This window comes from Pontibacillus salicampi (genome assembly GCF_042434395.1).
Lineage (GTDB): Bacteria > Bacillota > Bacilli > Bacillales > BH030062 > Pontibacillus > Pontibacillus salicampi.
In genome coordinates this window covers 1-57,671 of sequence record NZ_JBHLTP010000023.1, presented here as the reverse complement: position 1 = coordinate 57,671, position 57,671 = coordinate 1, and the positions used below count along the sequence as shown (strand labels likewise).

Here is a 57,671-nt window from a genome sequence, read left to right as displayed (position 1 = left end):
GGAGCCAGGGTTGCTGTGCTTGCTCGAAATCAGGAGAAAATCGATCAGGTTGTCACCAAAGTTCGCGAAGAAGGCGGTGAGGCATTTGGTTATTGTGTGGATGTCCTTAATAAGGATGAGTTGTTAAGAGCACGTGAGCATATTACCGCAACATTAGGTCCTTGTACTGTACTTCTCAATGGAGCAGGTGGCAACCATCCGAATGCAACAACCGGTATGGAGTTTTATCGTCAGAATGGGCCTTTGGATGAGCATAGCTTTTTCCATCTCGATCCTTCGGCTATTTCCGGCCTCTTTGACCTGAATTACTTGGGGACGGTACTTCCTACTCAAGTGTTTGCGGAAGACATGGCAGCAGCTGGTGCAGGGACTATTATAAATGTATCGTCGATGAATGCTTATCGTCCACTCACGAAAATTCCTGCCTATAGCGGTGCGAAAGCTGCTATTTCTAATTTAACGCAATGGCTCGCTGTTTATTTTTCTAAAGTAGGAGTACGGGTTAATGCGATTGCACCTGGGTTCTTTTTGACCAAGCAAAATGAGGAGCTACTAATTCAGGAAGATGGGACATTTACCGAAAGGGCAGAGAAAATCCTTTCACAAACTCCTGTTGAGCGGTTTGGCGAGCCTGATGAGCTGATTGGCACATTGCTCTGGCTTGTAGATCAGAAGGCATCCGGCTTTGTCAACGGAGTGGTTATTCCAATCGACGGCGGGTTTTCCGCTTATTCTGGTGTATAATATGCAATTCTTGATGGAAAATGCTTTATCTTGGTGGATATTATGAAGGGATTGGATGCTGATGGACCTATTTCCTTTTCGAATATTCCTTTTTTTTCCAGTTGCTAAGCTCGTTAATGGTGTAAATAAGAAGAAAAGCAAGAACTGTTAAGAAGGGGACAAGAAATGTAACTTCTGCTGGCGGATTATCTGGTATGATGATGTAAATTATCGAAATAATCAAAAAAGGAAGGAGGGCACATCATTATGGAGGATTACCGTGTTTGTTTCGATACCAATCAGAAGCTAGCAGCGAATAAATTTAAAATGGGCTATCAGCTGGAAACAAATAAACATAATTGGACATTGCACTCCCATAAAGGGTATGAAATTTATTTCTTTTATGAAGGCAAGGCTAATTATTTAATCGAGAATAAGGTGTATCAGATTCAACCTGGAGACATGCTCCTCTTGAACGGTGAGACTATTCACGGGGTAAATCCTGAAAAAGGCGTCTATCGTAGAAGCTTTATTAATTTTCTTCCTGAGTTCTTGGAAGGTACATTGGAGCCTGCCTTTTATGAGAGAGTAAAAGCTTTATTTAATCAGGAGGGCGGCAAGTTAATTAGGTGGGGGTTGGAAGAGTGTGACCGGGTTGATACCATCCTTGCTGACATGAATGAAGAAAAGCTTCGTGAACAGGCTGGCTATCAGGCGATGATTACGTCGTCACTCGTACAGCTGCTCGTGAAGATATATCGCAAGGCAGCCTTGTACGAAGGGAGAAGCAGTGAAGGCATTTGGAGGCAGAGGGACAACCACGTAGAACGCACGCTTACCTATGTGAATACGCATTACATGAAGGACATGACCCTTGATCAGATTGCCGTGGATCTCCACCTCAATAAGTATTACATGTGCCACTACTTTAAGGAGGTGACAGGCATTTCCGTGAAAAAGTATTTAACGAAGCGCCGTATGGAAGAAGCCAAGAAGCTTTTGCTGACATCAGAGCAATCTATAGAATCTATTGCCTTTACCATTGGACTAAACGGGCATGTTCAGTTAAGCCGTCTCTTTAAGCAATATAACGGTACGACGCCGGTTACCTTTCGGAAGCAGCATGGAAAGGCAGACCCTAATGTGACATAGGGGATAGAAAGGTGGGAGGTCATGAACATTTATCCTGTTGTGGAGAAAGCATTATGGCTTTGTGAATGGATTATGAGGCTCGCTTACGTCAATGTTTTATGGTTGTTGTTCTCCATTGTAGGGTTGGGAGTATTCGGCATCGGACCTGCAACAGCTGCACTGTTTACAGTTCAAATGAAATGGCTGCAAGGCGATGAATCTACAGGTGTTTTCTCCACTTTTTGGTCTACTTACAAAAAAAGATTTTGGAAAGCGAATCTACTAAGCTATGTCCTCATTCTATTGGGTTTAATCCTTTATTTTGACCTTACGTTCTTTGCGTCGCGTGAAGGGCTGCTATTTAAAGGAATCTCCTTGCTGACATTCACCTTATCCATGTGGTATTTAATGACAGTATGCTACTCCTATCCATTTTTCATTAACTATGAGCTTACGATTAAACATACAATCAAAAACTCGTGGATTGCGGTGATGCTCAAGCCAATTCACACGCTAGCCATGCTACTCACAACTGGAGCTTGCGGGTTTATTGTATTATCCTTTCCAAAGCTATTACCCTTCTTCGGAGTAAGTCTCCCTTGTTTATTAATCTTGCTGTTTGTCAATAAAACTTTTCAGAAAGTAAATGATGTGACCGAGGCTTTAGAAGCAGCGTGACTATAACAGTAAAATGTAAGCGTTATCTAAATTATTATTAATTTCAAATTTAGGAGGACAAGAGATGAAAATGATTAAGGATCGACTGGTGTTACTTCTGGTGATAGGGATGGCTGTAGGTTTGTTGAGCGCTTGTGCTTCAGATGATGCAAGCGGTGAAGGAGAAAAGGAAGGTGAGAAAGTCACCTTGCGTATGACGTGGTGGGGCTCCCAAGAACGTCATGACCGGACCCAGAAGGTGATAGATTTATATGAAGAAAAGAATCCAAATGTTGAAATCTCAGCACAGTTCAGCGGCTGGGACGGGTATTGGAACAAGCTCGCGACTCAGGCGGCGGGTGGGAATCTGCCTGATATTATTCAAATGGATTACAAATACCTATCGGAATATGCAGGAAACGGTCTTTTAGAAAATTTAAATCCGTTCATCGACTCTGGTGTACTTAATTTCGATGATGTCGATCCCCTTTATTTAGATGGAGGAAAGCTGGAGGACAAACTCTACGCTGTTAACATTGGGGCCAATGCCCATACACTCGTCTATGACCCGTCTCTATTTGAAAAAGCAGGGGTTGAGGTGCCTGAGCCAGGCTACACGTGGACAGATCTTAAAGAAATGGGTCAAAAACTGTCTGATCAGCTCGGTGAAGGGGTTTATGGTATGCAGCCGAATGCCGGGATAATGCGTTTTAAGCACTATCTTAGAGAAAACGGTGTATGGCTCTACAACGAGGATGGGTCAGGACTTGGCTATGAGAATGACCAGCTGTTAGTTGATTATCTGCAGCATACAGTAGATGTGCTGGAATCCGGTGCTGCTGCGCCACCAGAATTATTCATGAGTGCTGGTACGAATGTGGAGCAGATGCCGATTGTTAATGAAAAGACTGCCGTAATTACGGATTTACACAGTAACCAAATCTTAGCTCTAGAGCAGGCAGCAGGCCGTCCGCTTGCTCTAACGATTCAGCCAATGCTAGAAGGCGGCGAGCTTGGTCACTATGTAAAACCTGGGCAATTCTTCTCCGTAACAAGTCAATCCGAGAAGGCTGAAGAAGCAGCAAAATTCATAGATTTTGTTACGAATGACCTGGAAGCTAACGAAATTTTAAATGCAGAACGAGGTGTGCCAATTTCAAGCAAAGTGAGAGAGCACTTGAAGCCGAATTTATCAGATGCTGGTAAGAAAATGTTTGATTACCTAGAGCTAGTAGAAGATTATGCGAGCGAGATAAACGAGCCAGATCCACAAGGGGCTACTGAAATTGAAGATTTCTTTGAAACGCAGATTGAAGAGGCAATTTACTACGGCAAAATAACGCCAGAGGAAGCAGCGGCTTTATTCAGAAAGAAGGCTGAAGAAGTGCTAGCAAATAACCAATAGGTTAGGAGAATGGGGGCAGAAGCTAGCTTCTATAGCAAGCTTCTCCCTCGTAAGGAGGGACATTATGAATGGGAAAACAGACACGCTCGTAGGAAGTAGTAAGCTCGTTCGTGACAAGAGGAAAGTAAGCAAATTGCAAAGCCAGCGGAAAATTGACTTGATTGGATTTGCCTTCATTTCGCCGTGGCTGATTGGATTTATTGGCTTTATTTTAGGGCCAATGATTGCTTCGTTGTATTTCTCTTTTACCGATTATGACCTGTTATCTGCACCACAATGGATTGGGTTTGACAATTATATCCATATGTTTACCAACGATCCCCGCTTCCTGCAGGCGTTGAAGGTGACATTCATCTTTGTGTTCGTTTCGGTTCCTGTAAAGCTCGCCTTCGCATTGCTTGTTGCGATGCTGTTTAATACGAATCGCAAAGGAGTCGGACTGTACCGGACAATTTATTATGTTCCATCCATATTGGGAGGCAGTGTTGCCGTGGCAATTGTATGGAAGCAGCTGTTCAGTACCGATGGCGCCTTTAACGATATTTTAGCAGTCTTCGGATTTCAAGGTGTTAACTGGATTGCCAGTCCAGATTATGCTTTATCAACGTTGATTCTGCTTGTTGTTTGGCAATTTGGTTCTCCGATGCTCATTTTTCTAGCTGGCTTAAAGGCAATTCCATCCGAGCTGTATGAAGCCGCCTCTGTGGACGGGGCAAATGGGCTATTGAAGTTTCTTAAAATTACGATACCGATGCTATCGCCGGTTATCTTTTTTAACCTCGTGATGCAGACCATCCAAGGATTCATGGCGTTCACACAAAGCTTTCTTATTACCCAAGGTGGTCCGTTAGACAGCACACTGTTTTATGCTGTGTATTTATATGAAAAAGCATTCGGTCACTTTGATATGGGTTACGCTTCTGCCCTAGCTTGGATTTTACTGGGTATCACAGCCATTTTCACGATGTTTATTTTCCGCTCTGCAAAAAGTTGGGTGTATTATGAGTCAGAAGGAGGGAAATGAAGATTATGTTTGCCAAGTATAAAACAACGATTTACCATACGTGCACTATTTTCCTTGGGCTGCTTATGATTTATCCGATTTTGTGGACGTTTGCGAGCTCGCTGAAGCCTGAGAGCGAAATATTCCGCAACGCCTCTTCCTTAATTCCCTCTGTTCTGAAATGGGAGAATTATGTTCAAGGATGGAATGGGTTCGGTGATGTCAGCTTTACTACATTCTTTCTAAATTCGACATTTGTGACAACCATGGTCGTCATTGGTACGATCTTTTCCTCGACTCTGGTTGCCTTTGGCTTCGCGCGTGTCAAGTTTCGTTTTCGGACACCGCTGTTCATTTGCTTACTGGCCACGCTCATGTTGCCTCAACAGGTGACGTTAATCCCTCAGTACATTTTGTTCCATAACCTAGGCTGGGTAAATACGTTTCTGCCATTAATAGTACCAGCCTTTATTGGCGGTATTCCATTCTTTATTTTTTTAATGATCCAGTTCATCCGCGGCATCCCGAAGGAGCTGGATGAAGCAGCCGCTATTGATGGGTGCAGTTCGTTCGGCATCTTTTGGAGAATTGTGCTGCCGCTGACGACTCCAGCTATTGCGACGGTTGCAATTTTCTCCTTTTATTGGACATGGGATGATTTTATGTCCCCGTTAATCTATTTAAATGACACGAAGTTATTCACGGTAGCACTTGGGTTACAAATGTTCTCTGATCCTTCATCCGTGTCAGCATGGGGGCCGATGTTTGCGATGTCTGTGGCGTCGATTGTACCACAGTTACTCGTATTTTTATTTTTCCAGAAATACTTAGTGGAGGGCATTACAGCAGGGAGTATGAAAGGATAATTTTATTTGGGAAAGGTTGATGAAGATGACAAAAACGTACCGTTTTGCATTGATTGGCTGCGGTGTGATCAGCAGGACTCATGCCGAGCAAATTTCAGCAATTGAAAATGCCGAGCTTGTAGCAGTAGTAGATCGGAACGAAGCGAAAATGAAGCGTCTTGCTGCCGAATACAATGTCGATGGGTATGTCGATTATCATGAGATGCTGAAGCGAGAGGATATTGATGTAGTCAACATATTAACTCCAAGCGGTATGCATAGTGACATGGCTATTGCCTGTGCCAATGCCGGAAAGCATGTTATAACGGAGAAGCCAATGGACGTAAATATAGAAAAAGCTCACGCCATGATTAATGTGTGCAAAGAGCAAGGGGTGAAACTTGCTGTCATCTCTCAGCATCGATTTGATCCTGCAACAGTTCAGGTGAAAAGAGCGATTGAAGAGGAACGCCTTGGTAAGCTCATTCTCGGACAGGCTGCGGTGAACTGGTACCGATCTCAAGAATACTATGACAGCGGTGAATGGCGGGGTACTTGGGAGCTTGACGGTGGAGGAGCACTCATGAATCAAAGCATTCATACAATCGATTTGCTGCAATATTTGATGGGACCCATCACTCAGGTGGAAGCAAAAATCGCGACATTGACTCATGAGCGTATTGAAGTGGAAGATATTGCGGTTGCCACAGTGAGATTTGCGAATGGCGGACTTGGAACAATTGTTGGCACGACGAGCGCATATCCTGGTCTATCCGCAAGGCTTGAATTATTTGGAACGACAGGCTCAGCTAAAATTGAAGATGATGAGCTGCTGCAACTGTTTGTGAAGCCCGATTCCAGTAATAGCACACCAGAGGATGCCATAAACTTAGCTAGTCAACAGTCAGGCGATGCGGCGACCGGTTCCGCAGACCCTGGAGCAATTGCAGGAAATGCGCACCGCCTGCAAATCGAAGACATGATTGAAGCGCTGGAAGCGGGGCGGGAGCCGATTGTGAATGGGGAAGAGGGCCTAAAGCCGCTTGAAATTATTCTTTCTATTTACGAATCCGCCCAATCGCGGCAGCCGAAGACGGTACAATGAAAAGGGCCAAAACAAAGCCGGTACGGTTTGGTGTCATTGGAGCCGCAGGGATAGGCACAGAACATTTGCGTCAGCTTCACAAGCTTTGTCAAAAAGGGTATGCACGGATTGAGGCAGTGATGGACCGTTGTGATCAGGTAGCACAGGTGGCAGCCCGCCAATATCAATGTGCTGCATATAAAGACGTGCAGGAAATGTTGAAGCAAAAGGATATTGATGTCGTCTCCATTTGTGCTCCAAGCGGATTACACGGCGAGCTAACAGAGTTGGCCGCAAAGGCTGGGAAGCACGTGGTCGTAGAAAAACCAATGGAGATTTCTATTGCTAAAGCAGAAGAGATGGTGCGCATTTGTGAAGCGGAGGGCGTTCTGCTGTCTGTCATTTATCAGAATCGCTTTGCAGAAGACGTTCAGCTTCTGCGCTCTCTTCTTGCACAAGGCACACTAGGAAAACCAGTTATGATTAATGGTGCAGTGCAATGGTATCGTACTCAGGAGTATTACGATTCGTCAGTCTGGCGAGGGACATGGGCACTTGATGGCGGAGGAGCTGTCATGAACCAAGGCATCCATACGGTGGACTTGATGCTGTATCTGTTTGGCGAGTATTCGAGTGTGAAGGGACAAATAGCCACGCTTGGTCATGAACGAATTGAAGTCGAGGATACTGCCGTGAGTATCGTGGAATTCCAATCGGGTTCACTTGGAGTATTGTCCACAACAACATGTGCGTATCCGGGATATCATGTCCGAATTGAGGTCATTGGAAGTAAGGGAACTGCTAAGTTGGAAGACAATCAATTGGTCAGCCTAAATACTACAGATGGTCTTACTCTCGATCAGTTGAAGCAGAAGACAATGTCGGATGAGCTGAACTTGCATGGCCGGCAGTATCTCCAAATGATTAAAGCAATCAACGGAGAAGAACGACTTTATGTCGATGGCAAGGAAGGACTAAGAGCACTTTATTTAATAGATGAACTTTATAAGGGGAGGATTACATGCAACGAGCAGATGGTATGAATTATGCACCAGAGGGAAAACGGGAGCAGGTCGTTTCGGAGGGGGAATTTTCATTTGCTGCCATTGGTCTTGATCATGGGCATATTTACGGCATGTGCAATGGCCTGACGGAAGCAGGAGCAGATTTGAAATGGGTGTACGACGTAGATCCTCAGAAGGTCGAGGCATTTTTAGCCACCTACCCAGGCGTAAAGGCAGCGCAAAATGAGCAGGAAATATTAGACGATCCGTCTATCAAGCTGGTTGCGGGAGCTAAAATCCCATCCGAGCGCTGTGCGTTAGGGTTAAGAGTAATGGATCATGGCAAGGATTACTTTACAGATAAAGCACCGTTCACCACGCTTGAGCAGCTAGAATCTGCTCGTTTGAAAGTTGCCGAAACAGGTCGTAAATATGCGGTCTATTACAGCGAACGTCTGCATGTGGAGAGTGCCGTTTATGCTGGTCAACTCATTGAAGAAGGAGCGATCGGCCGTGTCCTGCAGGTGATAGGGTTAGGACCACACCGCTTAAACGCCCCGAGCCGGCCGGATTGGTTTTTTACGTATGAACAGTATGGAGGCATCCTATGTGACATTGGAAGTCATCAGATTGAACAGTTTTTGTATTTTACAGGCGCTAAAGACGCGAGGGTCGTACAAAGCAAAGTGGCCAACTACAATCATGCGGATTATCCCGAGCTAGAAGACTTTGGGGATGCCTCGTTAATTGCTGACAACGGTGCCACAAACTACTTTCGTGTCGACTGGTTTACACCTGATGGACTGAGTACGTGGGGAGATGGGCGTACGACTATACTCGGCACTGAAGGTTACATAGAACTACGTAAATACGTTGATATTGCCAGAAGTAAGACAGGTGATCACCTCTATCTTGTGAACGGAGAAGGAGAGCATTATTATGAGTTAGGCGGTCAAGTCGGGTTTCCATTTTTCGGAGAACTAATTCTCGACTGCTTAAATCGAACAGAAAATGCGATGACACAGGAGCATGCGTTTAAGGCCGCAGAGCTGTGCTTACACGCACAACAGCAGGCCATCCGAGTGGAGTAACGGTAGAGTGAGTAATGTAATCTCATTCACTCATGTTGTGAAAACGTGAGTGAATGAGACATAACCCCTTAGTGACTATATTATTATAAGTATAAGGGCTTCTTAAGAGTTAAGATAACTCCTAAGAAGCCCTGTTTGTATGCTGATCATCTACTTTTTTCCATACCTCAAAAACTTGACAATTTCCATCATAATAACAGCTCCGAGAGCGAGGGCAGTTGCAATAAGCCAATCTGTTATACCAAATGCGGCTGGGATGTGAAATACATCGCGAGCAAACGGTAAGACGGTGATGCCATATAGGACAAATCCAAGGGCGACTGCTCCTGCCACGTATTTGTTACTGAACAATCCAATGCTTATGGCTGATTTGGTATTGGATCTGGTAGCAAATGTTTGGAGCGTTCTGGATAGAATTAAGGTTGTGAAGGCCATTGCCACTCCCATTTCGTTGGAGTGGCTTAAGCCGATATAGAAGGAGCTTGTTACTGCAATCGCTATTAATATGCCTCTTGTTAGGACGGCCTGCATGGTTTTACTGTCCAGGATTCCTTCATTGACAGGGCGTGGCTTTCGTTCCATTACGTTTGGTTCGGATTTCTCGACACCTAATGCAATGGCAGGAAGCGAGTCATTGACAAGGTTAATGAATAACAGCTGTAAGGCAGTGAATGGGTTTGGCAGGTTAAAGATTACTGCATATAAGATAGTAAGGATTGCTCCTAGGTTCCCTGCAAATAAGTAGCTGATTGACTTCTTAATGTTATCGAATACAGTACGTCCAACTCGGATTGCATTGACGATGGAGACGAAATTGTCATCGGTTAAAATCATGGCGGAGGCATCTTTGGCAACGTCGGTACCACTCCCCATGGCAATTCCTATGTCTGCTTGCTTTAAAGCGGGGGCATCGTTTACACCGTCACCAGTCATCGCAGTAACAGCGTTGCGGTGCTGCCAGGTTCGGACAATGCGTATTTTATTTTCAGGTGATACCCGGGCATATACAGCAATCCTGTCTAACTTCTGTTCTAATTCCTCCGCGGACATGGTATCCAGCTCTTTTCCTGTAACGGCTAAATCGTCTTCATCCATTAGGCCAATTTCTCGTCCAATTGCCTGAGCGGTTGTTTTGTGATCGCCGGTAATCATAATGGGGCGAATACCGGCTTGTTTGGCTTGTGCAATAGAATGAAAGACTTCTTCCCGTGGTGGGTCCATCATTGCTGTTAAACCAACCAATACTAAGTCCTGCTCCTCATCTTGAGTGATATCTTCTGTTCCGTCTGGTAACGGCTTGTAACCAAGTGCTAATACCCGGAGTGCCTGATTTGAGTAATCCTCATTTGCTTTTCGGAAAAGATCAAGCATATCCTCTGTTAGAGCCTGTTCTTCTCCATTTATTAATACGTAGCTTGCACGGTCGAACATCACATCAGGACCACCTTTAGTAAGCATCAGGGTGTTGTCATGTATCTGATGTACCGTGGACATTAGCTTGCGATCAGAATCAAATGGTAATTCTGCTATCCGTGGATAAAGGTCTTGTATTTGTTCATATCCCGCTGTATGCTTGTTAGTGAAATGAATGAGTGCAACCTCTGTTGGATCTCCCACTTCTTGCTTGTCTTGATTGATATATGAATCGTTGCATAGGGTGCCAATTTGAACTAATAGTTGCTCTGATTCATCCCAATCAGCGTTGTTTTCTGGCAGGCTCTCCCTCGTATGCATAGGTAAGAAGTAATCGGTAACAGTCATTTTATTTTGCGTTAAGGTTCCAGTCTTGTCTGTACATATAATACTTGTGGAGCCTAATGTCTCTACAGCAGGAAGCTTGCGGATGATGGCGTGTTGTTTTGCCATTTTATTTGTTCCGACAGAAAGGACAATCGTTACGATAGACTGGAGCGCTTCAGGAATAGCAGCAACTGCAATGGCTACTGAGAACATAAGAGCATTAATTAAGGCTGTTGTCGTATCTGCTTCTCCATTACCAAACCAAATACGTGCTGCTTGAACAGCGAAAATGAGCACACAAAGAATGAGTATTGCGATGCCAAGCCTCTTACTAAAAACATATAAGTTACGTTGCAATGGTGTCTCTTTCTGTTCTGCGGAGGAGATCATGTCAGCAATTTTACCGACTTCTGTTTTTTCGCCTGTCCCTGTGACGACCAACGTCCCACGACCATATACAACGAGAGAACTGCTAAATACCATATTACGCTGGTCACCAAGCGTTACTTCTTCATCAATAACCTCTGCCGTTTTCTCTACCGCTTCCGATTCACCTGTTAACATTCCTTCATTCGTTTTTAAAGAACCGCTTTCAAGCACACGTCCGTCTGCAGGAACGTAATCGCCTGCTTCTAGATACACGACGTCTCCTTGCACAAGCTCCCTGGCCTCTACAGTTTGCTTCACCCCATCCCTTATCACTTTCGCCTCAGGAGCTGACAAATTCCTTAACGCTTCAAGGGAGCCTTCTGCTTTCCTCGTTTGCACTACACTAATGACTGAATTAATAAGCAATACCAGGAAAATAATCAACGATTCTACTAGCTCACCAATAATGATTTGCACACCTGCTGCTGACAGAAGGACTATAACCATCGGATCTTTAAAAGTCTCTATAAAAAGCTTCCAGGTAGGGACTCTTTCCTTGTTTTCCAATTCATTATAACCATCTCGCTGTAGCCTCGTTTGCACTTGTTCACTGGTTAAACCCTCATGTGTGGAATTGGTTGCTTTAAGTGTATCTGAAGTGCTTTGTTGATAGTACTCCATGTCATTCCTCCTCTTCGTCCTTCTCCTCTTCGAGTTCCTTTACAGTAACTAAGAGCTTATCAACCAGAACATGATCCATGTCAACAACTTCTAACCGTAACCGTTCCAATTCTATGGTGTCACCCTGTTTAGGAGTGTCGCCTAGCTCATTTGTAATTAATCCGCCTAACGTATGAAAGGCTGTATTGTCGAAACGGTCATCCTCTAATGCAAAATAACGGATAAATATATCAACAGATAATTGACCATCCACCAGCCAAGAATCTTTATCATATTGAACAATTTTCCCGTTTTCTTGGCTGCCTCCAGGAGTGGTTATGTCACCAACGATGACTTCCATAAAATCATAAAGTGTTACAAAGCCTTCCACACCGCCGTATTCATCTAATACGACAGCTTCGTGATATCCAGAAGCCTTTAATGTCTCTAAGGCTTGAAATACTTTTACGTGTTCCGGTAGGACGCATGCTTGGTCAATACAATCCTCCATAGTGAAGCTTTCCCTGTTTAACAGTTTTGTGAACACGCGACTTGTGTAAATCACGCCTAAGAAATGATCCAAACTTCCTTTCCCAACCGGAAAACGGGAATGGTCACTATTACTGATTATCTGCATATTCACTTCAAAATCACTTTCCACATCAATCCATGTTAACTGCGTTCGAGGGACTAGAATGTTACTAAGCCTTTGATCGCCCATGCTAAAAATCTGATCTACCATTTCATGTTCCACTTGTTCTATATTTCCACTATGGACACCTTGTTTTATCATGTGCTGGATTTCTTCCTCTGATACATCTGCTTCTTTCGTCGTTTGGACACCTAACATCTTCAGGACAGCATTGGTGGAATAATTGAGCACGAGAATAAACGGTTTGCCTAACTTCGAAAAGAAATACATGGGTTTTGCAATGGTAATAGCAACTTTCTCTGGATATTTAAGGCCAATTTGCTTTGGGGCAAGCTCCCCAATTACTAGTGTTAAAAAGGTCGTGAGTCCAACCACCAAAACAGTACTTAATTCTGTACTCCATTGTCGCAAGTAGGCAACGCGGTTCAAATAAGAGGCCAGGTCATCAGCAAATGCTGCACCTCCAAAGGCACCGGCAATGATCCCAATGAGCGTAATGCCGATTTGAATGGTTGAAAGAAGATCACCAGAGTTCTTAGAAAGATGCAAAGCAGTTCTTGCTCTCTTATCTCCCTTTTTTGCTAATTGCTCCAATCTACTTCTACGGGAAGTGACAACCCCTATTTCTGTCATAGCAAAGATGCCATTTAACACAATTAAGAATAACAGAATGATGATGGAAATTATTATATGATCCATTGCTGCCCCTTTCGTTTTGTCGACGTTCCAGCTACACTAAAGTGCCGGTCATTAGCTGATTCATATGAAGACTAGCTTTATTTTTCTATGTATTAATATTGCCATAATCATTTATAAATTCCCACTTTGACTGAAAGTTATGCAGAAGGGAATCGAAGCAGTAAAATGGAAGGGTATTCAGTTTTAATGCGCTGCTTTTACATATACATGTTTCTTCACAAGTATCCTGTTGCATTAGAATAGTACTTTTTTGTCCATCTCGAAAAGGTCAATCGTTATAATAAGTTTTCCTAATCGGACACTTTTTACTATATATTTCCAAAAGTAGAGCGAGGAGTATGAAAATATAACTATTGATTCTTCATGTGGTATGGATTCTGATTTATAATTAAATTATTTAACAGAATTGTTAGACAAGATTAATACGCTTAGGGAATTGAGGAGGCTGGAGCAATTTGGAATCGAAACTACTGGATTTATTAGCACAGCGCTATGATAGTGAGGAAAAGATAGTTACGGAGATTACGAACCGGGAGGCTATTCTCCATCTGCCTAAAGGGACGGAGCATTTTGTTAGTGATTTGCACGGAGAATATCAGTCCTTTCAGCATGTGCTGAGAAATGGTGCTGGGAAGGTGAAAGAAAAGATTCGAGATATGTTCCAGGAGGAGTTATCTGATCAAGAGATTGATGAGTTTGCGGCGTTGATGTATTATCCCGAAGATAAGCTGAAGCTTGTTAAGAATAATATGAATAATGAGAAGGAGCTCCATCAATGGTACTCCGATATGATTGACCACATGATTAAGCTGATCCCCTATGTGTCCTCGAAGTACACTCGTACGAAATTACATAATGCATTACCAGAGCAGTTTGTGTTTATTATTGAAGAGTTGTTATATACGACTGGTGATGATATGAATAAGAAGCAGTATTATTCTAAAATTGTCCAACAAATTATTTCTCTCGGTCAGGCTGATAAGTTTCTTATTGGGTTGGCGTACACCGTGCAGCGGCTAGTGGTGGACCATCTGCATGTTGTTGGGGATATTTATGATCGTGGGCCTGATCCGGATAAGATTATGGATACGCTTATTGATTATCATTCTGTAGATATTCAGTGGGGGAACCATGATGTGTTGTGGATTGGTGCGTTTGCTGGGTCGAAGGTGTGCCTTGCTAATATTATTCGGATTTGTGCTCGTTATGCGAATTTGGATATTATTGAGGATGCGTACGGTATTAATTTGAGGCCGCTGCTTAACCTGGCGGAAAAATATTATGAGGATAATCCGGCGTTCCGCCCAAAAATTCAAGCTGGCGAGAAGATTTCTGATTATGAACAGCTGCAGAGTACGAAGATTCATCAAGCGATTGCGATGATTCAATTTAAGCTGGAAAGTCCTATTATTAAGAGGCGTCCGGATTTCAATATGGAAAATCGACTTTTGCTGGAGAAGGTGGATTATAATCGGAAGGAAGTCACAATTCGAGGTACTACCTATCCGTTAGAGAATACGTGCTTTGAGACGGTGGACCCGAAGCAGCCGGAAGCTTTGCTGGAGGAAGAGGCAGAGGTGATGGACAAGCTGTTATTCTCTGTGCAGCATTCGGAGAAGCTGGCGCGGCATATGAATTTTCTCATGAAGAAGGGCAGTTTGTATTTAAAGTATAATAACAATCTGCTCATTCATGGCTGCATTCCGTTAGACGATGACGGTAAGATGGCAGAAATGACAATAGGGGATAAACCGTATGCAGGTCGGGAGCTGTTGGATGTGTTTGAGTCGTATGTCAGGTACGCGTTCTCTCATCCAGAGGAAACGGACGACTTGGCGACTGATATTATATGGTATTTGTGGGCAGGAGAATATTCCTCCCTCTTTGGTAAAAAGGAAATGACTACCTTTGAGAGGTATTTTATAAAGGATAAACAAACGCACAAAGAAATAAAAAATCCGTACTATTATTTACGGGAAAAGCAGGAGGTTTGCTGTACGATTCTGCAGGACTTCGGTCTAGACCCTAGCCATGGGCATATTATCAATGGTCACACTCCGGTGAAGGAAATCGAAGGGGAAAACCCCGTGAAGGCCAATGGAAAAATGATTGTGATTGATGGTGGCTTTTCCAAGGCGTATCAATCAACTACCGGCATTGCCGGCTACACGCTGCTGTTTAATTCCTATGGGATGCAGATCGTGGCACATAAGGAATTTACCTCTAAAGAGGATGTGCTGGAAAACGGGACAGACGTTTTATCAGTAAGAAGATTGGTAGATAAAGAGCTGGAGCGGAAAAAGGTACAGGAAACAAACGTTGGTGAGGAGCTAATGCAGGAGATTTCCATATTAAAAAGTCTATTGGAATATCGATATATGAAATAATGTCTAGACTGGGGAGAGACTCTTGGCTTTATAGGGGGGGACCTGATAGTATGGTCCTTCCTCCTTGCTTTCCTAGTTATTCTCATTGTACGGTTGTGATTTATGGAAGGGAGGCAAGAAGCTATGACGAGAGTGGTCATCTTTGCTGAGAAGCCATCGCAGGCAAAAGCCTATGCAGAAGCCTTTACGATTCAGGAGAAGACGAAGACCTACATACAATTAAAGCAGGATGAGACCTTTCCAAATGGTGCGACTATTACGTGGGGAGTCGGACATCTTGTGGAATTGAAGGAGCCTCATGATTATAAAAAAGAGTGGAAGAAGTGGAAGCTTGAGGAACTCCCGATTGTTCCTGATTCCTTCAGGGAGAAAGTTGCCAAAGGCAAGTGGGAGCAGTTTCAAGAGGTGAAGAGACTGTTCCAGCAGGCGGATGTGCTTGTAAATGCAGCTGATGTGGACCGGGAAGGCTCGAACATTTTTTATAGCATTCTTCGCTTAACAGGTGTGAAAGGGAAGCCAGTGCAACGGTTGTGGATTAATTCATTGGAGAAGGATGAAGTACGAAAAGGGTTCAAGCAACTACAAGGAAATGAAAAGGATCTTAGGTTATACGATGAGGCGAAAGCGCGGCAGATTAGTGATTGGATGGTAGGGATCAATGCCAGCCGCCTGTTTACGCTTCTGTTGCAGAAGCGTGGCTTTGGAAGCTACCTGACCATTGGCCGGGTGCAATCGCCTACGGTGTATTTAATCTATCAACGACACAAGGAGATAGAAAATTTTCGACCGGAACCATTCTATCAGCTAGAGGGGCTGTTCCAATCGGGGGCTGGCGCCTATAAAGGCCTTGCAGACATCAAAGAGAAGGATAAAGCGAAGGTCGAGGCGCTGATGGACAAGCATGGGCTTAAGGAGAAGGAAGACGTAACCGGTGTCGTTCACAGCGTAGATAAAAAGACTAAATACCAAAAATCACCGAAGCTCCATTCCCTGTCCACGCTGCAAAGTATGGCAAATAAACGCTGGAAATATCCACCGTCTAAAGTGCTCAAGACAATGCAAAGTCTGTACGAGAAGCGGCTTGTCAGCTATCCAAGGACAGACTGTAATTATATCACCGAGAGTGAGTTTGGTTATTTGGTGAACCATTTAGATGCCTATCAGAATGCGTTAAATGTCTCCTTTACCCCTGCATCCCTAAAGCCAAATAAGCGATACGTCAACAGCAGTAAAGTGCAGGAGCACTATGCGATCATTCCTACGAAGACAGTTCCTAGCGAGAAGAAGCTAAGCGGGCTAAGCCGCGAGGAACAGAATCTCTACTATGAAATTCTGGCAACAACGCTTGCGATGTTCCATAAGGACTACGTATATGAAGAGACGACCATCTTCACTGATGTCCAAGAGCTCTTATTTAAGACGACAGGAAAAAGAGAAGTGAGAAGCGGTTGGAAGGAGCTATTTCCTAAGCCTTCAAAATCAAAGCAGGATCAAGAGCCAACGCTGCCCGATGTGAAGAAGGGGGAGGAGGTAGGTGCGAATGTGCAAATAAAAGAAAGCATGACGCAGCCACCGAAGCCATACACAGAAGGTCAGCTTATCAACATGATGAAAACGTGCGGTAAACTGATGGATGAACAAGAGGATGTGGAGATTTTAAAGGAAGTCGAAGGTCTGGGAACAGAAGCAACTCGCTCCAGTATCATCGATACCATTAAAGCCCAGAAATATATTGAAGTAAAAAAGAACCTCGTATCGATTACCGATAAAGGAATCATGCTGTGTGAAGCGATTGAAGGAACGCTATTATCAAGCCCTTCTATGACTGCAAAATGGGAATCCTATTTAAAGAAAATAGGCAGCGGAGAAGGGTCAAAACAAGTCTTTATTCAGCAAACCGTCCAGTTCATGGAGAAATTAATTCAAGAAACTCCAGGCGCTATTGAGCACGTTCACATTAAAAGCACAGAGCAAAAAAAGAAGTGGAACGAACCAATCGCCAAATGTCCTGCATGTGCTACGGGCTCTATTGTAGATCGTTATAAATTTTATGCCTGCTCCAACTATAAACAGGGCTGTACGGTAACCTTCCCGAAAAGACTAGCTGGAAAAACGTTAACCCAGAACATGATCAAAACGTTGTGTGAAAAGAAACGGACGAGGGTTTTAAAAGGGTTCAAAGGGAAGAAGCCCTTTAGTACAGCTTTAATGCTCGATGAAGAGTACAACATTAAATTTGATTTCACAAAGAAAAAAGCTGAATAACAAAGAGCTGCCAACACGACGAGTGAAGGCAGTTTTTTATATGTGGAGGAAGGCTCTTATGTAGTTGCTAATTTCTTATACACTCTCCCCGCTAATCTCCATAGTCCATAGATAAGGAGTACATTGAGAAGAAACGCACTCGGGTTAATAAATAAACCATTGTTTCCATTAAAAAAGTTATCAAAGAACCACCCACTATTGGGCTCTTGTTGATAAATCGTCACATAATGAAACGGAGAGCCGTAGGTGTAGCTTCCTTTTCCATCTTCTACATATGCACTGGGTAGTAGTATAGGCTATATTAGATAGTTTTTGGTTGATTTGTAATGTAAAATGGTCCACATGGAAGACTTTTATTGCAATTTTAGGTGGTGTTATATAAATGTACAATGTCCTAATAATTGAAGATAATAAAGATATAAATTTGATGATCGCTGAATCACTGAAAAATGAAGGATATAGGGTGAATTCATGTTTTAATGGAGCAGATGGGATGCAGGAAGCAAAGAGGAACGTATATGATTTAATCTTGTTAGATATAATGCTCCCTTACTATAGTGGTGATGAAATATTAAGAGAGATACGGGCAAATTCTGATACTCCAGTTATTATCATTTCTTCTAAGAACATAATCGGTACCAAAATAGACTTTCTAAAGTTAGGAGCTGATGACTACATTACGAAACCAATGGATTTAGGGGAGGTTTCTGCACGTATTAGTACGAACTTACGTCGTTCAAATAAAATAATTAGTGTCCTAACATATAAAGATTTGGAATTAGATATTCAACATAAAACAGTAATGTTAGGTAGAGAGGAGATAAATCTTACAGCCAAAGAGTACAGCATACTGAAATTATTAATGCAAAACCCTGGAAAAGTTTTTTCGAAAATCAATATCTTTGAATCCTTATGGGATGAGGAATATGTTGGTGACGATAACGCTGTTAAAACACATATGAGTAATTTGCGAAATAAGCTAAAAGATTTTAATCCAAATGAGGAGTACATTGAAACTGTATGGGGACTAGGATACAGACTATATAAACTTTGATTAAAAAAATTTTCTTAACCTTTTCTTAACCTTTCCATATTATTCTTAGAAATAAAGAAAGGATAAAGGTGATATCGATGACAGAGTTCATTTTAAAAACAAATGAGTTAACAAAAACATATGGAAGATTTAATGCTTTACATAATGTATCCATAACTTTGAAGCCAGGAAAAATTTATGGGCTAATTGGTCAGAACGGATCTGGAAAAAGTACGTTAATGAGAGTTATCTCTGGCCTTAGTTTCCCAACATCAGGTGATTTGGAGCTTTTTGGGAAGAGTTCCCCGAGAGCAATGCAAATAGAACGAAAAAGACTTGGTACCATGATCGAATCCCCTAGTCTCGTACTAAACATGAACACTAAGGAAAACATGAGAGCTCATAGGATAATGAGGGGGATACCTAATGAGGAAATAGAAGACGAACTAATTGAGTTAGTAGGGTTAGGTAGTACTGGAAAAAAGAAGGTTAAGAACTTTTCTCTCGGTATGAAACAGCGTTTAGGAATTGCTATTTCACTCATCAACAATCCTGAGTTACTTATTCTTGATGAGCCTATAAATGGACTAGATCCAATAGGGGTTATGGAAGTAAGGAATTTAATACTAAAATTATGCAGGGAAAAACACATTACGATTCTAATATCGAGCCATAATCTTCCTGAGTTATTCCAAGTAGCGACAGATTATATTATTATTCATGATGGAGAGGTGAAACAAACATTAACTCTTGAACAATTAGAAAATAAATGTCAAAGACATATACTTATAGAGTGTGAAGAGCCTGACAAAGTATTAGGAATACTAGAAACAGAGTTAGCTACAACAAATTACAAAGTTCTTCCAAATAAAACTGTCAAACTTTATGATTATGTAGATAGAAAAAAAGAAGTAGCAAGAACCCTTTTTGATAATGAAATTATGTACACTAATTTTTCTGTTGAAGGAGATACATTAGAAAATTATTTTCTTTCTGTTATTGGGGGGTGAAAAAAATGATTAATTTGATTAAGTCAGATTTGTATAAATTAAAAAAAACGAAGTCCATTAAGGTTTTGTTTATAATAATGTGGATTGCAGCTATAGCTGTAACTGTAGTTTCCAATTTATTAGCTAAGGGAACAATAGGTCCCGAAGTTAGTGGACCAATGTCTGGTCTTAGTGATGTAATGACAGTTGCTATTGTTGGTCCTTTTTTAGCTGCTATATATTTATGCGGTGACTTTGATAATAAAACGATCAATGATGCCATTTCTTCATGTGGAGTTGGAAGAGGTTACGTTATTGTTAGTAAAGCGATTGTCTACTATTTGCTCGTTATGCTGATGCTAATTCCATATATGGTGGTAACTCTCATTGCATTTTCTACTGGAGCAGAATTTGCGGAGCCTTTCGCTGCGTCTGTATTTCTTAGCATTTTAGGTAATCAAAGTGAATTGGAACTTACTTCTTTAGTGTTTGGTAAGATGTTTCTAATTATGTTAGTTATGATCATTGCATATGCCTCACAGATGACTGTATGTGTCTTTTTATCCTTTCTTTTCAGAAAGTCTTCTATAGTAATATTTGTTGGTTTTGGCTTGATTTTGGTTTTGCAGATATTTGGAACATTAGGCATAAAATATAATTCGGTTGAAAGGTTTCTATCCTTCACACCATTTTCTATAGGTAATTCCTTTCTGACAATGGATGTTGGGACAAATGTAATTTTAAAAGGAATTGGAATAAGTTTGCTATTTTGTGTTTGGATTCTAAGCATGACTAACGGGGTATTTCGTAAATCAGAGGTAAAATAAAACGGAAAGTTGGGTGAAATATGCAGTTTGTAGTTGTATTTTTAATAATAACAGTTATTTTGTTATTACTATATATTGTTTTAATGCAACTGCAAATACGTAGCATTAATAATCAACTTACTAAACGCTTAAATGAAAACAGTCGACAACCTGTTAGTGTGGAATTGTTTAATAAAGATATTAATAGTCTAACGGCTAATATAAATAGATATATCAAGGCAGAAGAGATACTTCGTATTAATAGTATTCGCGAAGATAGAAAACTGAGAGAATTAATTGTGAATATATCTCATGATTTACGAACGCCACTAACTGCAATTAAAGGTTATCTTCAACTTCTGAGAAGAAGTAACCTCACAGGTGATCAAATAAAAAAATTTGAAATTGCCATGAAACATACTAATGACTTAGATAATTTAATACAATACTTTTTTGAATATTCCTATCTATCTAATATGGAACCAGAATTAAACTCAATGAGATTAAATATAAACAAAGTTGTGACGGAGTGTATAGTAACATTTGTTCCAAAGCTAGAAGAAAATAATTTAGCTGTTAAGTTTGAAAACACACCTCCAGTTTACGTACTAGCGGATGAAAAAATGGTAAAAAGAATTATCTATAATCTCCTAGGAAATTGTATTAAGCATTCATCTGGAAATATTGAGATGAAAGTAATTTTAGATGATTGGGCTATCATCTCCATAAAAAACCCAATAAAGAGTACTGCTAATATAGATGAACAAAAGCTATTTGATCGTTTTTATACAGGAGATAAATCGAGAGGGACATCTACTGGGCTAGGGTTAGCCATTGTTAAAATACTAGCTGAACAATTGGGGGGGAGTACTGAAGCAATTGTCAAAAACAGACTCTTGGAAATTAGGGTAAGGTTACCTCTTGATAAGACCCCATCATAAACTCAAACAAATTAACATAACTACGCTGGTTCTAGAAGTTTAAAGTAAGTGGGTACTGCTGATGTAATAAATTGAGCAACATGATGCCCAGTTAATGAATTATACTTACTTTTTGGTTGGTGTTCTCGAATAACTTGTTCAATTAAGCAGAATTTCTCTGATGTTGTTAATTCTTCCTTTTCTTCGCCTGCCTTTCGAGATTGTCTAGCTTTTTTAAGAAGTCATACTGAGCTTCTAAGTAAGCAATTCGTGCTTGAGCTTTCTCTAACTGCTCGTCTGTAGTGAGTTCTTTTGAAGAAGGACGTCCAGTTGACCCTTTACCTCTACCTTAGGTGTGAAAGCCTTCTTCCCCATATTCATCATAGGTTTCACGCTACCGTCTCAGGCACTGTTTACGCTTCTTAGCCCCTATGACCCCCATATACCATTCTCTGAAAAAATCTGATAGGGTCCTTTGCCCTGTAAGTTCTGTTTAACTGTATTTGGCATTTATTCCATGTATGAAATGGCATTATATTTTTTGAATATAAAAAGACCTTAAATATTATCATCAATGAAATGTATAAAATGATGATAATATTTAAGGTCTTTTTGTTCACGAAGTTTGTTCAAGTAAAGCCCCCGTTGTGGAAGACTCCGTTTCAAGATAATTGCCAACATTGAATGATAATACACGTTAATGCACTTTATAACGCGTTTATTTATACACTTTGTCTAATAAACATGTTGCCAAAACCTACAAAGAATAAATGCCATATACAGTTTAACGGCCAAGTCAGGACTATATATGATGGCTTTCTCAGATAATTTCACCACATTCAATTAGCCTCTAGCTGCTTCATTTGATGTTCATTAAATATAAAATTACTCACTATATTCTCCCACGCTCGTTTGCATTAGTTTGATTATAAATGCATATTCAGACTCTGGATATACTAAAAACCTGAATGAGGGCACTTTTTTTCAAGTGTCCACTATTCAGGTTACAGTTCACATTACGAGTGAGGGTAGTTTTTTTACATCCAGCAGGAGGGTTAGGTGCATGATCAACTTTTATTGTTTAGTGTACCTTAAAACGCATATTGGGTATAGGTGAGCCCAGCATAGATATACTTTAACAAATTTTCATACTTTTCCTGTTTGCAGCCCATATTGTCTCCAAAAGGATATTGTGGAATTTTTAGATCCCTTCATAGTAGAAAAATAATTTTTAAAATATTTCAACATTTTCCTTTACGGTGTCGATTATCATGTTGTATATTTATCATACAAATTAATGGTAACGCTTTCATTGCGAAGGGTTGAAGGAGGAATGAATTTGTCTGCATGGGATTTAGCAATTGATGTGGGGCTGATTTCGGTTTTATTGTTATTTGGTGTCGTATTACGGGCAAAGGTGCGAATCGTACAAAAGTTATTTATCCCCGCTAGTATTATTGCTGGGTTAGCGGGGCTGACCTTGGGACCAAATGGGTTTAATGTGCTACCATTTTCCGATTTAGTCAGTGCTTATCCGACGGTATTAATTGCTGTTATTTTTGGAGCCATTCCTATAGGAGCTGCACGGGTGAATTGGAAGCAAACATTTGGAAGGGTAAGGAATATGTGGGTGTATTCCATGCTCCTCACTATGTTGATGTGGGGTGGTGGAGCTGCTATTGCGTACATATTATTAGCAAATGTATGGGACATCCCTGCAGGTTTTGGATTGATTCTAGGTGCTGGATTCCTTGGTGGACATGGGACGGCAGCAGCTGTAGGAGAGGCTTTCAGCGGTCTGGGCTGGGAAGAGGCTACAGCATTAGGCTACACTTCGGCAACGATAGGCTTGATCTGTGCTATTCTTGGCGGGCTCCTGCTCATTAAAATGAACGCTCGTAACAATCAGACGAATTTTATTACCGATTTTCAGGACTTACCAAATGAATTACGTACTGGTTTAGTTCCTCACAAGCTTCGTCAATCCTCTGGGAGTGATACGGTATCAAGCAATACGGTGGATCCTTTGTTTTTTCACATTGCTATTCTAGCTGTAGTTGTAATGGCCAGCTATTTTCTACAAACAGCTATTCAGGCAGTATTTCCAAAGGTTAGTATTCCGTTATTAAGCCTTTCCTTCGTAGTGGGGTTAATAGCGCAATTAATTTTAAATGCTACTAAAGCTAATGACTATGTCGATAAGCGTGTTATTGATCGGCTGAGCGGTACTGCAACAGATCTGATTGTCGCCTTCGGGATTACGTCTATTAATCTTGCGGTGGTAGCTGCTTATGCTTGGCCGCTTATAGCCTTATTCATCTTCGGTATTATTTGGGCGTATTGTATTTTCCGTTTTATAGCTCCCCGTGTTTTTCATCAACATTGGTTCGAGAACGCTATTTTTGGATGGGGTTGGAGTACGGGAACCGTTGCAATGGGGATTGCTTTATTGCGCATTGTAGACCCTAAAACCAAAAGTACTACGCTGGATGACTACGCATTAGGCTATGTCGGAATGGTACCTGTCGAAATTTTAATTATTACGTTCGGTCCGATTATGATGATGGCAGGAGCAGGCGGCTTATTTTCCCTTATATTGTTGGGAGCTAGTGGTGTTCTCATCATTATTGCAGCCAAATCCGGCTGGCTCACTTCTATTCAAGAGACTAGAAATATAGGGAGAGGCTCTAATGTCTCCTAAAAGAGAGGTAGTAATCTAATATGAAAATAGAGAGAAAAAAAGTATCTATGCAAGTATTTGATCGTATCAAGGAATACATTCATGAAGAGAAGATGAAACCTGGTGATCGATTACCAACAGAAAAGCAATTGTCAGAAATGTTCGGTGTTAGCCGTACACCAGTGCGAGAGGCATTAAGCGTTTTGGAAGCAAGTGGATTAACCGTGTCCAAGCAGGGAGGCGGTAGTATAGTGCAGGCAACGTCCCTTACTAATTTAATAGAGGAAACTCAATTTGAGTTTGTAGATTCGGAAGAAGTATTAAATCTACTAGAAACACGAATCATTCTAGAAACTGAGGCTGCTCGATTGGCTGCCGAACGTGGGACCGCAGAAGATAAAGAAAGAATTAAAGAGAAATTAGAAGACCTTCGAGCTTCCCAAAATGATAATCGCGTAGGCTATAAAGAGGATATTGCCTTTCATAATGCGATTGTACAGGCCACTTACAACCCAATACTTGTACACAGTGTAGAGAGTGTAACAACTTTATATGATAAAGCTATCCGGTTCTCCCTGAAGAAGAACATGGGAATTTCCGAAAAGCGCGCCCAGGTGCTCAGCGAGCATGAACGAATCTATACAGCTATCCGACTGGGGAATGGCAGCCAAGCAAAAGAAGAAATGTATCAACATTTAAATAATGCTTGTAAAAAATTTAAACAATCGTTTGATCAAGCATTAAATTCATAAAAGTAAAGGGAGAGAGACCAATGATTGAGAAATCCGTTCAGTTCTACAGTGAAGGCTATAAGCTACAGGGGATGCTTTATTTACCAGATGATTACGAAGGGAAGGGGAAGCAGCCAGCAATTATCGCTAACTCCGGGTATCAAGGGGTGAATGAATTTTATCCCAAAATGTTTGCAGAAGCTCTTACTGCAAAAGGGTATGTATGCTTCGGCTTTGATTATCGTGGCTTTGCAGATAGCGAAGGAGATCCTGCCCGTGTCATTTTGGAGGAGCAGGTGGAGGATATCCGTAATGCATTGACATTCTTACGCGCACAAAGTGTAGTGGATCATGAGCGTATCGGCCTGATTGGATGGGGCATGGGTGGAGCAAACGTTGTCCGTGTAGCAGAGAAAGAGGACATAGCAGCTATAGCAGCCTTGAACGGATTTTATAATGGGGAGCGTTGGCTGAAAACGATTCATTCTTATGAAAATTGGTTGAAGGTGCTGGAGGAGGTATATGAAGACAGAGTATTGCGAGTGACAAACGGGGAATCAAAGCCTGCAAATCCTTTTTTACACTATTTGTTAGATCCTCCTACCCGTGAATATGTGGACCAAGAATTGGCTTCTAAGAAGGGATTTGGCGGACAGACACGTATCCAATTCACCGATTCTATTTTGGAGCTGGATGCGGAGGAATCGGTTAAGAAATTAGGAGATACTTCATTGTTTGTGGCGCATGGAAGAAATAATGTTCTTCATCCAGTTGAGGAATCTATCTCTCTATTTAATACGGCAGCATGTCCGAAGGTTTATTACGAAATAAACGGTAAGCATAACGATTTCATGTATAGTGACAATGCAGAGTTTCAAGCATTAATGGAAGAACTGCATGTCTTCTTTAATGAGGCGCTTTGTTATGTATGATAATAGGGACAACCAATTCGAATACCATCCACTACTTAAGGGAGCTTATGAACTTCATGTTCATAGCTCTCCTAGTGCTTTTCCCAGGAAACAGACGGATTGGGAGCTAGTAGAGGAAGCGAGGAAGGCTGGAATGAAAGGGTTAGTAATGAAGGCGCACGAAGGAGCGACCTTTGATCGAGCTGCTCTTATTCGGGAGAAAATTCCAGATATGCACGTTTATGGTGGACTGGTTTGTAATCTATTTACTGGTGGACTTTCCTCTCATGCTGTAGATATGGCATTACGTATGGGGGCTAAAATGATATGGATGCCCACTATATCAGCCCATCAGCACGCAAAGTATTTTGCTGAGCATCGGCAGGAACGGTTCTTTAATAGTGAAACGACACTGGATGATTCGCAGTCTAATCTAACTATATTAACAAAGGACCACCAAGTAAAAGACGAAGTGAAGCGGATTCTATATTTGATAGCTTCATACGATGCCATACTTGCCACAGGTCATCTTTCTCCTTACGAAGTGGATATATTGGTAGAAGAAGCAAGGTCAATAGGAGTGGAAAAAATATTAATTCAACATGCGGACCTCGGAATTGCCCGGATTCCCATGGATTTACAAAGGAAATTAGTGAACCAAGGGTGCTACATCGAGAAATGCTATTTAGCATGTGGAAATGATTTTAATAATATTACGATCCCTCAAATGGCTGAATCTATTCAGTCTCTAGGAGCTGATTCTTGTATTCTAGTAACGGATTATGGGCAGCCTCACAATCCTACCCCCGTTCAGGGGTTAAATCAATTTATTAAGGAGCTGTTAGAGGAAGGGATGGAGGAAGATATAGTAAGAACAATGATTACAACCAATCCTGAATCATTGTTATTTAGTGAAGACCAAGGAAAAGGAGGGGATTGAGTGACTCATTGGATGGAAGCTATTAGAGAAGAAATACCAGATTCGCAAATAATGATTGAACTATCAGATCGGTATAGTTATAGCTTTGATGCTTCCTTCGGTGAACATCTTCCAGACGTAGTTATTCAGGCTAAGAATAAACAGGAAGTTGTTCACATTGTTACAATAGCCAACCAATTTCATATTCCTATTTATCCCCGTGGGCAAGGAACTTGTTTAAGTGGCGGCCCCCTTCCTGTATACGGTGGCATAGTTCTAGATTTATCACAATGGCCAGAACAAATCGGAATGAGTGCGGATGATTTGACCGTAACCGTTTCCCCAAGTGTGCTCACTGCTCGTATAAACGAAGAGGCTGAAAAACACGGGCTTATGTATGCACCAGATCCAAGCAGTGCCCATGTTGCTACAATAGGAGGGAATCTCGCTGAAAATTCAGGTGGACCCCGTGGTCTGAAATATGGAGTGACAAAGGATTTTGTATTAGGATTAGAACTTGTGACTCCAGAAGGTGATGTCATACGTACAGGGGGGCAGACGATAAAAAATGTGACAGGGTTTGACTTAACAAAATTAATCATCGGGTCGGAAGGAATGCTTGGCATCATCACGGAAGCTACGTTAAAGCTTGTTCCAAAACCACCAGCTGTCCAAACGATAATGGTCGAGTTTAACAATGTTCAGACAGCTGGAAGGGCTATATCGCGCACCTTAACGTCTGGAATACTACCTACGAAAATGGAGCTCATGGATCAAGCATGCATTCATGCTGTAGAACATTTCAAACCGTCAGGACTGCCCATGGAGGCAGATGCGATTGTAATAATTGAGCTAGATGGACATCCGGAAACACTTAGAATTGAAACGTCCTTAATTGAAGAAATCATGCATGAAATTGGCGCCTCTCGTGTAAGTATCCCGACAACAAGGGAGGAAGCCTCAAGGATATGGAATGCGAGGAAGCAAGTTTCTCCAGCTATTGCTCGGATTAAGCCCACTAAGGTTTCCGAGGATGCAACTGTACCGCGAAGTAAAATTCCTGATATGATGGATCGGCTTCAAAGCATTAAAGAAAAATACCACTTAGACGTAGTGGTGTTTGGCCATGCGGGTGATGGCAACCTCCATCCCAATATTTTGTGTGATCAGCGAGATCAAGAAGAAATGGCTCGCGTGGAGCGAGCTGTAGAGGAAATTTTTCAGGCAGCCATTGACCTTGGTGGTACATTATCTGGGGAGCATGGGATAGGAACGATGAAAGCACCGTTTATGAAACAGGAGCTTGGAGATGCTGGCTTAGAAATGATGAAGCGGATTAAAGATGCTTGGGATCCGAACGGAATTATGAACCCAGGAAAAATATTTCCTGAAAAAGGTCAAAAGCTGGTGTTGCAAAATGAGTGAGCTACAATCTCTACAGCAGAAGATTAATTATGATAAGACGTTTGATTGTGTCCAATGTGGCTATTGTCTTCCCGCTTGTCCTACCTACGAAACGATGGAGAGAGAAACACACTCTCCTAGAGGACGCATCAACCTGGTGAAAATGGTAGCGGAAGGAAAGGCTGCGATTGAAGATTTAGAAGAACCGATTGAAAAGTGTCTTGGGTGTATGGCTTGTACAACGGTTTGTCCAACCGATGTGCAATATGGGCACATCTTAGAAGGAGCAAAAGAGGTAATTGAGGACCATAAAATAAAATCGCCATCGCAACTAAAAGTGGAAGAATTTCTATTTGGTACCTTTTTCCCATCCGATAAGTGGATGAATACACTTGGCAACTTATCCTGGTTTTATCAACGGAGTGGGATTCAAGCCTTTGCCAATATGGCGCGTCTAACGAAACTAGCTCCCCTGCATTTGGATAAGTTTGAACAGGTGATACCGCCCCAGCCGTCACCAAAAGAGCGCTCCCAAAGGGAAAATCGATATATACGGAAAAGACCAGCACAGGCAAAGGTCGCATTCTTTACAGGATGTGTGATGGATAGTGTATTTTTCCGAACCAATCAGAATACTATAGAATTGCTACTGCGCTGTGGGTTTGAAGTGATATTACCGGGACAGCAAACTTGTTGTGGTGCGCTGCACGCTCACTCTGGAAAGATAGAGGATTCCGTAGAGCTTGCGAAGCGTAATATAGAAGCCTTTGAGCAGGAGCAAATAGATTATATTGTTAACAACGCAGGGGGATGCGGTGCTCGTATGGTAGAATATCATCATTTATTTGAAGAGGGTACCTTGTGGCATAAGCGTGCTAAGCAGTTCGTGTCCAAAATCAGGGATATTTCAGAAGTTCTTATAGAAATTGAGGATTTGTCATTCCATAAGCAGGTGGATAGAACCATTACGTACCAGCCCTCTTGCCATATGACTAACGTGCAGCATGTTAAAAATCCACCACTCCAGTTAATACAAAAGGTACCAGGTGTTACGTTAAAAGAGTTATCCCGCCCTGATTTCTGTTGTGGGTCTGCTGGTATCTATAATATTATTCATTACGAAGATTCCATGGATATTTTAGATGTAAAAATGAAAGACGTCTGTAGCACAAATTCAGATTCAGTCGTGACCACAAATCCAGGATGTCTCTTACAAATGAAGCTAGGAATAGAACGAGAAGGAGTTACCCAGAACATGGATGCTGTCCATCTGGTTGATTTACTGTTGGAAGCTGATCCAGAGCAAAGATAAAAAAACGCCCTTCTAACACCAGAAATAGTTACATGCAGCTCCCTCTCCCTAGGCAAAAAAAAGAGAGGGGGCTGATGATGTGCACTCCACTCCCATTCCCTTGTTTCTTTTCCCCGAAAAAAGGTTACATATATATAAGTACCCATGAAAGCTATAATAACCTCAAGAGTTTGTTTCATAATAGAATGAATGAAATGGAGGAGATAGAATGAAAGTACTTATTGTAGGAGCGAATGGTCAGATTGGAAAGCACTTGGTAAAGGACATTCAAGACCATGATAGCCTGAAAGCGAGAGCGTTGATTCGTAAAGAAGAGCAGGCTTCCTATTTCCACGATTTAGGGGCGGAAACGGCCATTGTTGATCTGGAAGGGGAAGTAGACAACATTGTAGAAGCTGCAAAAGGGGTTGATGCACTTGTCTTTACTGCTGGTTCAGGTCCGCATACCGGTCCGGATAAAACGATGATGATTGATTTGGATGGTGCGATAAAAACGATGAAGGCGGCTGAGCAGGCCGGGGTTAAGCGGTATGTTATGATCAGCTCCTTTGACACGAGACGGGAAGCAATTCAGTCTGCGTCAGAATCCTTTGCACCATACGTTGTTGCCAAGCATTATGCAGATGAATGGTTAAGAGGAACGAATTTAAATCACACCATCATTCATCCAGGAAAATTAACGAATGATGATGGTACCGGTCACGTAGAGGCAGCTGCTGAGGTGGAGCGAGGAGAAGTTCCAAGGCAAGACGTGGCCCGTGTTATTCTAGAAACACTCGTTCATGATTCAACCATTGGGAAGGAATTCCAAGTGGTTTCTGGGCAGCAATCTATTACAGATGCAGTGACGTCCCTGTAGGACTGGAGAGTTTGGTTTATCCTACTTAGCAAAAAAAAGCCTCTCAAAGGGGGAATCCCTGTTGAGAGGCTTTCTATTGTTATTTTTTATTTACAGAAGCGTCATGAATGCCTTCGATGGTCTGGTCTAGTGTCTGGTTGAATTCCTCGTCGGATTGATTGGCGTTTAAGTCGCCGATCAGAGCGCGGGAGAAGCTTGCGATAACGCCTTCGTTCTCTCTTAGCTTCTCATTGGCTTCTTCTCTTGGGTAGCCGCCAGATAGTGCAACGACGCGGACAACGTTTGGATGCTCAACTAATTCCTTGTATGCATTGGCTTTTGTAGGAATAGATAGCTTAAGCATGACGTGCTCCTCATTGGATAAGCTGTTCAAATGCTTGAGAATTTCCTCTTTCAGAATGTCCTCTGATTTCTCTTTATCCTCACTGTGAATGTTTACTTCTGGTTCGATAATTGGGACAAGACCTGCTTCCATGATGCGTTTAGCAACGTCAAATTGCTGGTCGACAACAGCTTTAATACCAGCTTCGTTTGGCTCATGGATAACCGAACGCATTTTTGTACCAAATATGTTGCGCTCGTTCGCACGTTTCAGTGTTTCGTCTAAGTCGTGAATAGGCTTCATGAGCTGGACACCGTTCTCTTTGTCTGCCAGTCCTTTGTCTACCTTTAGGAATGGGACAACACCTTTACTATCTAGGTAATCCCCAGTGTATTTGCCCTTAATTTCACGGTCCATCGTTTGTTCAAATAAAATAGTTCCAAGGATGCGGTCGGAATCAAAAGCCGGAGAGGTAATGATTCTCGTACGCATTTGGTGAACGCGATCAAACATTTCCTCTTCGCTTGAATAAGCATCTTCCGGTACGCCATAATCTGCTAGTGCCTTCGGTGTACTTCCTCCACTTTGGTCGAGGGCTGCGATAAATCCTTTACCGTTCTTGATCTTATCAAATTGTTTGGTGTTCATCGTGATCACTCCTTTTTCAGATTAAGTACGACCATATGTAGGGTTCCCTTCTTTAAGGGACACATAACCCCAAATACATATCGAATCCTACGTTAAGGTATTTCAACAATAACGCTGCCGTATCCTTCCCCTTGCTCCACTTTTATATTTGCATCCTCTATTTCATCCAGCGAAAATGTATCGAGCGTTCTGTGCTGGAGTCTGTTTTGTTCGAGAGCTGCAGTAATATCACGTATTGCTTCCTTCTTAGCTTCTTCCGGCATGGCATATACGATGACCATTCTAATGGTAAGATTCATGAACATCATCTGCTTGAACGGCAGCTTTGGTTCGGGAATAACCGTAGAAGAATAGGTTGCAATGGTACCGCCTATTTTTATAACCTGTAACACATTGTCCAGATTAGCCCCAAATTCTACATCAATAACTCGATCTACTTTTTGACCATTTGTAAACTCGAGAATATGTTCCACCATGTCTGCCTTCGTGTGGTCTACGACTAAATCTGCACCTGCCTCGAAGCAAAATTGACGTGCTGCTTCATTGCTAGCTGTCGTAATTACGGTTGCGCCTGCTTGCTTTGCCAATTGGATAGCATAATGTCCAACCCGGCCGGCACCACCTGTAATAAAGAGCAATTGATCCTCAACTGGTCCATCGGAAAAGACGCAGCGATGTGCCGTCATAATCGGTATTCCAATTCCCGCTCCTTCCACGAAGGAGGTTGTTTCCGGTAAACGAACAGCTCTATTCGTATCAATGGCTACGTATTGAGCGGCAGTTCCCTGCAAACGGTTATATTGAGCCTGATAGACCCAAACGCGCTCCCCAATGCGACTATGAGGGACTCCCGTTCCAACAGCTTCAATAATACCCGCTCCGTCACTGTTTGGAATAACAGCACCGTTATCCAACAAATCTAAGAAGGAGCCGCTTCGTTTCTTAGTATCTGAAGGGTTCACACCAGACGTCTTCATTCGTATTAATACTTCCCCATGTCCAGGCTGCGGTTTTTCTATTTCTCCTACTTCTAATACATCCTTCGCCTCTCCAAACTGATTAAACCAAGCTGCTTTCATTCCTATTACCTCCATTAGCTAACTCATACTCGTTGAAATGATTGGTTACGTAAGCATTCCATCATAAACCGTCTCCTATTGTCCACTATGAGGTCTTGCTGTATATCTAATAGGATGACCTGTACGACCTTCCGCATTCCTTTTTTTGAGGTGGTATTTAAATATAAAGAGAAAGCCAGCATTCAAGAAAAGTTCTCTACTGCACCATACGAGGCTGGGCAGCAGGGAAGGGAGGGATTGCCCAAACATCCCTTCCTACCATAAACGGATCAAACACCTTCCAAAAGCAAAACATGCCACTCCCCGTAAAAAAGGGAATGGCACATCTTGGTTTGCTATAACCCATCTAAGAGTACGCGGTCCCGCTCGCGCATCTTGTCGTATGTTTCTATGAGCGTATCAGGTACGAGCGTTCTTCCGTAATCCCACGCATTTCGTTCAATTTCGGCCTTCAACGCTTCGACTTCTTCCTCCTCGCCATACATCAGTGTACGCAGGTCGTGCTTGTGCTTTTTGAACGTCAAGTAGTAGCCGATCTCGTGGTAAAGCATGGATCGGACAAGGTGCTCATCCGAGTCTCTTATCTTCATCTTACTAATATAGCCATTGACCTCCAGGTAATTAAAGGTAATGGTATTGGTAGAAACATTGTAGCTCATTGGCGCAGATAGGTTATTGCTGAACTGATACTCTATTTGTAAATGGTGTTTCTGCAGGGTTTGTTCAATGATCTTCTCAATATGCCATATGTAAAGCATGACGTTCCCTCCTTCATATCGCTATCTTAAGAAGTACCTTCTTGATTACTCAATATAAAGGAAAAAAGTCGTTCTGAAAACGATAATCGCCCAACAAGTCTAAAAATAGCCGGTTTTATGTGCTGCTATTGTTTTTATAGGATAATGTGCAGGGAAATGTTTTATTTCTCCCCAATTAGGAATAGTATGTATCAGTATGTATGGAAAGGAGTGGTATAGATGGGGAAATGGATTGCGAATCTTGTAGCGTATCTGCTTGTCGTAACGGTAAATATTCTCGCTAACGCTCTTCCGCTGAATGGTCAGACGACGGGGGAGATCTCCAACAAGCTTGATGTAATCTTCACTCCAGCTGGCTATGTGTTTAGTATATGGGGGCTGATTTACATACTGCTAGGAATATGGGTTTTGCGGCAGTTTCCTGCAAGCCGGAGAAACCTTCCCTTATACCAAACTACGAGTGCTTTATTTGTGTTGAGCTGTGTACTAAATAGCTTATGGATTTTCATGTGGCACTACGAGTTCTTTGCGATATCCGTTATCGTTATGGTGCTATTACTGCTCACGCTCCTCCGCTTATACGTAAAGCTGAAGGAGACGGATGCTGTCTTTTTGGACGTAGTACCATTCTCTGTATATCTTGGCTGGATTAGTGTCGCTACTATTGCCAACATTAGTTATTATGTAACTTATCTTGGCTGGGACGGCTTTGGAATTTCTGACTCAGTCTGGGCGTTCCTTCTGCTTATAGTGGCAACAGTATTAGCAATCACGTTTTTGAAGAAAGAGAAGGACTGGGTGTACCCCCTTGTATTCGTCTGGGCTTTTATAGGTATCGGTGTGAAAAATATGAATGCAGACCTTCCATTAGTGGTCTATTCTTCTTATCTATTAGCTGGTATTATATTGCTCGCAACATTAGTGTTTCTCGTTAGGCAAAAACGCTAAACACTCGTAGAGCACTATCTTCCTTAATATATGGCTTCTCCCCCGTGTGGTTTACGGCGGAGGAGTCTTTTTTATTTTCGGGGCTGTTAAAGACCGTTGTTGTTAGTAAATGAATCCTCATGTATTGCAGGGTTAAAACAAATAGATTGACGCAATAGTTGCGTGGGTGTAACATATTTTATATAAAAGTAACATATAAGGAGTATTAGAATGAATAAAACGCAAAGGAACATTATGGAAGCTGCTATTCGAGTTTTGTCGGAGGATGAGTATGCATTGCTCGAAACCATTGCGGCAGAGGCTGGAGTTAGTCGGATGACACTTCACCGATATTTTAATACTAGAGAAACATTATTTGAACATATTCATGAACACTTGATTCAAAAACAGATGGTTATTTTTCAAGAGGCCAAGGAAAACCAGGGGGATCCCCTTGAGCAAATGAAGGAAATCATGAAGCGAAATGCAGGAGGAGATGGCTTTCACCTTTTGTATAAAGAGCATCGGGAGCATGAAGACCATGATCCGGAGACGTGTAAGTTCTCACAGGTAAATAAAGCTTTAGCTGAAATAATCAAAAGCTTGAGAGAGGCTGGATATCTTCAAGCCTACGTCCCGGATGCATGGGTTTTTCATATGTATGATGGCATTCTTTTTACAGCATGGGAAACGAAAAACAATGGTTCCGTTGCTCCAAAGGATATCCCAGATTTAGCTTGGAGAACTTTTAAGAACGGGCTGTTGGAAACAGAGGAGGAATAAGAGAGTGTCGGACAAAGAGCATTGGGAGGAATTATATAGAAGCAATGAGTATCCATGGACATTTCCTGATGAAATGCTTGTAGCAGCAATGAATAGGCACAAACCGGGTAAAGCCATTGATTTAGGTGCTGGAGAAGGTGGGAATAGCTTCTGGCTGGCCGAAAAGGGATGGGATGTGACAAGCATTGATCAGTCAGCAGCAGCTGTAGAGTTTATCCGTTCAGAATCAGACAAAAAAGGATATTCCATTAAGGCTGAGGCAGGGGATGTACTATCTTATACAAGTGAGGATACATTTGATCTTGTGCTGATTGCTTATGTCCATCTTGCTCAACAGGATAGGCGGCTGTTGTTTGAAAAGGTGGCACAGCTGTTATCAGATCATGGAATCTTAATATATCTAGGACTGTACAAGGAGGACTCGGGGCTTCCAGAAGGAGCACGTGCGGATGAATTTCCAGGGTCTATGCTGATTGCTGATGATATGACACGAACAGACGAGCTTGTAATTGTTGAGCAAGAGAATATTCAGCAGCGTCTGCCCATTGGACATATGGAAGGTTTCTATGAAGGAGTTACAGCAAAAGTTATCGCTAAGAAGGGGAGCGGGATGAATGAAAAATAGTATGTGGGACGTCGTTATTATCGGTGGGGGAGCGTCAGGATTAAGCGCTGCCTTAGTCCTTGGAAGGTCAAGAAGAAAGGTACTAGTGATAGATGCTCAGGAGGCGAGAAATCAAGTTACTCGTTCTTCTCACGGTTTCTTAACAAGAGATGGGATAAGTCCCGGAGAGTTCAAACAGATTTCGGTAGATCAATTAAAGCGCTATCCAAATGTGGTTTATAGAAAGGATAGAGCAGTCGACGTAAAGAAGGAGGATTCCTTGTTTAAGGTGGCAACGGAAATGGGAAGCGACGTTCTTAGTAAACGAGTTATCTTTGCGACTGGTATGAAGGAGGAGCTTCCTGATATACGTGGATTACAAGAAGTATATGGAACATCAGTATTTCCTTGTCCTTATTGTGATGGGTGGGAAAGAAGAGAGGAGCCCTTAGCTATATTCGGCAATGAAGAATGGCTAATGTCCTATATCAAACTGATTTGCAATTGGAGTCAAGATGTCATGATTTTTACCAATGGTCCTGCCAAGATAACAAAAGAGGAGAAGCGGGAATTAATGGAACGAAATATTCCACTGATAGAAACACCGATTGAATGCTTGCAATCTACAGATGGTCGCCTAGAAAAGGTGATTACAGCAACAGGAGACGCATTGGAGAGAAGTGGCGGTTTCCTTATGGAGACTGGGGCAACCCAGGCAAGCCGTCTTCCAGCTAAGTTAGGTATTGGGCTTGGAGAGATGGGCGAATATCATACACAAGAGGGTGGAGAATCGTCAGTTAAAGGGATGTATATTATTGGAGATGCTAAGAATACTTTCTCTGGTTTAATGAAGGCAGCAAGTGAAGGGTATGAGGTTGGCGCCAGCATTAACCATGAGTTAGTGCTGGAAGAGTGGTAGGCTATGGCGGTAAGGGGTATGTTCGTTTTACTGTCTGTGCAGAGTAGTATATAATAGGGTGTCAAATAAGAACAGAAGGAAGTTCGTATGAATAAACGGAAGAACCATAAATCTAAAAATGCAGGAAAAAAACAACATAGATCGGATAAACAGAATAGAAAGCCACACGCTCTAGAGGGCCATCAAAAGCGTAGCTCTGCCAAAGGAAAAGCAAACAATGCTTCAAAGCATGGTGGTAAAGCTGTAACGGCAGAGGTAACCTGCTCTGGTTTGACTAGTGAAGGGAAAGGCATTGCCCAGTGGAAAGGAGAGAGGCTGGAGATAGCCCATCTGATGCCTGGAGAAAAGGCAGAGGTGCTGGTTTCCAAAAAGGGACAGTTTGTACATGCGGAGCTGAAGCAGGTCATTGAATCTTCTAAAGATAGAGTCGCCCCGCCATGTCCTTACTATTATGAGTGCGGTGGCTGCCAGCTTCAGCATATGAATCAGCAGGCGCAAACCCGTTTCAAGCAGGAGACGGTGGATGTACTCATGAAACCATTTGGTAAGCCAGAGCCTATTATGACAATGGACCACCCTTATGATTACCGAAATAAGAGCCACACATCCTTTGGCCTTAATCAGCAACGGCAAGTGATAGGCGGGCTGTATGCTCAAAATACGCATGACATTATTCCGATGGATCGCTGCCTCATCCATGATCCGAAAGCAGATGAAATTGTGCAGACGATTAAAGGCATGATGAAGTCCTTCAAAATGCAGCCGTACAACGAAGACACAGGCAGAGGCTTCCTTCGCCACGTGCTAATTAAGGTCGGGAAGGTAAGCGGGGAAATTATGGTCGTCCTTGTAGCGGCATCGTCGGAGTTTAAAGGAAAGAACAACTTTGTGAAGGCATTGCGCCAAGCTCATCCAGAAATTACAACGATACTCCAAAACGTAAATAATCGAAAAACTAGCATGGTGCTCGGTGAACAAGAGAAGGTACTGTTCGGCAAAGGAACGATAACGGACACACTTGGTGGACTGAAGTTTGAGATCTCAGCAAAATCCTTCTATCAGATTAACCCAGTCCAAACGGAGAAGCTCTATACTAAAGCCATTGAAATGGCAGAGCTTTCCGGGAAAGAAACCGTAGTGGATGCGTATTGTGGTATTGGCACTATTAGTCTTATTGCTAGTCAAAAGGCCGGCAAGGTTATCGGCGTCGAGCTGAACAAGGATGCAGTACGCGACGCTATTCGAAATTCCAAGCGAAACGGAATAAAGAATGCAAGATTTTATCAAGGCGATGCAGGTAAGTTTATGGTCGACATGGCAGCACGTGGAGATAAAGCGGATGTCGTCATCATGGACCCGCCCCGGACCGGGAGTGACGAAGCATTCCTATCAAGCGTAGTAAAGCTTAAGCCGAAACGGGTCGTGTACGTTTCCTGTAATCCGGAAACCCAGGCTCGCGACTTGAAGTATTTAGTCAAGAACGGATACAAAGTTGACGGCATTCAGCCAGTGGATATGTTTCCGCAAACATACCATGTGGAATCTGTTGTGAAATTAGTGAGGGAATAAGGAGCAACTTAATGTCCTTTCCGTAACCATAAATCATAAAGAACAGAGCTTTTTTTGAAAAAAATGTAGATGTAGAGAGACAGTGGAGTGGGAGATTGACATTACAGTAAGACTTCCACTAGATGTGGAGTAATATGAAATAATTGAGTAAGGTGCTGTCCTCCAATGGATAACAGCACCTTCATAATGTTCCTCTAGTAAATACCTACCTTTGCTTCCTCAACCGAAATTTCTCCTTCAGGCCTTCTGCACTGCTTGGGCCTACATATAATTCAAATTCTCCGTTATCGCTTTTATATTCTAAATTAGCATGGTGGTACCTTAACTGTTCTTCCCTGATGTCGAAGGTAACGTTCTTTGATTCTCCGGGCTGTAGGTGAATTTTAGTGAAGTCCTTTAGCTCTTTCAAGGGACGGACGACTTCTCCTACAAGGTCTCTTACATAGCATTGGACAATTTCTTCGCCTGCGATTTGTCCGGCATTAGTAATAGTTGTCGTGACAGAAAGGATACTGTCTTCATCTATTTGGCTGTTGGATAGGGTTAGATTGCTGTATTCAAAGTGCGTGTAGCTTAACCCGTAGCCAAATGGGAAGAGTGGTTCATTTGGTATATCCAGGTATTGAGAAACGTAGCGTTCCTGGGCATCTGGTGCGTCTTTAGGTCGTCCAGTGTTGAAGCGGTTGTAATAGATTGGTACTTGACCAACGGAATAAGGCATGGACATGGTTAGCTTAGCTGATGGGTTTATGGTTCCAAATAGGATGTCCGATAGTGCGTTGCCGCCTTCGGTTCCAGGATACCAGGCTTCGATTACTGCGTCGGAGTTGTCAAGGACTTCCCTTAGATCAAGGGGACGGCCGTTAAATAATACGGTGACGATAGGTTTACCTAGTTCTTTCAGCTTTTTCAATAGGTCCAATTGTACTTCAGGGATACGGATGTCCGCTCGGCAGCCAGCTTCTCCGCTCATATCCGAATGTTCTCCTAATGCTGCGACAATAACATCTCCATTCTGTGCCGTTGATAGTGCAGCTTGAAGCTGTTGCTCTGTGCTTGTTTCAATATCACTGCCTTTTGCTGCAAAGAGCTTGTCCTGTGACACATATTGGGAGAGGCCTGCATGTACCGTAATCGTATCCTCAGAGGAACCTCCCCATGACCATGGACCAAGAATATCGGTGCTCTGTGCGAAAGGGCCGATTAAGGCGATGTTTTGCGTTGCCTCTAGCGGCAAGATATGTTCGTTTTTTAATAGAACGATAGATTGACCAGCTAGCTTTCTTGCTGCATCTCTGTGCTCTTTGGAGAGGACGATCTGGTTCTCCTCTTCTTCATTCGCACCTCGGTAAGGGTTTTCAAATAATCCTAGCTTCTGCTTCAGCTGTAAAATACGCATCACAGCTTCATCCAGCATAGCCTCCTCTAAAGCCTCTTCATGAATTAATTCCTGGATATGGTTCGTGTAACAGGAGGTCATCATTTCAATATCGACTCCAGCATTCATCGCTTGTTCTGCAGCTTGTTTTGCTCCTTCTGCTACACCGTGGGGGATAAGCTCTTTTACTGCTCCCCAGTCGGATATGAGTACTCCGTTAAAGTCCCATTCTTCTCGAAGAATGCCTCTTAAGAGGGGAGCGTTCCCAGTGGATGGGACGCCATTTAATATATTGAAGGCGGTCATTACCATTTGGGCTCCTTCATCTAATGCTGCTTTATAGGCGGGGAGATAGTGCTCCCGCAGCATCCACTCAGACATATCAACAGTGTTGTAGTCTCGTCCTCCCTCTGGTGCTCCATATGCGGCGAAATGCTTAACACAAGAGGCAACCTTGGAGGTGTCGTGTTCTAAATCTCCTTGATACCCGCGAACGAACGCTCGGGCAAAGGTGCTATTTAGGAAGGGATCCTCACCAGTAGCCTCCATTACTCTTCCCCATCTTGGTTCTCTCGATAAATCCACCATAGGAGCGAAGGTGACGTGGACTCCGGCTGTGGATGCTTCCTTTGCAGCAATGGCGGCACTTTGTTCAGCAAGCTCTAAGTCCCAAGAGCAAGAAATGCCTAATGGGACAGGGAAAATAGTCTTAAACCCATGGATAATATCGGACATGAATAATAATGGGATTCCAAGCCTGTTATCCTCCATATGTACTTTTTGTATGTTGATTGTTTCCTTGGCTCCTGAAGCCCCTAAAACCGACCCTGTATTGGGTATATCCTCTTCCTTAATATTCATATTCTCCATCGGTCCTGTAATTTCGCCCCGATCTGTTGCCCCTTTAAAGAAAGGAGTAGCTAGTTGCACAAGCTGTCCTACCTTTTCTTCCATCGTCATTTGCTTTAATAGATTATTTAATTGCTTATCTGTCATATAGTCCCCTCCTAAAAAACGAATTAGTGAAACGTTTCAAGAAACATATAGGTGCAGTATAATTTGGGTAAATCCACAAGTCAACCTTTTAAAACGCAATATTATAACGATTTAAAAAGATTTCAAAAAAATCAGCAAATCTATTGAAAGCGGATACACAATACATTATAATGCGTGTATCGAAACGTTTCAATTAAACTTTTTTACTAAAGGGGTGCGTGTGAGTGAAGTGGAATGTGATGACTGTAATGGCTTTATTATTAGTTATGCTTGGGTTGGTAGGGTGTTCCAATAGTTCGTCTTCAGGGGATGGGGACAAAAATACCGTAACGGTGTGGGCTATGGGAGAAGAGGGTAAGAAGCTTCAGGATTTTAGTAAGACATTCGAAGAAGAGCATTCGGATATGACTGTGGATGTACAGGCTATTCCTTGGGATAAGGCCCATGATAAGCTCCTCACAGCAGTGGCTTCTGGCAATGGCCCTGATGTCGTGCAGCTAGGGACGACGTGGGTATCAGAATTTGCTGATGCTGGCGCATTGCTTGATATTTCAGAGTACATGGAAGACTATCCTAATTTCTCAAAGGGCAATTTCTTTGATGGATCTGTATCAACGATGGAGTATGAGGATCAGGTAGTGGGCGTGCCATGGTATGTAGATACAAGGGTTATCTATTATCGGACCGATTTATTGAAGGAAGCGGGCTATGAGGAGCCTCCAAAAACGTGGGATGATTTAAAGGATGCTGCTACGAAGCTTTCTGATCGCGGAGAAGATATGTATGGCTTGGATATTGATCGTAATGATCAGATTACGCCGTTCATTTTTGCTTGGCAGAATGGCTATGAAGCGGATTTAGAAAATGGAGAGCTAAATTTCGAATCAGAGGCGTTTAAAGGGGCTATGGAATATTATACGAGCTATTTTAAAGAAGGTCTAAGTCCAACGCAGGAAGGCAAGGACATAGTTGAGGCATTTAAAGATGGTACGAAGCCAATGTTCTTTAGCGGGCCGTGGATGATTAATATTATTAACGATCAAGCTCCTGATTTAGAGGGGAAATGGGCTACAGCGGTTATGCCGGAAAAGGAGCAGAACACATCTAGTATGGGTGGGTCTAATCTTTCCGTCTTTGAAAGCTCAGATAATAAAGAAGGAGCTTTAGAGTATATTTCCTTCATGACCGAAGTGGAAACGCAGCTGGACTGGCTGGAAGAGTCCAATACCCTGCCTTCTAGAACAGAAGCGTGGGAAGACCCAGTAATGCAGGATGATCCTATGTATGCAACGTTCGGAGAGCAGCTAGAGAATACGAAGCCAGGACTGCAGACAAAGCAATTTGAGCGAATCGCTCAGGAATTACTCAGCTCCATTGAACGAGTGACAGAGGGTGGAGCAGATTTGGATAAAGAGCTGGAGGAGTTTAATCAGAAGGCGAAGGAATTAGTGGAAGAGTAAAAACCAATGGAGGAGGTGGTGGCGCGGTGTTTCCATCATCCTCTATCCATGTCATCTCGAGATAGGTGGGTTCATATGAATCAATTTAAAAATAGACATCCCTATATGTTCATAGCACCAGCTGTCGTGTTACTGTCCTTGTTTAGCCTTTTTCCAATTGTTATAGCCTTTTTTATCAGCTTTACGGATATGAATTTAAAGGGTCTTGCCGATTGGTCGTCTATTTCCTTTGTGGGAATAGAAAATTATCAGGATTTATTCGCGGACGATACGTTTATTAAATCCATATTCAATACGTTATTTTACGTCGTGTTTGGTGTGCCGCTCGTGATTGCCTGTTCTTTATCCATAGCGTTGTTACTAAACTATGGGACGAGCTGGGTGTTTAACACTTTTCGTGCGGTTTATTATATGCCTTCGATTACTAATATTATTGCGGTTGCTGTTATTTGGGGGTATTTATACAACACGGAGTATGGGTTGTTTAACTATATCTTATCCTTCTTTTCAATCGATAAGGTCGCCTGGCTGGAAGACCCCCTCATGGCTAAAATCTCTCTCATCCTATTAGCTGTTTGGAAAGGGATTGGCATTAATATGATTATATTCCTTGCAGCATTACAGGGGATACCGAAATCGTATTATGAAGCAGCTAAAATAGATGGCGCAAACCGATTTCAGATGCTCTTTAGCGTTACCTTGCCATTGCTTCGTTACGCTACCTTCTTTGTAACGGTGACGACCTTAATCGGCTGGATGCAGTTTTTCGAAGAGCCGTTCGTCATGACGGATGGAGGACCCTTAGATGGAACAATTTCTGTTGCGCTTTTCATTTATAAGGAAGGCTTTCGATTTAGTGAATTTGGCTACGCCGCTGCAGGGTCGTTTGTGTTGTTCGCCATGATTATTGTCGTAACGCTTATTCAGTTTAAGTTTAGAAAGTCGGATACGGAGTATTAATGGAGAGGGGTGAAGCGAGATGGCTACTGTAACGAAGGCAGGTAAAGTAGAAAAGTCAATTGTAATGCTGGTAATGATTGTAGGAGGAGTGCTCGTCTCTATTCCGTTTATATGGATGATCTCCAGTTCCTTTAAGCCAGAAAGTGAAGTGCTGGCTATACCTCCAACCATTATTCCGGAAAATCCGACCATTGAGCATTACATCAACTTATTTACAAATATGAATTTTGCGGTGTACTTACGAAATACGCTTATCGTTGTCTTGTTTTCTTTCGTGGGGCTGCTGTTTAATGCGATGGCTGGCTACGGTTTTGCCAAATATAGCTTTAAAGGTCGGGAAAAAATATTCTATGTTGTGTTAGCGACGATGATGATTCCTGGGCAGGTGACCATGATACCGGTGTATTTGCTCCTGAATTATATGGGACTGACCAACACGATGACCGGTATAGTGCTGCCAGGGCTAGCGGTTGCGTTTAGTATCTTTTTGTTTCGGCAGTTTATGACAACCATTCCTACGGATTTACTTGAAGCAGCACGTCTCGATGGGGCGGGAGAATTTTATATCTTTTTCCGGCTTGTGATGCCTATTGCCAAACCAATCTTCGCTGTACAGGGTATTCTAACCTTCATTGCTGGCTGGAACAGCTTTCTGTGGCCGTTAATTATCGCAAATGATGAAAGTCTATATACATTGTCAGTCGGGTTGTCATTATTACAGGGGCAATATGCTAACAACTTTGCGCTGCAAATGGCGGGAGCTGCCTTTATGGTAGTGCCGATCATTATCATCTTCGCCTTTTTCCAGAAATACATTGTAGAAGGCTTTACCATGTCGGGCATTAAATAACGCCAACGATAGCACAACTGTTACAATAGAAGATAGGAAACCATACAGATGGAGGATTTTAATGGCTACAATTAAAGATGTGGCTAAACGAGCTGGGGTAGCGATCTCGACCGTCTCTTATGCCCTGAACGGCAATGAGAAGGTCAGTCAAGCTACTATGGATAAGGTTCTGAAAGCCGCGAAAGAGCTCAATTACCAGAAAAATGGCTTCGCTTCTGATTTAAAGCGGACGAAGACGAATACGATTGCCTTAATATTAAGTGACATGTCCGGTCCCTATTTCTCTGAGCTAATTAAAGGTGTTCAAGAAGTGGCTGCAAGCAATCAATACGACTTGATTGCTTGCAGTTCTGTTGGTGGAGACCGTTCCACTGCAACGAAATTTCTGAAGGAAAAACGGGTGGACGGTGCCATTATTTTAGCCTCCAATATAAGTACAAAGCTAATAGAAGAATCAGCGCGCGAGGACTTTCCTATTGTCGTGCTTGATCGGGAAGTGGAGAATCCGTATGCCGTTCATGTGGAGGTGGATAACCAGCATGGTGCCTTCCAAGCAGCAGAGTATTTGATGAAGCGTGGACATCGCTCCATTGGTTATGTTAGTGGACCAGTCGATTCTCACGATGATCAGGAACGGTTTAAAGGGTATAAAAGTGCGCTTGATAAGTATGATATCCCTTTTCAATCTAAGTGGAAAATTGGCGGAGATTTCACAAGAGATGGCGGGTATCGAGCAACCAAGATGCTCATTGTGCAGCAGAATCTACCGGATGCTATATTTTACGCTAATGATGAGATGGCGATAGGCGGGCTGCAGGCTTTTACAGAGAAGGGGATTCGTGTCCCTGAGGATATATCAATTATCGGATTTGATGATATACAGCTATCGGAATATGTTACGCCACCTCTGACGACGGTGCGTCAGCCGAAATATGAGGCAGGTGCGTTAGCGGTGCATATCATCTTTCAAATGCTCGCAGGGGAAGAGGTGGAGAAATACTTTAACCTTTCCACAGACTTTATAGAGCGCTCATCCGTTCAGCTTAAATAGCAATGCTCCGGTGGAACGCACCGGAGCTTTAGAATTGAGAAATATAATCTTTCCATGAAAGAGCGCCCAAAGCTCCCAATCCTTCAAGAGGAGAGGGAGCTTCTTATTCTTTATTGAATAGAGAATTCTTCTTTGATTAACAGCTCTTCTGGCGCTTTGCCAATTTCAGATTGGTGGAAGTAATCTCTTATAACGCCTTCGTTCATAAAGTTACTTAGTGCTACCATGGACATTCCTTGGTCAAGAGCGAGGTAAGCTTTGGTCACTTCTCCTGTTTCTACATTGACGGAGTCATAGAATCCGTACTTGCTAAATGTTTCGAAACGTTTCAACTGCTTTAGGTTCTTTAACGCTTCCCATGGTGCATATTCCAGCGCGAGGAAAGTAGCGTGCGGGGTAACGGTTCCGTCTGATTTGTATCCTTCCATTCCAAGTGGCGTAGCCGCAAATTCGGAGTAATCCTCTGGCGTTGCAGCCGGGGACATCCCCCATGCGTCGTATCCTTGCTCTTTGGCGTATTCAATTTGCAGCTTTGCGTGCCGTTTATTATTTAGACCAAGCGCATCCTGGCCTAGCTCTTTTTCCTTTAACACAAGGGATGGCATGAGGGCTTCAAACATACTGCCTCCCCAGCTTGGTACATATTTAGTTCCATTATAACTATAGTGTCCCTCAAAAACTTCGACACCGTCATACGTAGTGGTGTAGCCTTCTGGAGTCTGCTGCTGCCAATCCCAGCTCTCTGGCATGGTACGTTCCATTTTCCACCAATGCTCTTTTGGGACATCGCCCTTCCCGATAGCGATATAGCTTGCTACTCTTGGTTCGGTGTAAAGCGCTCCATAATGGTGGGCAGTGTATTCTCCCTTGGCGACATCATACCCTCCTCTCATTTGACCGACCTCTGGAGTGTAAAGCTTAGAGTAATCCATATTCTCAACGAGTCGATTGGACTGATCATAAAGCTCTGGATAAGCTTGTCCCACTACAATTAAGCCTGCCGATAACCAGCCATTATCTACTGTGGAGATAAACTCGCCCCAATCAGTAAATAGGGAGCCATCAGAGGTGTTGTACCAATTGTAAAATAGTCCATTCCATTTTTTCATATCCTCTAGCGAATGAAGGGTGGTTTGTATCTTATCTACTGCTTGCTTCCTTGAAATGTGGCCAGCTTCTTCAGCAGCGATGGTGCTCATCATGTAGATACCAATGTTGGTTGGTGAGGTGTGCTTTTGGGCTGTTGTCCTGTTTCCTTCGTCGTCAAAACGTACAGCATCAAGTAAGGCCGGTTTCTTCTACTGTGAAATCTTCGAAATAACGGTACGTTTTCTTTGAAACCGCTTGCATTTTTTTCGATAGAAATTGGTGGTGATCCGAGCTGGGTTGTTTCGCAAGTGTGGTGGATGGAAGCGCCGTTGCAGCTAAAACGAAAAGAGAGAGTAGTAATACAGCTATCTTCTTCAAACAAACACATCCTTTTTAGTTATTTAGTGAAACGTTTCGATTACAGTGTACCGAATAACTGAACCCTCGTAAATAATGTAATGGTACTAGATGAGTGAAATTTCTGAACTTTACTGTGTAGGTCGTTTGACCAGGGGAGTAGATTATACCAGCTGAAATAAGGCGTATTTGTTTAATTATCAGAATTTTTAGTATAAAATAACATGTAACATACTAACTAGTCAGTATGCAGGCCTTTATACCTTGGTTGTAGATGGTATTTTATGAACTGGAGGTGGAAAGATTGGGAATGGTAGAGACTGTATTAGGACCAGTAGATGCGAGTAAGTTAGGGAAAACATTGATTCATGAACATTTCTTCTTTGGCTATCCGGGATTTCAAGGAGATATGACCCTTGGTACATTTGATTTCGAGGAGAAGAAACAACAAGGGATAGCGGTAGCTAAGCTGATGCAGCAACAAGGAGTGGAGACGGTTGTGGATCCGACTCCTAATGAATGTGGCCGCCATGTAGGCTTGCTGAAGGCGGTTGCTGAAGCGACAGGGATGAATATTATTTGTGCGACAGGCTTTTATTATGAGGGGGAAGGCGCGACACCTTATTTCAAATTTCGGCAACAGTTAGGTACGGCTGAAGCAGAAATTTATGAGATGTTCATGGAGGAAATTACGAATGGCATAGAAGGGACAGGAATCAAGCCAGGGGTCATCAAGCTTGCTTCTAGTAAGGATGTCATTACTGATTATGAGCAAATGTTCTTTCGTGCTGCCGTAAAGGCTCATAAAGAGACTGGTATTGTTTTGCTTACCCATACACAGGAGGGAACGATGGGACCGGAGCAGGCGAAGCTGTTAATTGAAGAAGGAGCCACCCCTGAGAAAATAGTGATTGGTCACATGTGCGGTACAACGGATGTGACACAGCATTTATCTACGCTTGAACAAGGGGTGTATCTCGGGCTAGATAGATTCGGTCTGCATGGAATTGTAGGGGCGCCAATGGATGAAGCGAGGAAAACGGTGTTGGCTGGATTAATTGGACAAGGATATGGAAAGCGGCTTTTGTTATCTCATGATACGGTCAATGTATGGTGGGGAAGAGAACCAAAGCTGCCAGAACCCCTCCAGGAAATGCTCCAAAATTGGCGCCCTAACCATTTGTTTATTCATATTCTTCCTGAACTATTGGAGAAGGGTGTCTTAACAGAGGAGCAGGTGGAGGAGATGTTTTATCACAATATAGCGGATTTATTCGAATGATGTGAAAAAGGAAGAGCGTGCTGGCTCTTCCTTTCAGAATGTCGAGGAAGCCCCATTGTAGAAAAAAAGCTCTCTTACTGCTTGAAGGATAAGCATCTTTATTGGGTGGGTGCGCTCATAAATTTTTAAATTCGCTCATATTTTTCGATATTCGCCCGTAAATTTGAAAATCCGCCTATATTTTTAAAAATCCGCTCATAAATTTAAGAATTCGCCCATAAATGCTGTAGGAGTCGTTCTACAAGCTGAAAGGAAGAGCATGCTGGCTCTTCCTTTCTTCATTATACGACTACTTGCCTAAAACCATTACGCCAACCATCCATGCAGGAGACCCAAAAGGGTAAAGATAACAAGGTGATCACCGATGGCGATATAAAGGGAGCGTCTTGGCATTAATCCGAATAAAGCGTTTTTCAAATAAACGAGAGAAATGATAATGCCGAGGAGAAGTCCGATACTTAACCCGCCCGTTATAGTGTCCAGGCCGGTCTGTTTTATTGCTATAGCTACAAGTGTTGAGCTGATAAAGGCTATGAGTACGGATGTGATATATTTCATGGCGCCTTCTGTCTGGTGAAGTTGAATATCCTTATTTTTATCAGCCTGTTTGTCCGATAATAAGATTGAATAATAGATTCCGCCGTACAGCATATACAAGACGGCACCTATGATGATGGGAATAAACATTGCTAAATCTCCTTTCTATTTTGGTTCAATTGCCAGAGCAATGGCGCTAATATGCACCTGTAGAGATGAATTTTCTCCTTTATCGAATGTAACGAATTCGATTGGATTCTCCAAATAACGAAAGCCGCTCTTGGGCAGCCAGAAGCTATACAATTCCCCGTAGCATTCCATAAGATAGCTTCTGTCTTCGTACGATACTGGCTGGTGAAAGGTATAGAGAACGTGCTTTCCGCCGTTGAATGGTTTGAGGATTTCTTCAGGAGCTTCTGCCTCAGTTACTTCTAGACAGCATTCGTAGCGGCTTTTTTCCGGTGGTGTAATATATGGATTGCTCTTAGGAGCTCCTAGTGTCATCGATGATTTCTTTAGCACATCTCGGCTATCTGCCCATTGATATACGTCTTCCCATACAGAGGGAATTCCCTCTGTATAGGGGCCAATACTTTGTCTCGTTACCATCATGCAGGGAGGTAAATGGACCACTTTTACCTCATTTATATCCAGCCAGCTATATTCAGTATAGGTCGCTTGTGTGGAATCGTCTTGCTTATTGTTGCTGTATAGTTTAGATTTCTTGCTATGTTGATATGGTCTGGAAAAGTGGTCTAAGTATCCGCCCTCCCGCCACTGTCTTGGACTCCTATGGAAATAAGCTGAAAAGGCAGAGGTGAAGTAGGATGAGGACGTAAAACCGCTCTGGAATGCAACTTCTGTAACGGACAGCTGCTGCTCGTAGATCAGCAGATGGGCTGCTTCCTCCAGTCGAAGACGCTTGACGTATTGAGCAGGTGTCTCTCCCATCGTTTCTTTAAACATTCTTTGAAAATGAAAGGGAGAATAGGTAGAGATGTCGGCCAAAGTTTTTAAAGGAAGAGGATCCGTTAAATGGGAATCTACGTAATCAAGTACTTTATATAGGTAAGTGTCTTTATTATGTTGAATGAATGTGTCCTCCTTATGGGTATTTTCTCAGTTTGTAGTCTTTCTTCATTATTATAAATTATTTCGAAGGGTGGTTATAGTTTCCTTTTGTAGGTAAATGGAACAGTCTCTTCGTGGCATTCTCCCTCCGTTTTACGTCTTTTCTGTAAGTATTCCAAAATTTTTCCTGTGCAACCTATTGCGTGTATTTAGGAGATTTGTAGTATAGTTACAATAGACAGAATTTTTGTATCACTGTGACAAAAATGAAATGTAACGGTACAAAAATAACATGTTAGTTTTACTAGATATAATACGTTAGGGATAGAGAACCCATTGTTTAGGAGGAATTTATTCGCATGTCCCAGCATACTACTTTTCTCTACCATTCAAAGGTGCAAGATTTGTTTCACAATATACAAAAGGTCATGATCGGTAAGAAAGAGGTTACAACGTTAAGTATTGTAGCGCTTCTTGCGCAAGGGCACGTTCTGCTCGAGGATGTTCCTGGAGTGGGGAAGACGATGCTTGTGCGCACGTTAGCCAAATCCGTTGATTGTGAGTTTAAACGAATCCAATTCACACCCGATTTATTGCCGTCTGATGTAACGGGTGTGTCAATTTATAACCCGAAAAATATGGAATTTGAGTTCCGCCCGGGCCCAATCCTAGGAAATATTGTCCTGGCGGATGAGATCAACAGAACCTCTCCCAAAACGCAGTCCTCCTTATTGGAAGGCTTGGAGGAGAACAGCATAACCGTGGATGGCAGCACCGTAGAGCTTCAGCGCCCGTTCTTTGTAATGGCTACCCAGAACCCGATCGAGTATGAAGGTACATATCCTTTGCCAGAGGCTCAATTGGATCGTTTTCTTTTGAAATTGAATATGGGGTACCCGACTCCTGATGAGGAGATGGAGATGCTTGGGTTGATTACAGGGGAGCACCCTGTCCATTCAGTTGGAGCTGTTATGACCCAGGATGAGCTGATTGGGCTGCAGGAGGAAGTGCAGCAGGTGTATGTGGATCATCATGTGAAACGATATATTATTAACCTGGTAACAGAAACGAGGCGACATCCTTCTGTTTATTTAGGAGTGAGTCCTCGTGGTTCTATAGCGCTCATGAAAGCGGCGAAGGCCTATGCGTTTATCCAGGATAGGGATTACGTCATACCGGATGATGTGAAATATTTGGCACCCTTCGTGCTGAGTCATCGGATGATTACGACATCGGAAGCTAAATTTGAAGGGACATCGACTTCTTCCCTGGTAGATGAATTGGTAGATAAAGTCTCTGTGCCTGTGAGCCGGGAAAAATAGTATGAGAAATTATGCCGGAATGATTGGAAAGATGTTAATTGGTGTCGTCCTGCTAGGGATCTTATATGCGTACGCCATGTTTCAGGGCGGGTTTGTTAGTTGGTTTCTCTTCTATGCCATGCTGCCATTCCTGTTATATATGATCTTGTTGGTGTTGTATCCTATTTCTAACTGGAGCATTGAACGCTCCCTATCGAAGCAGGTGCTCCAGACAGGCGACACTCTAACTGTGACGCTTACCATCGATCGGAAGATGCCCTTTCCGCTATATTTTTGTATTATAGAGGATTATGTGCCGGAAACCTTTCAGAGAGCTGGTGTGAAAGCAAAAAGCTATCAATTTCTGCAGGATCCTAAGCAGCTGTCCAGCCATCAGAAGGTGAAGCGTGTTGCCTTCCCGTGGTTTATGCGGAAAATACGGTATGAATATACGTTTGAAAATGTTCCTCGAGGCGAGCATAAATTTCATACTATTCGTGTGAGAACGGGAGACTTTTTTGGCTTTATAAAGAAGCAGCATTACTACACGGTAGGAGAAGCTATCCTTGTGTACCCACATAAACGTGATGTGGGAATTACGAAGCGAATGAATAGCTTTGAAGAAGGTGCGTCGCCTTCCTATTCTCCCGCCAAAAAGAATACTACTATTGTAACCGGGGTTAGGGAGTATGTACCGGGGGACCGTTTTTCGTGGATAGATTGGAAGAATACCGCTAAGAAAAACTCCTTCATGACGAAGGAGTTTGAGCCGCAAAAAAGCTCGGATGTTATGTTGATTCTCGATGCCAATATGGTGGAGAAGGACAAGTCGCTGGCGTTTGAAGGAAGTGTCGAGCTATGTGCTTCTTTAATCCAATCGTACCGTCGTTTGTCCTCGCAGCTAGCATTTATGGTGCTTGGTGAGGAACGGAAGCTATTCCCGTTCACCAAAGATGCGCTGCAGCAGGATTATATGAACCATTATTTAGCACGAGTAGAGCCAACGGGTAAAGCGAATTTTGGAGAGTCGTTGCTGATGCAGCAGCGTGTACTGCCGAAAAATTCAGTGCTAATGCTTGTAACTAATACGTTAAATGCGGACTTGAAATCTACCATCTCTCGTTTAAAGCAGCATACTGGTAGAGTGGTGTTGTTTTATATTGACGCTGCCGATAGGATTGGTGCCCTGGAGAAGCAGATTATTCGGGAGCTGCAAATAAGTGGTGTCGTCGTAAATGTAATGACAGAAGGGGAACTGACAAAGCCGGTATTTGAGGTGAGTACGTAATGGCAAGCAAGGACATAGACAAAAGAAAACGTATCTACACAGCCATTTTGTATATATGTGGTTTCCTATTATTTCTGGAATGGCTGCGTCCTCTGGAGCAAATAACGGATACAGGCAATATTGCAATGTTCATTGTGTACACTGCATTTTGCTTTTTGCTGTCCTATTTGCAATGGCCTTGGTATATGGCAACTCCGTTAAAGTTAGCTGGTATGGCCTTTATTCTCGATAGCATGTTTATGCCGCAGCGGTTTTTCAGTCCTGCCTGGTTCCAATATTTATGGGAGCACGTTCAATATAATGCTGAGGTCATGTTGTCCTATCAGTTTTGGGAAATGACGCCTCTTTTCCGGAGCTTTCTTTTCCTGCTACTGCTTTGGCTAATGAGTTACCTTGTATATTATTGGTTCGTTGTGGCGAAGCGGATTAGTTTTTTCGTCATCCTGACGTTCGTTTATTTAACAGTACTTGATACGTTTACAGCCTTTGATGGCAAAATACCGATTGTGCGTGCGTTTCTTGTTTCGCTTTTAGTGATGGGCTTATCCAGTATGATGAAGGAGTTAGAGCGGGAATCCATATCTCTGAAGGGGAAAAGGCTGTACCGGGCGTGGCTTCTCCCGTTAATCGTATTGGTGTTCAGCTCCACGGTTATCGGTTATACAGCACCGAAGCGGACACCGCAATGGCCAGACCCTGTGCCGTTTATTCAGAAAGCCGCTAGTAATATGGGTGGCTCCGGAAACACGGTACAAAAGGTAGGGTACGGTACAGATGATACACAGCTTGGCGGCTCATTCGTTCAGGATAACACACCTGTGTTTCAAGCTGCCGCTAAGAATGAGCATTATTGGCGCATTGAAACGAAGGATACTTATACAGGCAAGGGCTGGGTCAATTCCGACGAAGGAACCTTCGAGGAGTATGACCCAAATAGCACTCTTCCTATCCAAACGTATGAGGAAGAGAACGTGGAGACAACCGAACAGGACGCGACAATCTCGATGGAAGATGGAGCTAGCTTTTCTAGGCTTGTCTATCCATACGATGTTCAGAAAGTAAAGCAATCAGGTGCTGATGCATTTCAAGTAAATACAACGACAGATGTCATCCAGCCTGAGAAGAACGGAGAACAGCTCCAGTTAGAGGGGTATAAGGTAGAATATGTTCAGCCTTCCTTCTCTTATCAGCAGTTACGAGAAGCTTCTGAGGAAGACCCTGACGATATTGAAGAACGATACACTCAGCTTCCTGACTCACTGCCAGGACGGGTGAAGACTTTATCGGAAAATCTGGTCAAGGATGAAGAGAATCGGTATGACAAGGCTCGGGCAATAGAGGAGCATTTTACAAACACGGGGTTCGAGTATGATACTGAGGGGATACCTGTACCTGGGGAGAATGAGGATTATGTGGATCAATTTTTGTTTGACTCTAGAGTCGGGTATTGTGACAACTTCTCCTCCTCTATGGTTGTGATGCTGAGAAGCGTCGGGATTCCTGCCAGATGGGCGAAGGGCTTTACTGGCGGGGAAGAGATCGACACCGCTACCAAGGAGGATGGCGAGGAATACACGGTTTATGAAGTAACTAGTTCCAATGCTCACTCCTGGGTAGAAGTCTACTTCCCAGACATTGGCTGGGTCCCTTTTGAACCAACGAAGGGCTTTGGTAACCATACAGATTTTTATTTAGAGGAAGAAACGGAAGAAGAGGAAGATTCCGAGGTATCAGAAGATCTGGAGGAAAGCTTGAACCAGGAAGGGCCTGATAAGGAGGAGCTTACTGAGGATCAAATGGAAGATGGAACGAGTGATGAAGCTATTGGATCTACCTCCATCCTGAAAAGTGTTTGGTTCTGGGTAATGGCTGGAGGACTTGTGCTGACTTCCTTCCTATTATATCGGTACCGTTTCCATTGGCTTTTCTATTTCTATAAGAAACGATTTTATCGCAACCCTAATAAGGACAATTATGAAGCGGCTTATCACTTCTTAATGAAAGCACTCGCTGCAAAGGCTGGTATGGCTCGAGGAGAAGGGCAGACGCTAAGAGAGTATGCTAGAGAGGTAGATCAGAATTTCCAATCGAGAGATATGGGCATGCTTACGCATTACTATGAGCGTTTGCTATATCGCGGAGATGAAGCGAATCAGCCGTGGCAGAAAGTCACAGAATTATGGGAAAATTTAATCAAAAAAGCACTATCTTGACCGGTCCTCATCCTGTTGATAGAATGAGTTCAACTTAATAGTTCCTTCATATATCCTCGATAATAAGGTTCGAGAGTCTCTACCGGGATACCAATAATGTCCTGACTATGAAGGCAGAATGAAAGATTCGTGCTACGTGTATGAGAGATTTCTGCCTTCCTATACCTTTTTATAGGAGGCAGAAGTCTCTTTTTTTATGGATGAAACAAGAACGCAAGATAAGAAACAGCACAATAAAGGAGTGGAATTGGATGAAGCAAATGAATGATATGATTCTAGTATTAGACTTTGGCAGTCAATACAATCAGCTGATTACAAGAAGAATCCGTGAGTTCGGCGTTTATAGTGAACTGCATTCACACCGATTAACAGCAGAGGATATTCGCCGCATCAACCCAAGCGGTATTATTTTGTCAGGTGGTCCGAACAGTGTCTACGAGGAAGATAGCTTCCGTTGTGATCCGGAAATTTTCAGCTTAGATATCCCGGTGCTGGGGATTTGTTATGGAATGCAGCTCATGACGCACCATTATGGTGGTAAGGTGGAGAGCGCTGAACAGCGAGAGTACGGTAAAGCGGATATTACTATTCATCAGATGTCTAAGCTGTTTGAAGATATGCCAGCCGAGCAAGTGGTATGGATGAGTCATCGAGATAAAGTTATCGCCCCGCCAGAAGGGTTTCAGGTAAATGCAGTGAGTCCTTCTTGTCCAATAGCAGCGATGAGTAACGCCGAACGTAAGCTGTACGGTGTCCAATTCCACCCCGAGGTTCGCCATACAGAACATGGCAATCAGCTTTTGAAGCAATTCGTATTTGGTGTTTGTGAAGCCAAGGCTGAATGGTCTATGGAGAATTTCATTGAAATGGAAGTAGAGAAAATCCAGCACCAAGTAGGGGATCGAAAAGTACTGTGTGCTTTAAGTGGGGGAGTAGATTCCTCGGTTGTTGCAGCGCTAATCCAACGAGCGATCGGAGACCAGCTTACTTGTATTTTCGTCGACCATGGTTTGCTTCGTAAGCATGAAGCGGATAGTGTGATGGAAACATTCAGTGAGGGCTTTGAGATGAATGTTATTAAAGTTGATGCCAAGGATCGCTTTTTATCCAAGCTCGAAGGGGTTTCAGATCCAGAGGAAAAACGGAAAATTATCGGTAACGAGTTTATTTATGTGTTTGACGATGAAGCAGATAAGCTGAAGGATATCGATTATCTTGCGCAAGGGACACTGTACACGGATATTATTGAAAGTGGTACCGAAACAGCGCAAACAATTAAATCCCACCACAATGTGGGCGGCTTGCCTGAGAATATGCAGTTCCAATTAATAGAGCCGCTCAACACGTTATTTAAAGATGAGGTTCGTGCACTAGGTACAGAGCTTGGTGTTCCGGACCATATCGTTTGGCGTCAGCCCTTCCCGGGACCGGGACTAGCTATTCGTGTAATTGGTGAAATTACTCCTGAAAAGCTGGAAATCGTGCGCGAATCTGATGCAATATTACGTGATGAAGTGAAAAAAACTGGACTCGATCGCGAGATATGGCAATACTTCACCGTTCTTCCTGATTTCCGTAGTGTGGGGGTGATGGGGGATGCGAGAACATATGACTATACAGTAGGAATCCGTGCTGTTACATCCATTGATGGTATGACATCGGATTGGGCTCGAATCCCGCACGATGTTCTAGAGAAAATATCCACGCGAATTGTCAATGAAGTGGAGCACGTCAATCGTATCGTGTATGATGTGACGAGTAAGCCGCCATCCACTATTGAATGGGAATAACGAATAATAAATTGTATTTTTGGTTAAATGTTCGGTTTTTCTGTTGACTAGCATCCTGTTACTTAGTACAATGGTACCGAATCATAAAAAATAATCATAAACACCGTCGTATAATATTGGGAATAAGGCCCGAGAGTTTCTACCGGACTACCGTAAATGGTCCGACTACGAGGTGAATTGCTAGATATAGATATTCCGCGACCGTTTCGTGGAGAGCAATTTACTTTCCTAGTTTAAGAGACTCTTGGCTGCATAAAGCCAAGAGTCTTTTTTTGTTGTACCAAACCGAACGACGGGTAAGGGGGAGCACATTGAAGAACTTCTTTCAGTTTGAAGAGCTCGGTACAAATTATCGTACAGAGTTTATCGCAGGACTTACTACTTTCTTATCTATGGCTTATATTTTATTCGTAAACCCTAACACACTGGCATTAGTTGGTGTAGAGCAACTGCCGGATGGTGTGACTCGGATCGACCAAGGTGCTGTGTTTACCGCCACAGCTCTTGCGGCAGCGCTTGGGTCCATTATTATGGGAGTATTTGCAAAGTACCCGATTGCCCTCGCTCCGGGCATGGGATTGAATGCATTTTTCGCCTATACGGTCGTCCTTTCCCAAGGGATCAACTGGGATAAAGCGTTAGCGGGTGTATTAGTTTCTGGACTTATTTTTATTGTATTAACAGTAACTGGTCTCCGGGAAAAGGTCATTAATGCTATTCCTTCCAATTTAAAGCTGTCTGTGGGGGCGGGTATTGGTTTGTTTATTGCGTTTATCGGCTTTCAGAATGCTGGGATTATTGCAGGGAGTGACGCTACTCTCGTGCAGCTCGGCGAATTAAGCTCTCCTACAACCTTGCTTGCCATCTTTGGAATAGTGATTTCAGTCATCCTTCTTGCTCTTGGTATTAAGGGTGGTATTTTTTACGGAATGATTATTACTTCTATAGTAGGAATGGTTGCAGGATTAATATCTCCTCCTAGTGGAGGAATCGGTGGCGTCGTAGGATCTGTTCCCTCATTAACACCTACATTTGGAGCTGCCATAGAAGCGTTGCCTTCTATATTATTGTCAGGTGATATGTGGATTGTCATTCTTACCTTCCTATTTGTCGATTTCTTCGATACAGCAGGAACGCTAGTAGCAGTGGCAACACAAGCTGGGTTAATGAAAAACAACAAGCTGCCCAGAGCTGGTAGAGCCTTGTTCGCAGACTCTGCGGCAACGGTAGTAGGGGCAGTAGCTGGAACATCCACGACAACCTCCTACATTGAATCGACAGCAGGGGTTGGGGCAGGAGGGCGCTCTGGCTTTACAGCAGTTGTGACAGGATGCTTCTTTTTGTTAGCGCTCTTGTTCTCTCCGTTATTAAGCGTAGTTACCCAGGAGGTTACCGCACCAGCGCTTATCATTGTCGGGGTACTCATGTCTTCTGCTTTGAAAAACATTGATTGGGATTATTTCGAGATTGCAGTACCCGCCTTTATGACCATTATCGCCATGCCACTTACCTACAGTATTGCAACTGGGATATCGATTGGTTTTATTTTTTATCCTATTACCATGCTGTTAAAAGGAAGAGGAAAAGAAATTCATCCAATTATGTACTTTCTTTTCTTTGTATTCCTCGCTTATTTTATTTTCTTAAGCTAGCCTGGCATGAACCATCTCCCCGCCGACTGTGAAAGGTCAGTGGGGAGATTTTTTAATTTAATGGGTTTGGTAATAGTGGGGTTGTTATAGCAGCATAGCGCTTTTATGTGGAGGGATTGGATTGTAAATCAACCTAACATCAAGGTGGGGCTTGAACAGCGTCTATAAAAAAGAATAAAAGAAAATACGAAAAAACCATTGCACAATGAGAGAATACCATGGTATATTATTAAACGTTGCGCTAACGACGGCAACAAAACAAACCAAATTAACTGCACAAAACAACGAAAAGAAAAATTGAAAAGTTGTTGACGCAAGATTGATTGAATGGTATATTAATAAAGTCGCTGTTTTGAGCAGCGGACACAAACACAAAACACTGTTGAACTTTGAAAACTGAACAAAACAACTTGTAAACAACCTGTTAATTTTTTAACATTAGCCAGTAATCATGTTCACATGATGTTAGGCGAACTCTTATGGAGAGTTTGATCCTGGCTCAGGACGA

General features: G+C 42.7%; 47 protein-coding genes and 2 riboswitches (1 of these 49 running past the window's edge). Of the genes, 37 read left to right on the top strand and 10 right to left on the bottom strand.

Features of this window, described 5'->3' with window-relative positions; all coding sequences use genetic code 11:
• From ACFFGV_RS19980 to ACFFGV_RS19940, 9 genes are all read left to right on the top strand, one after another.
• A protein-coding gene (locus ACFFGV_RS19980; protein ID WP_377351669.1) for an SDR family oxidoreductase crosses the window boundary here: on the top strand, positions 1–744 show its 3' portion. It extends 102 nt beyond the left edge of the window; 744 of the gene's 846 nt are visible here — the last part of the coding sequence; its start codon lies off the left edge, out of view; its stop codon occupies positions 742–744.
• Between the two features lie 246 nt (positions 745–990).
• Complete coding sequence (locus ACFFGV_RS19975) at positions 991–1,875, top strand: AraC family transcriptional regulator (protein ID WP_377351667.1); 885 nt, start codon at positions 991–993, stop codon at positions 1,873–1,875.
• Between the two features lie 21 nt (positions 1,876–1,896).
• Positions 1,897–2,532, top strand: a complete 636-nt coding sequence (locus ACFFGV_RS19970) for a YesL family protein (RefSeq protein ID WP_377351665.1) — start codon at positions 1,897–1,899, stop codon at positions 2,530–2,532.
• A gap of 64 nt (positions 2,533–2,596) precedes the next feature.
• On the top strand, positions 2,597–3,916 hold the full coding sequence (locus tag ACFFGV_RS19965; protein WP_377351663.1) for an ABC transporter substrate-binding protein: 1,320 nt from the start codon (positions 2,597–2,599) through the stop codon (positions 3,914–3,916).
• A 64-nt stretch (positions 3,917–3,980) separates the two neighbouring features.
• A complete protein-coding gene (locus ACFFGV_RS19960) occupies positions 3,981–4,940 on the top strand; it encodes a carbohydrate ABC transporter permease (protein WP_377351661.1) in 960 nt (319 codons plus the stop codon).
• On the top strand, positions 4,937–5,785 hold the full coding sequence (locus tag ACFFGV_RS19955) for a carbohydrate ABC transporter permease (protein WP_377351659.1): 849 nt from the start codon (positions 4,937–4,939) through the stop codon (positions 5,783–5,785). The genes ACFFGV_RS19960 and ACFFGV_RS19955 overlap by 4 nt, the downstream gene beginning before the upstream one ends.
• 25 nt (positions 5,786–5,810) lie before the next feature.
• Positions 5,811–6,869 (top strand): Gfo/Idh/MocA family protein, encoded by a 1,059-nt coding sequence (locus ACFFGV_RS19950; protein WP_377351656.1) that lies wholly within the window; start codon positions 5,811–5,813, stop codon positions 6,867–6,869.
• Positions 6,866–7,891, top strand: a complete 1,026-nt coding sequence (locus ACFFGV_RS19945; RefSeq protein WP_377351654.1) for a Gfo/Idh/MocA family protein — start codon at positions 6,866–6,868, stop codon at positions 7,889–7,891. The genes ACFFGV_RS19950 and ACFFGV_RS19945 overlap by 4 nt, the downstream gene beginning before the upstream one ends.
• On the top strand, positions 7,870–8,943 hold the full coding sequence (locus ACFFGV_RS19940) for a Gfo/Idh/MocA family protein (protein ID WP_377351652.1): 1,074 nt from the start codon (positions 7,870–7,872) through the stop codon (positions 8,941–8,943). The genes ACFFGV_RS19945 and ACFFGV_RS19940 overlap by 22 nt, the downstream gene beginning before the upstream one ends.
• Positions 8,944–9,093: 150 nt before the next feature.
• Here the strand turns inward: ACFFGV_RS19940 and ACFFGV_RS19935 are convergent, their stop codons facing one another.
• Positions 9,094–11,733 (bottom strand): cation-translocating P-type ATPase, encoded by a 2,640-nt coding sequence (locus ACFFGV_RS19935; protein ID WP_377351649.1) that lies wholly within the window; start codon positions 11,731–11,733, stop codon positions 9,094–9,096.
• Position 11,734: 1 nt separating this feature from the next.
• Positions 11,735–13,063 carry a hemolysin family protein gene (locus ACFFGV_RS19930; protein ID WP_377351647.1) on the bottom strand — a complete coding sequence of 443 codons (1,329 nt, stop codon included), beginning with the start codon at positions 13,061–13,063 and terminating at the stop codon, positions 11,735–11,737.
• A gap of 455 nt (positions 13,064–13,518) precedes the next feature.
• Here ACFFGV_RS19930 and ACFFGV_RS19925 point away from each other — a divergent pair, with 455 nt between their 5' ends.
• The 13 genes from ACFFGV_RS19925 (at position 13,519) to ACFFGV_RS19865 (ending at position 30,279) form a co-directional block, all read left to right on the top strand.
• Positions 13,519–15,450, top strand: coding sequence for a fructose-1,6-bisphosphatase (locus ACFFGV_RS19925; protein ID WP_377351645.1), 1,932 nt, complete (start codon positions 13,519–13,521; stop codon positions 15,448–15,450).
• A 123-nt stretch (positions 15,451–15,573) separates the two neighbouring features.
• Entirely contained in the window at positions 15,574–17,715 is a 2,142-nt protein-coding gene (locus tag ACFFGV_RS19920; RefSeq protein WP_377351643.1) for a type IA DNA topoisomerase, read from the top strand.
• A 382-nt stretch (positions 17,716–18,097) separates the two neighbouring features.
• The gene (locus ACFFGV_RS19915; protein ID WP_377351641.1) at positions 18,098–18,769 is read left to right on the top strand and encodes a response regulator transcription factor; all 672 of its coding nucleotides are present in this window, start codon (positions 18,098–18,100) and stop codon (positions 18,767–18,769) included.
• Between the two features lie 77 nt (positions 18,770–18,846).
• Positions 18,847–19,758 carry an ATP-binding cassette domain-containing protein gene (locus ACFFGV_RS19910; protein ID WP_377351640.1) on the top strand — a complete coding sequence of 304 codons (912 nt, stop codon included), beginning with the start codon at positions 18,847–18,849 and terminating at the stop codon, positions 19,756–19,758.
• A gap of 5 nt (positions 19,759–19,763) precedes the next feature.
• A complete protein-coding gene (locus ACFFGV_RS19905) occupies positions 19,764–20,564 on the top strand; it encodes an ABC transporter permease (protein ID WP_377351637.1) in 801 nt (266 codons plus the stop codon).
• 20 nt (positions 20,565–20,584) lie between these two features.
• The gene (locus tag ACFFGV_RS19900) at positions 20,585–21,484 is read left to right on the top strand and encodes a sensor histidine kinase (protein WP_377351635.1); all 900 of its coding nucleotides are present in this window, start codon (positions 20,585–20,587) and stop codon (positions 21,482–21,484) included.
• 1,312 nt (positions 21,485–22,796) lie between these two features.
• Positions 22,797–24,164, top strand: a complete 1,368-nt coding sequence (locus ACFFGV_RS19895) for a sodium/glutamate symporter (RefSeq protein ID WP_377351633.1) — start codon at positions 22,797–22,799, stop codon at positions 24,162–24,164.
• 20 nt (positions 24,165–24,184) lie between these two features.
• Positions 24,185–24,895, top strand: a complete 711-nt coding sequence (locus ACFFGV_RS19890) for a FadR/GntR family transcriptional regulator (protein WP_377351631.1) — start codon at positions 24,185–24,187, stop codon at positions 24,893–24,895.
• A gap of 20 nt (positions 24,896–24,915) precedes the next feature.
• Positions 24,916–25,806: an alpha/beta hydrolase gene (locus ACFFGV_RS19885; protein ID WP_377351629.1), complete on the top strand. Its 891-nt coding sequence runs from the start codon at positions 24,916–24,918 to the stop codon at positions 25,804–25,806.
• Positions 25,799–26,725, top strand: a complete 927-nt coding sequence (locus tag ACFFGV_RS19880; protein WP_377351627.1) for a DUF6282 family protein — start codon at positions 25,799–25,801, stop codon at positions 26,723–26,725. The genes ACFFGV_RS19885 and ACFFGV_RS19880 overlap by 8 nt, the downstream gene beginning before the upstream one ends.
• A 12-nt stretch (positions 26,726–26,737) precedes the next feature.
• Entirely contained in the window at positions 26,738–28,129 is a 1,392-nt protein-coding gene (locus ACFFGV_RS19875) for an FAD-binding oxidoreductase (protein WP_377351740.1), read from the top strand.
• Positions 28,122–29,420, top strand: a complete 1,299-nt coding sequence (locus tag ACFFGV_RS19870) for a (Fe-S)-binding protein (protein ID WP_377351625.1) — start codon at positions 28,122–28,124, stop codon at positions 29,418–29,420. Before ACFFGV_RS19875 ends, ACFFGV_RS19870 begins: the two co-directional genes overlap by 8 nt.
• Before the next feature lie 208 nt (positions 29,421–29,628).
• Positions 29,629–30,279, top strand: a complete 651-nt coding sequence (locus ACFFGV_RS19865) for an SDR family oxidoreductase (protein ID WP_377351624.1) — start codon at positions 29,629–29,631, stop codon at positions 30,277–30,279.
• Between the two features lie 79 nt (positions 30,280–30,358).
• Here ACFFGV_RS19865 and ACFFGV_RS19860 read toward each other — a convergent pair whose 3' ends face one another.
• The 3 genes from ACFFGV_RS19860 to ACFFGV_RS19850 all read right to left on the bottom strand — a co-directional run bounded on the left by ACFFGV_RS19860 (position 30,359) and on the right by ACFFGV_RS19850 (position 33,086).
• On the bottom strand, positions 30,359–31,249 hold the full coding sequence (locus ACFFGV_RS19860; RefSeq protein ID WP_377351622.1) for a fructose bisphosphate aldolase: 891 nt from the start codon (positions 31,247–31,249) through the stop codon (positions 30,359–30,361).
• A 92-nt stretch (positions 31,250–31,341) separates the two neighbouring features.
• The gene (locus tag ACFFGV_RS19855; RefSeq protein ID WP_377351620.1) at positions 31,342–32,328 is read right to left on the bottom strand and encodes an NADPH:quinone reductase; all 987 of its coding nucleotides are present in this window, start codon (positions 32,326–32,328) and stop codon (positions 31,342–31,344) included.
• A gap of 335 nt (positions 32,329–32,663) precedes the next feature.
• The gene (locus ACFFGV_RS19850) at positions 32,664–33,086 is read right to left on the bottom strand and encodes a hypothetical protein (protein WP_377351618.1); all 423 of its coding nucleotides are present in this window, start codon (positions 33,084–33,086) and stop codon (positions 32,664–32,666) included.
• A gap of 219 nt (positions 33,087–33,305) precedes the next feature.
• Here ACFFGV_RS19850 and ACFFGV_RS19845 point away from each other — a divergent pair, with 219 nt between their 5' ends.
• The 5 genes from ACFFGV_RS19845 (at position 33,306) to rlmD (ending at position 37,888) form a co-directional block, all read left to right on the top strand.
• Positions 33,306–34,034: a TspO/MBR family protein gene (locus tag ACFFGV_RS19845; protein WP_377351616.1), complete on the top strand. Its 729-nt coding sequence runs from the start codon at positions 33,306–33,308 to the stop codon at positions 34,032–34,034.
• A gap of 210 nt (positions 34,035–34,244) precedes the next feature.
• Positions 34,245–34,796, top strand: a complete 552-nt coding sequence (locus tag ACFFGV_RS19840) for a TetR/AcrR family transcriptional regulator (protein ID WP_377351614.1) — start codon at positions 34,245–34,247, stop codon at positions 34,794–34,796.
• Between the two features lie 4 nt (positions 34,797–34,800).
• A complete protein-coding gene (locus ACFFGV_RS19835) occupies positions 34,801–35,421 on the top strand; it encodes a class I SAM-dependent methyltransferase (protein ID WP_377351612.1) in 621 nt (206 codons plus the stop codon).
• Positions 35,411–36,319 (top strand): NAD(P)/FAD-dependent oxidoreductase, encoded by a 909-nt coding sequence (locus ACFFGV_RS19830; RefSeq protein ID WP_377351610.1) that lies wholly within the window; start codon positions 35,411–35,413, stop codon positions 36,317–36,319. Before ACFFGV_RS19835 ends, ACFFGV_RS19830 begins: the two co-directional genes overlap by 11 nt.
• 87 nt (positions 36,320–36,406) lie before the next feature.
• Positions 36,407–37,888, top strand: coding sequence for a 23S rRNA (uracil(1939)-C(5))-methyltransferase RlmD (gene rlmD, locus ACFFGV_RS19825; protein WP_377351608.1), 1,482 nt, complete (start codon positions 36,407–36,409; stop codon positions 37,886–37,888).
• A gap of 205 nt (positions 37,889–38,093) precedes the next feature.
• On the opposite strand, the gene ACFFGV_RS19820 is transcribed toward rlmD, so the two are convergent.
• Positions 38,094–40,262, bottom strand: coding sequence for a glycoside hydrolase family 3 N-terminal domain-containing protein (locus ACFFGV_RS19820; RefSeq protein WP_377351606.1), 2,169 nt, complete (start codon positions 40,260–40,262; stop codon positions 38,094–38,096).
• Positions 40,263–40,486: 224 nt separating this feature from the next.
• On the opposite strand from ACFFGV_RS19820, the gene ACFFGV_RS19815 reads away from it, so the two are divergent.
• The 4 genes from ACFFGV_RS19815 to ACFFGV_RS19800 all read left to right on the top strand — a co-directional run bounded on the left by ACFFGV_RS19815 (position 40,487) and on the right by ACFFGV_RS19800 (position 44,583).
• Complete coding sequence (locus ACFFGV_RS19815; RefSeq protein ID WP_377351604.1) at positions 40,487–41,722, top strand: sugar ABC transporter substrate-binding protein; 1,236 nt, start codon at positions 40,487–40,489, stop codon at positions 41,720–41,722.
• A gap of 75 nt (positions 41,723–41,797) precedes the next feature.
• Positions 41,798–42,682 (top strand): carbohydrate ABC transporter permease, encoded by an 885-nt coding sequence (locus ACFFGV_RS19810; RefSeq protein ID WP_377351602.1) that lies wholly within the window; start codon positions 41,798–41,800, stop codon positions 42,680–42,682.
• Between the two features lie 19 nt (positions 42,683–42,701).
• Positions 42,702–43,532, top strand: coding sequence for a carbohydrate ABC transporter permease (locus tag ACFFGV_RS19805; protein ID WP_377351599.1), 831 nt, complete (start codon positions 42,702–42,704; stop codon positions 43,530–43,532).
• Positions 43,533–43,593: 61 nt separating this feature from the next.
• A complete protein-coding gene (locus tag ACFFGV_RS19800) occupies positions 43,594–44,583 on the top strand; it encodes a LacI family DNA-binding transcriptional regulator (RefSeq protein ID WP_377351597.1) in 990 nt (329 codons plus the stop codon).
• Between the two features lie 110 nt (positions 44,584–44,693).
• Here ACFFGV_RS19800 and ACFFGV_RS19795 read toward each other — a convergent pair whose 3' ends face one another.
• Positions 44,694–45,785: a glucoamylase family protein gene (locus ACFFGV_RS19795; RefSeq protein ID WP_377351595.1), complete on the bottom strand. Its 1,092-nt coding sequence runs from the start codon at positions 45,783–45,785 to the stop codon at positions 44,694–44,696.
• 76 nt (positions 45,786–45,861) lie between these two features.
• Positions 45,862–46,050 carry a hypothetical protein gene (locus ACFFGV_RS19790; RefSeq protein ID WP_377351593.1) on the bottom strand — a complete coding sequence of 63 codons (189 nt, stop codon included), beginning with the start codon at positions 46,048–46,050 and terminating at the stop codon, positions 45,862–45,864.
• Between the two features lie 289 nt (positions 46,051–46,339).
• Between ACFFGV_RS19790 and ACFFGV_RS19785 the strand changes: the two genes are divergently transcribed.
• On the top strand, positions 46,340–47,311 hold the full coding sequence (locus tag ACFFGV_RS19785; RefSeq protein WP_377351738.1) for a phosphotriesterase family protein: 972 nt from the start codon (positions 46,340–46,342) through the stop codon (positions 47,309–47,311).
• A gap of 306 nt (positions 47,312–47,617) precedes the next feature.
• Here the strand turns inward: ACFFGV_RS19785 and ACFFGV_RS19780 are convergent, their stop codons facing one another.
• Both ACFFGV_RS19780 and ACFFGV_RS19775 read right to left on the bottom strand, forming a co-directional pair.
• Positions 47,618–47,998, bottom strand: coding sequence for a DUF1761 family protein (locus ACFFGV_RS19780; RefSeq protein ID WP_377351591.1), 381 nt, complete (start codon positions 47,996–47,998; stop codon positions 47,618–47,620).
• Between the two features lie 15 nt (positions 47,999–48,013).
• Positions 48,014–48,940, bottom strand: a complete 927-nt coding sequence (locus ACFFGV_RS19775) for an AraC family transcriptional regulator (RefSeq protein WP_377351736.1) — start codon at positions 48,938–48,940, stop codon at positions 48,014–48,016.
• Between the two features lie 338 nt (positions 48,941–49,278).
• Between ACFFGV_RS19775 and ACFFGV_RS19770 the strand changes: the two genes are divergently transcribed.
• From ACFFGV_RS19770 to ACFFGV_RS19750, 5 genes are all read left to right on the top strand, one after another.
• A complete protein-coding gene (locus ACFFGV_RS19770) occupies positions 49,279–50,241 on the top strand; it encodes an AAA family ATPase (RefSeq protein ID WP_377351589.1) in 963 nt (320 codons plus the stop codon).
• Position 50,242: 1 nt separating this feature from the next.
• Positions 50,243–51,508 carry a DUF58 domain-containing protein gene (locus tag ACFFGV_RS19765; RefSeq protein ID WP_377351587.1) on the top strand — a complete coding sequence of 422 codons (1,266 nt, stop codon included), beginning with the start codon at positions 50,243–50,245 and terminating at the stop codon, positions 51,506–51,508.
• The gene (locus tag ACFFGV_RS19760; protein ID WP_377351585.1) at positions 51,508–53,721 is read left to right on the top strand and encodes a transglutaminase TgpA family protein; all 2,214 of its coding nucleotides are present in this window, start codon (positions 51,508–51,510) and stop codon (positions 53,719–53,721) included. Before ACFFGV_RS19765 ends, ACFFGV_RS19760 begins: the two co-directional genes overlap by 1 nt.
• Positions 53,722–53,747: 26 nt before the next feature.
• Positions 53,748–53,849, top strand: a riboswitch (purine riboswitch).
• A gap of 123 nt (positions 53,850–53,972) precedes the next feature.
• The gene (guaA, locus tag ACFFGV_RS19755) at positions 53,973–55,511 is read left to right on the top strand and encodes a glutamine-hydrolyzing GMP synthase (protein WP_377351583.1); all 1,539 of its coding nucleotides are present in this window, start codon (positions 53,973–53,975) and stop codon (positions 55,509–55,511) included.
• Positions 55,512–55,597: 86 nt separating this feature from the next.
• Positions 55,598–55,699, top strand: a riboswitch (purine riboswitch).
• A 123-nt stretch (positions 55,700–55,822) separates the two neighbouring features.
• Positions 55,823–57,163: an NCS2 family permease gene (locus ACFFGV_RS19750; protein ID WP_377351581.1), complete on the top strand. Its 1,341-nt coding sequence runs from the start codon at positions 55,823–55,825 to the stop codon at positions 57,161–57,163.
• Positions 57,164–57,671 lie beyond the last annotated feature (508 nt).

Excerpts from the sequence above, each read along its gene's own strand:
- ACFFGV_RS19915 (WP_377351641.1), top strand. The coding sequence starts at position 18,098 with ATGTACAATGTCCTAATAATTGAAGATAATAAAGATATAAATTTGATG.
- ACFFGV_RS19875 (WP_377351740.1), top strand. The coding sequence starts at position 26,738 with ATGGAAGCTATTAGAGAAGAAATACCAGATTCGCAAATAATGATTGAA.
- ACFFGV_RS19920 (WP_377351643.1), top strand. The coding sequence starts at position 15,574 with ATGACGAGAGTGGTCATCTTTGCTGAGAAGCCATCGCAGGCAAAAGCC.
- ACFFGV_RS19965 (WP_377351663.1), top strand. The coding sequence starts at position 2,597 with ATGAAAATGATTAAGGATCGACTGGTGTTACTTCTGGTGATAGGGATG.
- ACFFGV_RS19855 (WP_377351620.1), bottom strand. The coding sequence starts at position 32,328 with ATGAAAGCAGCTTGGTTTAATCAGTTTGGAGAGGCGAAGGATGTATTA.
- ACFFGV_RS19940 (WP_377351652.1), top strand. The coding sequence starts at position 7,870 with ATGCAACGAGCAGATGGTATGAATTATGCACCAGAGGGAAAACGGGAG.
- ACFFGV_RS19780 (WP_377351591.1), bottom strand. The coding sequence starts at position 47,998 with ATGTTTATTCCCATCATCATAGGTGCCGTCTTGTATATGCTGTACGGC.
- ACFFGV_RS19880 (WP_377351627.1), top strand. The coding sequence starts at position 25,799 with ATGTATGATAATAGGGACAACCAATTCGAATACCATCCACTACTTAAG.
- ACFFGV_RS19930 (WP_377351647.1), bottom strand. The coding sequence starts at position 13,063 with ATGGATCATATAATAATTTCCATCATCATTCTGTTATTCTTAATTGTG.
- ACFFGV_RS19805 (WP_377351599.1), top strand. The coding sequence starts at position 42,702 with ATGGCTACTGTAACGAAGGCAGGTAAAGTAGAAAAGTCAATTGTAATG.
- ACFFGV_RS19770 (WP_377351589.1), top strand. The coding sequence starts at position 49,279 with ATGTCCCAGCATACTACTTTTCTCTACCATTCAAAGGTGCAAGATTTG.
- ACFFGV_RS19975 (WP_377351667.1), top strand. The coding sequence starts at position 991 with ATGGAGGATTACCGTGTTTGTTTCGATACCAATCAGAAGCTAGCAGCG.
- ACFFGV_RS19840 (WP_377351614.1), top strand. The coding sequence starts at position 34,245 with ATGAATAAAACGCAAAGGAACATTATGGAAGCTGCTATTCGAGTTTTG.
- ACFFGV_RS19960 (WP_377351661.1), top strand. The coding sequence starts at position 3,981 with ATGAATGGGAAAACAGACACGCTCGTAGGAAGTAGTAAGCTCGTTCGT.
- ACFFGV_RS19885 (WP_377351629.1), top strand. The coding sequence starts at position 24,916 with ATGATTGAGAAATCCGTTCAGTTCTACAGTGAAGGCTATAAGCTACAG.
- ACFFGV_RS19895 (WP_377351633.1), top strand. The coding sequence starts at position 22,797 with ATGAATTTGTCTGCATGGGATTTAGCAATTGATGTGGGGCTGATTTCG.
- ACFFGV_RS19760 (WP_377351585.1), top strand. The coding sequence starts at position 51,508 with ATGGCAAGCAAGGACATAGACAAAAGAAAACGTATCTACACAGCCATT.
- ACFFGV_RS19910 (WP_377351640.1), top strand. The coding sequence starts at position 18,847 with ATGACAGAGTTCATTTTAAAAACAAATGAGTTAACAAAAACATATGGA.
- ACFFGV_RS19865 (WP_377351624.1), top strand. The coding sequence starts at position 29,629 with ATGAAAGTACTTATTGTAGGAGCGAATGGTCAGATTGGAAAGCACTTG.
- ACFFGV_RS19900 (WP_377351635.1), top strand. The coding sequence starts at position 20,585 with ATGCAGTTTGTAGTTGTATTTTTAATAATAACAGTTATTTTGTTATTA.
- rlmD (WP_377351608.1), top strand. The coding sequence starts at position 36,407 with ATGAATAAACGGAAGAACCATAAATCTAAAAATGCAGGAAAAAAACAA.
- ACFFGV_RS19830 (WP_377351610.1), top strand. The coding sequence starts at position 35,411 with ATGAAAAATAGTATGTGGGACGTCGTTATTATCGGTGGGGGAGCGTCA.
- guaA (WP_377351583.1), top strand. The coding sequence starts at position 53,973 with ATGAAGCAAATGAATGATATGATTCTAGTATTAGACTTTGGCAGTCAA.
- ACFFGV_RS19850 (WP_377351618.1), bottom strand. The coding sequence starts at position 33,086 with ATGCTTTACATATGGCATATTGAGAAGATCATTGAACAAACCCTGCAG.
- ACFFGV_RS19890 (WP_377351631.1), top strand. The coding sequence starts at position 24,185 with ATGAAAATAGAGAGAAAAAAAGTATCTATGCAAGTATTTGATCGTATC.
- ACFFGV_RS19810 (WP_377351602.1), top strand. The coding sequence starts at position 41,798 with ATGAATCAATTTAAAAATAGACATCCCTATATGTTCATAGCACCAGCT.
- ACFFGV_RS19795 (WP_377351595.1), bottom strand. The coding sequence starts at position 45,785 with ATGATGAGCACCATCGCTGCTGAAGAAGCTGGCCACATTTCAAGGAAG.
- ACFFGV_RS19860 (WP_377351622.1), bottom strand. The coding sequence starts at position 31,249 with ATGAACACCAAACAATTTGATAAGATCAAGAACGGTAAAGGATTTATC.
- ACFFGV_RS19955 (WP_377351659.1), top strand. The coding sequence starts at position 4,937 with ATGAAGATTATGTTTGCCAAGTATAAAACAACGATTTACCATACGTGC.
- ACFFGV_RS19945 (WP_377351654.1), top strand. The coding sequence starts at position 6,866 with ATGAAAAGGGCCAAAACAAAGCCGGTACGGTTTGGTGTCATTGGAGCC.
- ACFFGV_RS19905 (WP_377351637.1), top strand. The coding sequence starts at position 19,764 with ATGATTAATTTGATTAAGTCAGATTTGTATAAATTAAAAAAAACGAAG.
- ACFFGV_RS19870 (WP_377351625.1), top strand. The coding sequence starts at position 28,122 with ATGAGTGAGCTACAATCTCTACAGCAGAAGATTAATTATGATAAGACG.
- ACFFGV_RS19820 (WP_377351606.1), bottom strand. The coding sequence starts at position 40,262 with ATGACAGATAAGCAATTAAATAATCTATTAAAGCAAATGACGATGGAA.
- ACFFGV_RS19845 (WP_377351616.1), top strand. The coding sequence starts at position 33,306 with ATGGGGAAATGGATTGCGAATCTTGTAGCGTATCTGCTTGTCGTAACG.
- ACFFGV_RS19935 (WP_377351649.1), bottom strand. The coding sequence starts at position 11,733 with ATGGAGTACTATCAACAAAGCACTTCAGATACACTTAAAGCAACCAAT.
- ACFFGV_RS19950 (WP_377351656.1), top strand. The coding sequence starts at position 5,811 with ATGACAAAAACGTACCGTTTTGCATTGATTGGCTGCGGTGTGATCAGC.
- ACFFGV_RS19765 (WP_377351587.1), top strand. The coding sequence starts at position 50,243 with ATGAGAAATTATGCCGGAATGATTGGAAAGATGTTAATTGGTGTCGTC.
- ACFFGV_RS19785 (WP_377351738.1), top strand. The coding sequence starts at position 46,340 with ATGGTAGAGACTGTATTAGGACCAGTAGATGCGAGTAAGTTAGGGAAA.
- ACFFGV_RS19970 (WP_377351665.1), top strand. The coding sequence starts at position 1,897 with ATGAACATTTATCCTGTTGTGGAGAAAGCATTATGGCTTTGTGAATGG.
- ACFFGV_RS19800 (WP_377351597.1), top strand. The coding sequence starts at position 43,594 with ATGGCTACAATTAAAGATGTGGCTAAACGAGCTGGGGTAGCGATCTCG.